The organism is Pseudomonas marginalis (assembly GCF_008692035.1).
In the GTDB taxonomy this organism is placed as follows: Bacteria; Pseudomonadota; Gammaproteobacteria; order Pseudomonadales; family Pseudomonadaceae; genus Aquipseudomonas; species Aquipseudomonas marginalis.
In genome coordinates, this window is sequence record NZ_VTFG01000002.1 from 571,287 (window position 1) to 626,130 (window position 54,844).

General features: G+C 62.5%; 58 protein-coding genes (2 of these 58 only partly in view). 27 read left to right on the forward strand and 31 right to left on the reverse strand.

The window, feature by feature from the left end; genetic code table 11:
* A protein-coding gene (locus FX984_RS22620) for an ATP-binding cassette domain-containing protein (protein ID WP_027604245.1) crosses the window boundary here: on the reverse strand, window positions 1-177 show its beginning. It extends 1,743 nt beyond the left edge of the window; 177 of the gene's 1,920 nt are visible here — the first part of the coding sequence; the start codon lies at window positions 175-177; its stop codon lies off the left edge, out of view.
* Window positions 178-390: 213 nt separating this feature from the next.
* On the opposite strand from FX984_RS22620, the gene FX984_RS22625 reads away from it, so the two are divergent.
* Window positions 391-2,319, forward strand: coding sequence for a transglycosylase SLT domain-containing protein (locus FX984_RS22625; RefSeq protein ID WP_027604246.1), 1,929 nt, complete (start codon window positions 391-393; stop codon window positions 2,317-2,319).
* 65 nt (window positions 2,320-2,384) lie between these two features.
* Here the strand turns inward: FX984_RS22625 and FX984_RS22630 are convergent, their stop codons facing one another.
* Window positions 2,385-4,169 (reverse strand): ABC transporter transmembrane domain-containing protein, encoded by a 1,785-nt coding sequence (locus FX984_RS22630; protein WP_186511816.1) that lies wholly within the window; start codon window positions 4,167-4,169, stop codon window positions 2,385-2,387.
* A gap of 246 nt (window positions 4,170-4,415) precedes the next feature.
* Between FX984_RS22630 and FX984_RS32510 the strand changes: the two genes are divergently transcribed.
* Window positions 4,416-4,589 carry a PA1571 family protein gene (locus FX984_RS32510; RefSeq protein ID WP_027604248.1) on the forward strand — a complete coding sequence of 58 codons (174 nt, stop codon included), beginning with the start codon at window positions 4,416-4,418 and terminating at the stop codon, window positions 4,587-4,589.
* Between the two features lie 54 nt (window positions 4,590-4,643).
* Here the strand turns inward: FX984_RS32510 and pdxB are convergent, their stop codons facing one another.
* Window positions 4,644-5,789: a 4-phosphoerythronate dehydrogenase PdxB gene (gene pdxB, locus FX984_RS22635; protein ID WP_146475774.1), complete on the reverse strand. Its 1,146-nt coding sequence runs from the start codon at window positions 5,787-5,789 to the stop codon at window positions 4,644-4,646.
* Between the two features lie 161 nt (window positions 5,790-5,950).
* On the opposite strand from pdxB, the gene FX984_RS22640 reads away from it, so the two are divergent.
* Complete coding sequence (locus FX984_RS22640; RefSeq protein WP_027604250.1) at window positions 5,951-7,345, forward strand: MATE family efflux transporter; 1,395 nt, start codon at window positions 5,951-5,953, stop codon at window positions 7,343-7,345.
* Here FX984_RS22640 and tusA read toward each other — a convergent pair.
* Window positions 7,342-7,593, reverse strand: coding sequence for a sulfurtransferase TusA (gene tusA / locus FX984_RS22645; protein ID WP_027604251.1), 252 nt, complete (start codon window positions 7,591-7,593; stop codon window positions 7,342-7,344). The genes FX984_RS22640 and tusA overlap by 4 nt on opposite strands.
* A gap of 27 nt (window positions 7,594-7,620) precedes the next feature.
* The gene (rlmM, locus tag FX984_RS22650) at window positions 7,621-8,697 is read right to left on the reverse strand and encodes a 23S rRNA (cytidine(2498)-2'-O)-methyltransferase RlmM (RefSeq protein ID WP_053136601.1); all 1,077 of its coding nucleotides are present in this window, start codon (window positions 8,695-8,697) and stop codon (window positions 7,621-7,623) included.
* Window positions 8,698-8,893: 196 nt separating this feature from the next.
* Here rlmM and acnA point away from each other — a divergent pair, with 196 nt between their 5' ends.
* Window positions 8,894-11,635: an aconitate hydratase AcnA gene (gene acnA, locus FX984_RS22655; RefSeq protein ID WP_065938941.1), complete on the forward strand. Its 2,742-nt coding sequence runs from the start codon at window positions 8,894-8,896 to the stop codon at window positions 11,633-11,635.
* Between the two features lie 131 nt (window positions 11,636-11,766).
* On the opposite strand, the gene FX984_RS22660 is transcribed toward acnA, so the two are convergent.
* Together FX984_RS22660 and cysK are read right to left on the reverse strand one after the other, a co-directional pair.
* Window positions 11,767-12,705 carry an aspartyl/asparaginyl beta-hydroxylase domain-containing protein gene (locus FX984_RS22660; protein WP_027604254.1) on the reverse strand — a complete coding sequence of 313 codons (939 nt, stop codon included), beginning with the start codon at window positions 12,703-12,705 and terminating at the stop codon, window positions 11,767-11,769.
* A gap of 127 nt (window positions 12,706-12,832) precedes the next feature.
* Window positions 12,833-13,807 carry a cysteine synthase A gene (cysK, locus tag FX984_RS22665; RefSeq protein WP_065928169.1) on the reverse strand — a complete coding sequence of 325 codons (975 nt, stop codon included), beginning with the start codon at window positions 13,805-13,807 and terminating at the stop codon, window positions 12,833-12,835.
* A 129-nt stretch (window positions 13,808-13,936) separates the two neighbouring features.
* Between cysK and FX984_RS22670 the strand changes: the two genes are divergently transcribed.
* The 3 genes from FX984_RS22670 to FX984_RS22680 all read left to right on the forward strand — a co-directional run bounded on the left by FX984_RS22670 (window position 13,937) and on the right by FX984_RS22680 (window position 17,137).
* Window positions 13,937-15,013: a DUF748 domain-containing protein gene (locus tag FX984_RS22670; protein ID WP_027604256.1), complete on the forward strand. Its 1,077-nt coding sequence runs from the start codon at window positions 13,937-13,939 to the stop codon at window positions 15,011-15,013.
* Between the two features lie 100 nt (window positions 15,014-15,113).
* A complete protein-coding gene (locus tag FX984_RS22675; protein WP_065938937.1) occupies window positions 15,114-15,959 on the forward strand; it encodes an AAA family ATPase in 846 nt (281 codons plus the stop codon).
* Entirely contained in the window at window positions 15,959-17,137 is a 1,179-nt protein-coding gene (locus FX984_RS22680) for a vWA domain-containing protein (RefSeq protein WP_024074064.1), read from the forward strand. The genes FX984_RS22675 and FX984_RS22680 overlap by 1 nt, the downstream gene beginning before the upstream one ends.
* 42 nt (window positions 17,138-17,179) lie before the next feature.
* Here the strand turns inward: FX984_RS22680 and FX984_RS22685 are convergent, their stop codons facing one another.
* From FX984_RS22685 to FX984_RS22700, 4 genes are all read right to left on the reverse strand, one after another.
* Window positions 17,180-17,722, reverse strand: a complete 543-nt coding sequence (locus FX984_RS22685; RefSeq protein WP_065938936.1) for a hypothetical protein — start codon at window positions 17,720-17,722, stop codon at window positions 17,180-17,182.
* 96 nt (window positions 17,723-17,818) lie between these two features.
* Entirely contained in the window at window positions 17,819-18,730 is a 912-nt protein-coding gene (locus FX984_RS22690; RefSeq protein ID WP_098480194.1) for a 5-oxoprolinase subunit C family protein, read from the reverse strand.
* Window positions 18,727-19,431, reverse strand: a complete 705-nt coding sequence (pxpB, locus tag FX984_RS22695; protein WP_108574004.1) for a 5-oxoprolinase subunit PxpB — start codon at window positions 19,429-19,431, stop codon at window positions 18,727-18,729. The genes FX984_RS22690 and pxpB overlap by 4 nt, the downstream gene beginning before the upstream one ends.
* Window positions 19,428-20,168, reverse strand: a complete 741-nt coding sequence (locus FX984_RS22700) for a 5-oxoprolinase subunit PxpA (RefSeq protein ID WP_098480196.1) — start codon at window positions 20,166-20,168, stop codon at window positions 19,428-19,430. The genes pxpB and FX984_RS22700 overlap by 4 nt, the downstream gene beginning before the upstream one ends.
* Window positions 20,169-20,343: 175 nt before the next feature.
* Between FX984_RS22700 and FX984_RS22705 the strand changes: the two genes are divergently transcribed.
* Window positions 20,344-21,258, forward strand: a complete 915-nt coding sequence (locus tag FX984_RS22705) for a LysR family transcriptional regulator (RefSeq protein ID WP_027604262.1) — start codon at window positions 20,344-20,346, stop codon at window positions 21,256-21,258.
* 76 nt (window positions 21,259-21,334) lie between these two features.
* Here FX984_RS22705 and FX984_RS22710 read toward each other — a convergent pair whose 3' ends face one another.
* The 3 genes from FX984_RS22710 to FX984_RS22720 are packed head-to-tail and all read right to left on the reverse strand — an operon-like array spanning window position 21,335 to window position 23,229.
* Entirely contained in the window at window positions 21,335-21,877 is a 543-nt protein-coding gene (locus tag FX984_RS22710; protein WP_027604263.1) for a DUF2937 family protein, read from the reverse strand.
* A gap of 11 nt (window positions 21,878-21,888) precedes the next feature.
* The gene (locus FX984_RS22715) at window positions 21,889-22,665 is read right to left on the reverse strand and encodes a class II glutamine amidotransferase (protein WP_065928175.1); all 777 of its coding nucleotides are present in this window, start codon (window positions 22,663-22,665) and stop codon (window positions 21,889-21,891) included.
* 30 nt (window positions 22,666-22,695) lie between these two features.
* The gene (locus FX984_RS22720) at window positions 22,696-23,229 is read right to left on the reverse strand and encodes an MFS transporter (RefSeq protein WP_141157030.1); all 534 of its coding nucleotides are present in this window, start codon (window positions 23,227-23,229) and stop codon (window positions 22,696-22,698) included.
* Window positions 23,230-23,253: 24 nt separating this feature from the next.
* Here FX984_RS22720 and FX984_RS22725 point away from each other — a divergent pair, with 24 nt between their 5' ends.
* Window positions 23,254-25,296, forward strand: a complete 2,043-nt coding sequence (locus FX984_RS22725; protein WP_027604266.1) for a S9 family peptidase — start codon at window positions 23,254-23,256, stop codon at window positions 25,294-25,296.
* A gap of 69 nt (window positions 25,297-25,365) precedes the next feature.
* Window positions 25,366-25,839, forward strand: coding sequence for a cyclic nucleotide-binding domain-containing protein (locus tag FX984_RS22730; protein ID WP_027604267.1), 474 nt, complete (start codon window positions 25,366-25,368; stop codon window positions 25,837-25,839).
* Here the strand turns inward: FX984_RS22730 and FX984_RS22735 are convergent.
* A complete protein-coding gene (locus FX984_RS22735; RefSeq protein WP_027604268.1) occupies window positions 25,836-26,114 on the reverse strand; it encodes a hypothetical protein in 279 nt (92 codons plus the stop codon). The genes FX984_RS22730 and FX984_RS22735 overlap by 4 nt on opposite strands.
* 78 nt (window positions 26,115-26,192) lie before the next feature.
* On the opposite strand from FX984_RS22735, the gene FX984_RS22740 reads away from it, so the two are divergent.
* The gene (locus tag FX984_RS22740) at window positions 26,193-26,879 is read left to right on the forward strand and encodes a spermidine synthase (protein ID WP_065929156.1); all 687 of its coding nucleotides are present in this window, start codon (window positions 26,193-26,195) and stop codon (window positions 26,877-26,879) included.
* A 42-nt stretch (window positions 26,880-26,921) separates the two neighbouring features.
* On the opposite strand, the gene FX984_RS22745 is transcribed toward FX984_RS22740, so the two are convergent.
* A complete protein-coding gene (locus FX984_RS22745; protein WP_027604270.1) occupies window positions 26,922-27,842 on the reverse strand; it encodes a ParB/Srx family N-terminal domain-containing protein in 921 nt (306 codons plus the stop codon).
* Window positions 27,843-27,948: 106 nt separating this feature from the next.
* On the opposite strand from FX984_RS22745, the gene FX984_RS22750 reads away from it, so the two are divergent.
* The 3 genes from FX984_RS22750 to FX984_RS22760 all read left to right on the forward strand — a co-directional run bounded on the left by FX984_RS22750 (window position 27,949) and on the right by FX984_RS22760 (window position 29,377).
* Window positions 27,949-28,323, forward strand: coding sequence for a YajD family HNH nuclease (locus FX984_RS22750; RefSeq protein ID WP_003210675.1), 375 nt, complete (start codon window positions 27,949-27,951; stop codon window positions 28,321-28,323).
* Window positions 28,324-28,491: 168 nt separating this feature from the next.
* Window positions 28,492-28,959: an RNA methyltransferase gene (locus FX984_RS22755; RefSeq protein WP_065938927.1), complete on the forward strand. Its 468-nt coding sequence runs from the start codon at window positions 28,492-28,494 to the stop codon at window positions 28,957-28,959.
* Window positions 28,960-29,026: 67 nt separating this feature from the next.
* Window positions 29,027-29,377 carry a YgaP family membrane protein gene (locus FX984_RS22760; RefSeq protein WP_027604272.1) on the forward strand — a complete coding sequence of 117 codons (351 nt, stop codon included), beginning with the start codon at window positions 29,027-29,029 and terminating at the stop codon, window positions 29,375-29,377.
* Between the two features lie 52 nt (window positions 29,378-29,429).
* Here the strand turns inward: FX984_RS22760 and FX984_RS22765 are convergent, their stop codons facing one another.
* Complete coding sequence (locus FX984_RS22765) at window positions 29,430-30,650, reverse strand: hypothetical protein (protein WP_027604273.1); 1,221 nt, start codon at window positions 30,648-30,650, stop codon at window positions 29,430-29,432.
* Between the two features lie 13 nt (window positions 30,651-30,663).
* The gene (locus FX984_RS22770; RefSeq protein ID WP_003172524.1) at window positions 30,664-31,113 is read right to left on the reverse strand and encodes a YcgN family cysteine cluster protein; all 450 of its coding nucleotides are present in this window, start codon (window positions 31,111-31,113) and stop codon (window positions 30,664-30,666) included.
* Between the two features lie 153 nt (window positions 31,114-31,266).
* On the opposite strand from FX984_RS22770, the gene FX984_RS22775 reads away from it, so the two are divergent.
* Window positions 31,267-31,851, forward strand: a complete 585-nt coding sequence (locus tag FX984_RS22775) for a nitroreductase family protein (RefSeq protein ID WP_027604274.1) — start codon at window positions 31,267-31,269, stop codon at window positions 31,849-31,851.
* A gap of 65 nt (window positions 31,852-31,916) precedes the next feature.
* Here the strand turns inward: FX984_RS22775 and FX984_RS22780 are convergent, their stop codons facing one another.
* The 5 genes from FX984_RS22780 to FX984_RS22800 form a co-directional block, all read right to left on the reverse strand.
* Window positions 31,917-32,849, reverse strand: coding sequence for a D-2-hydroxyacid dehydrogenase (locus FX984_RS22780; protein WP_146475775.1), 933 nt, complete (start codon window positions 32,847-32,849; stop codon window positions 31,917-31,919).
* A 107-nt stretch (window positions 32,850-32,956) separates the two neighbouring features.
* Window positions 32,957-33,250 carry a YcgL domain-containing protein gene (locus FX984_RS22785; protein ID WP_154905363.1) on the reverse strand — a complete coding sequence of 98 codons (294 nt, stop codon included), beginning with the start codon at window positions 33,248-33,250 and terminating at the stop codon, window positions 32,957-32,959.
* The gene (gene rnd / locus FX984_RS22790; protein WP_146475776.1) at window positions 33,247-34,380 is read right to left on the reverse strand and encodes a ribonuclease D; all 1,134 of its coding nucleotides are present in this window, start codon (window positions 34,378-34,380) and stop codon (window positions 33,247-33,249) included. The genes FX984_RS22785 and rnd overlap by 4 nt, the downstream gene beginning before the upstream one ends.
* Before the next feature lie 122 nt (window positions 34,381-34,502).
* Window positions 34,503-35,102, reverse strand: coding sequence for a class I SAM-dependent methyltransferase (locus FX984_RS22795; protein WP_065938922.1), 600 nt, complete (start codon window positions 35,100-35,102; stop codon window positions 34,503-34,505).
* 101 nt (window positions 35,103-35,203) lie between these two features.
* Window positions 35,204-36,574 carry a glutamine synthetase family protein gene (locus FX984_RS22800; protein ID WP_146475777.1) on the reverse strand — a complete coding sequence of 457 codons (1,371 nt, stop codon included), beginning with the start codon at window positions 36,572-36,574 and terminating at the stop codon, window positions 35,204-35,206.
* 347 nt (window positions 36,575-36,921) lie between these two features.
* Here FX984_RS22800 and FX984_RS22805 point away from each other — a divergent pair, with 347 nt between their 5' ends.
* On the forward strand, window positions 36,922-37,695 hold the full coding sequence (locus FX984_RS22805; RefSeq protein WP_098480202.1) for a transporter substrate-binding domain-containing protein: 774 nt from the start codon (window positions 36,922-36,924) through the stop codon (window positions 37,693-37,695).
* Window positions 37,696-37,745: 50 nt separating this feature from the next.
* On the forward strand, window positions 37,746-38,585 hold the full coding sequence (locus tag FX984_RS22810) for a cache domain-containing protein (RefSeq protein ID WP_092356617.1): 840 nt from the start codon (window positions 37,746-37,748) through the stop codon (window positions 38,583-38,585).
* Between the two features lie 69 nt (window positions 38,586-38,654).
* On the opposite strand, the gene FX984_RS22815 is transcribed toward FX984_RS22810, so the two are convergent.
* Together FX984_RS22815 and pobA are read right to left on the reverse strand one after the other, a co-directional pair.
* The gene (locus FX984_RS22815) at window positions 38,655-40,172 is read right to left on the reverse strand and encodes an MDR family MFS transporter (RefSeq protein WP_146475778.1); all 1,518 of its coding nucleotides are present in this window, start codon (window positions 40,170-40,172) and stop codon (window positions 38,655-38,657) included.
* A gap of 66 nt (window positions 40,173-40,238) precedes the next feature.
* Complete coding sequence (gene pobA / locus FX984_RS22820) at window positions 40,239-41,423, reverse strand: 4-hydroxybenzoate 3-monooxygenase (RefSeq protein WP_175472305.1); 1,185 nt, start codon at window positions 41,421-41,423, stop codon at window positions 40,239-40,241.
* 189 nt (window positions 41,424-41,612) lie between these two features.
* Between pobA and FX984_RS22825 the strand changes: the two genes are divergently transcribed.
* Window positions 41,613-42,491, forward strand: coding sequence for a helix-turn-helix domain-containing protein (locus FX984_RS22825; protein WP_027604284.1), 879 nt, complete (start codon window positions 41,613-41,615; stop codon window positions 42,489-42,491).
* Here the strand turns inward: FX984_RS22825 and FX984_RS32515 are convergent.
* Both FX984_RS32515 and FX984_RS22830 read right to left on the reverse strand, forming a co-directional pair.
* The gene (locus FX984_RS32515; protein ID WP_162844255.1) at window positions 42,484-42,660 is read right to left on the reverse strand and encodes a hypothetical protein; all 177 of its coding nucleotides are present in this window, start codon (window positions 42,658-42,660) and stop codon (window positions 42,484-42,486) included. The two genes, FX984_RS22825 and FX984_RS32515, sit on opposite strands and share 8 nt — an antisense overlap.
* A 100-nt stretch (window positions 42,661-42,760) precedes the next feature.
* Window positions 42,761-43,666, reverse strand: coding sequence for a LysR family transcriptional regulator (locus tag FX984_RS22830; protein WP_027604285.1), 906 nt, complete (start codon window positions 43,664-43,666; stop codon window positions 42,761-42,763).
* 107 nt (window positions 43,667-43,773) lie between these two features.
* On the opposite strand from FX984_RS22830, the gene FX984_RS22835 reads away from it, so the two are divergent.
* Together FX984_RS22835 and FX984_RS22840 are read left to right on the forward strand one after the other, a co-directional pair.
* Window positions 43,774-44,637 (forward strand): MBL fold metallo-hydrolase, encoded by an 864-nt coding sequence (locus FX984_RS22835; protein ID WP_092487952.1) that lies wholly within the window; start codon window positions 43,774-43,776, stop codon window positions 44,635-44,637.
* 34 nt (window positions 44,638-44,671) lie between these two features.
* The gene (locus FX984_RS22840) at window positions 44,672-45,286 is read left to right on the forward strand and encodes an NAD(P)-dependent oxidoreductase (RefSeq protein WP_146475779.1); all 615 of its coding nucleotides are present in this window, start codon (window positions 44,672-44,674) and stop codon (window positions 45,284-45,286) included.
* A 48-nt stretch (window positions 45,287-45,334) separates the two neighbouring features.
* On the opposite strand, the gene FX984_RS22845 is transcribed toward FX984_RS22840, so the two are convergent.
* Complete coding sequence (locus FX984_RS22845; RefSeq protein ID WP_027604288.1) at window positions 45,335-46,207, reverse strand: LysR substrate-binding domain-containing protein; 873 nt, start codon at window positions 46,205-46,207, stop codon at window positions 45,335-45,337.
* A gap of 111 nt (window positions 46,208-46,318) precedes the next feature.
* On the opposite strand from FX984_RS22845, the gene FX984_RS22850 reads away from it, so the two are divergent.
* The 4 genes from FX984_RS22850 to FX984_RS22865 all read left to right on the forward strand — a co-directional run bounded on the left by FX984_RS22850 (window position 46,319) and on the right by FX984_RS22865 (window position 51,910).
* On the forward strand, window positions 46,319-47,944 hold the full coding sequence (locus FX984_RS22850; protein ID WP_146475780.1) for a 5-guanidino-2-oxopentanoate decarboxylase: 1,626 nt from the start codon (window positions 46,319-46,321) through the stop codon (window positions 47,942-47,944).
* Window positions 47,941-49,383, forward strand: coding sequence for an aldehyde dehydrogenase family protein (locus FX984_RS22855; protein WP_092356602.1), 1,443 nt, complete (start codon window positions 47,941-47,943; stop codon window positions 49,381-49,383). Before FX984_RS22850 ends, FX984_RS22855 begins: the two co-directional genes overlap by 4 nt.
* 266 nt (window positions 49,384-49,649) lie before the next feature.
* Entirely contained in the window at window positions 49,650-50,837 is a 1,188-nt protein-coding gene (locus FX984_RS22860) for a cyanate transporter (RefSeq protein WP_092356599.1), read from the forward strand.
* Window positions 50,838-50,974: 137 nt separating this feature from the next.
* The gene (locus FX984_RS22865; protein ID WP_027604292.1) at window positions 50,975-51,910 is read left to right on the forward strand and encodes a LysR family transcriptional regulator; all 936 of its coding nucleotides are present in this window, start codon (window positions 50,975-50,977) and stop codon (window positions 51,908-51,910) included.
* Between the two features lie 15 nt (window positions 51,911-51,925).
* Here FX984_RS22865 and FX984_RS22870 read toward each other — a convergent pair whose 3' ends face one another.
* Window positions 51,926-52,288, reverse strand: coding sequence for a 5-carboxymethyl-2-hydroxymuconate Delta-isomerase (locus tag FX984_RS22870; RefSeq protein ID WP_092356593.1), 363 nt, complete (start codon window positions 52,286-52,288; stop codon window positions 51,926-51,928).
* 55 nt (window positions 52,289-52,343) lie between these two features.
* Window positions 52,344-53,267, reverse strand: a complete 924-nt coding sequence (locus FX984_RS22875) for a LysR substrate-binding domain-containing protein (protein WP_092356590.1) — start codon at window positions 53,265-53,267, stop codon at window positions 52,344-52,346.
* A 127-nt stretch (window positions 53,268-53,394) separates the two neighbouring features.
* Between FX984_RS22875 and FX984_RS22880 the strand changes: the two genes are divergently transcribed.
* Together FX984_RS22880 and FX984_RS22885 are read left to right on the forward strand one after the other, a co-directional pair.
* Window positions 53,395-53,574, forward strand: a complete 180-nt coding sequence (locus FX984_RS22880) for a hypothetical protein (protein ID WP_027604295.1) — start codon at window positions 53,395-53,397, stop codon at window positions 53,572-53,574.
* Window positions 53,575-53,658: 84 nt separating this feature from the next.
* Window positions 53,659-54,156 carry a hypothetical protein gene (locus FX984_RS22885; protein WP_051429319.1) on the forward strand — a complete coding sequence of 166 codons (498 nt, stop codon included), beginning with the start codon at window positions 53,659-53,661 and terminating at the stop codon, window positions 54,154-54,156.
* On the opposite strand, the gene FX984_RS32520 is transcribed toward FX984_RS22885, so the two are convergent.
* Entirely contained in the window at window positions 54,157-54,300 is a 144-nt protein-coding gene (locus FX984_RS32520) for a hypothetical protein (RefSeq protein WP_162844254.1), read from the reverse strand. It abuts the gene before it with no gap.
* A gap of 196 nt (window positions 54,301-54,496) precedes the next feature.
* Here FX984_RS32520 and tcuC point away from each other — a divergent pair, with 196 nt between their 5' ends.
* Window positions 54,497-54,844: the beginning of an MFS transporter gene (gene tcuC, locus FX984_RS22890; protein WP_027604296.1), read on the forward strand. It continues 957 nt past the right edge of the window; only the first 348 of its 1,305 coding nucleotides appear in the window; its start codon is at window positions 54,497-54,499; its stop codon lies beyond the right edge, outside the window.

Consider the following 54,844-nt stretch of genomic DNA (forward strand, 5'->3'; position numbering starts at 1 on the left):
AGAGCCGTCATCGGGCTTCTGGTCGCCCTTTACCAGCTTCATCATGCTGGACTTGCCGGTGCCGTTGCGGCCGATGATGCACACCCGCTCACCACGGGCGATCTGCCAGGACACCTTGTCCAACAACGGCATAGCGCCGAAAGCAAGGGACACATCGCTGAATTTGAGCAGGGTCATACGCTTCTCCAAAAACTGGGCGCGCATTCTACCTGACTTGAGGGTGGGATGCGGCCAGCATTTTCGCTACCGACACGTTCTGTAGGACATTTCCGGAGAACTTGAACGAACCACCCGGCAAAGCTTTCGCCGGCCGCTGGCAAAAGGCTAAGCTAGGGGCAATCAGTGTCGGCGGTGCCGGTGCTAGTCGTGATTTCTCTGCACGGACGTCTCATGCGCAGTCGCCTTTTCAACTTTTTATCTTGCCTGCTTCTTTCCGCCACCGCCGTTCAATCCGCCCAGGCCGTGGACCTCACCACCCAACGTCAATATTACGATGAAGCCAAACGCGCCCTGGCCAAGGGCGATACCGGCCCCTACATGCAATACAGCCAGGCCCTGGCCGACTACCCGCTGACGCCCTACCTGGCCTACGACGAACTGACCGCCCGGTTGAAGACCGCCAGCAACGAGGAAATCGAACAATTCCTCGCCAAAAACGGCGACCTGCCCCAGGCCAACTGGATGAAGCTGCGCTGGTTGCGCTGGTTGGCCGACCGTGGCGACTGGCAGACCTTTGAAAAGTACTACGACCCCAAGCTTAATTTCGTCGAACTGGACTGCCTGCACGGCCAGTTCCAACTGACCCACAACCTCAAGGCTGAAGGCTACAAGACCACCGAGAAACTGTGGATGACCGGCAAATCCCAGCCGGCCGCCTGTGATGCCACCTTCAGCCAGTGGGCCGCGGACGGCCAACTCACCGAACAAAAAATCTGGGACCGCGCCAAACTCGCCGCCGAAGCACGCAATTACCCGCTGGCCAACAGCCTGGTAAAAACCCTGCCGACCCTGGGCGCCCAAGGCCGCCTGATGGTGGACGTAGCACAGAAGCCCGACATGCTCGGCGACCCGTCGCGCTTCCTGCCGGCCACCGAGGCGATGTCTGACGCCGTGGGCCTGGGCCTGCGCCGCCTGGCACGCCAGGATCCGGACAAGGCCATGGCCCTGCTCGACGGTTACGCCAGCAGCATGCACTTCTCCCGTGACGAAAAAGTGGCAATCGCCCGTGAAATCGGCCTGACCCTGGCCAAGCGCTTCGACCCGCGGGCGCTTGAGGTGATGACCAAGTACGACCCCGAGTTGCGCGACAACACCGTGTCCGAATGGCGCCTGCGCCTGCTGTTGCGCCTGGCCCGCTGGGAAGATGCCTACCAACTGACGCGCAAACTCCCGCAGGATTTGGCCACCACCAACCGCTGGCGCTACTGGCAGGCCCGCAGCCTGGAACTGGCCGAGCCGAAAAACCCGCAAGCCCTGGTGCTGTACAAGAATCTCGCGCAGGAACGGGACTTCTATGGCTTCCTGGCCGCCGATCGCTCCAAGGCGCCGTACCAGTTGAAGAACAAGCCGCTGCTGATGAGCCAGGCGCTGGTCAACAAAGTGCGTAACACCCCGGGCGTGCGCCGTGCCCTTGAGTTCTACGCCCGTGGCCAGATCGTGGATGGTCGTCGCGAGTGGTACCACGTCAGCCGCCACTTCAACCGTGACGAAATGGTCGCCCAGGCCAAGCTGGCCTACGACATGAAGTGGTACTTCCCGGCGATCCGCACCATCAGCCAGGCCCAGTACTGGGATGACCTGGACATTCGCTTCCCGATGGCCCACCGCGACACCCTGGTGCGCGAAGCCAAGGTCCGTGGCCTGCATTCCAGCTGGGTATTCGCCATCACCCGCCAGGAAAGCGCATTCATGGACGACGCCCGCTCCGGCGTCGGCGCCAGCGGCCTGATGCAACTGATGCCCGGCACCGCCAAGGACACCGCGCGCAAGTTCAGCATCCCGCTGGCCTCACCCGCCCAGGTGCTGGACCCGGACAAAAACATCCAGCTCGGCGCGGCTTACCTGAGCCAGGTGCACAGTCAGTTCAACGGCAACCGTGTCCTCGCCTCCGCCGCCTACAACGCCGGCCCCGGCCGCGTACGCCAATGGCTGCGCGGCGCCGACCACCTGAGCTTCGACGTCTGGGTGGAAAGCATCCCGTTCGACGAAACCCGCCAGTATGTGCAGAACGTGTTGTCTTATTCGGTGATCTACGGGCAGAAGCTCAACTCACCACAGCCGTTGGTGGATTGGCATGAGCGCTACTTTGATGATCAATAAGGTTTAAAGCAGAAATGAAAATGCCCGCATTGAGAGATGCGGGCATTTTTTATCGGCACCGAAACTCAGTGTTCGCTGCTCTCCTCAACCCCATCACTGAACTGCAACGCCGCCAATCGCGCATATAACGGATTGCTCGCAATCAACTGCTGATGCGTGCCCACCGCCACCAGCCTGCCCTGATCCATCACCGCGATGCGGTCAGCGTTCTTCACCGTCGCCAGTCGATGGGCGATAACCAGCGTGGTACGCCCTTGCATCAATTGCGGCAACGCTTGCTGGATCAGGTGTTCACTCTGGGCATCCAGGGCACTGGTGGCTTCGTCCAGCAGCAGGATCGGCGCGTCCACCAGCAACGCACGGGCAATCGCCAAGCGTTGGCGCTGGCCGCCGGAGAGGCCCATGCCGCCGTCGCCGAGGTGGGTCTGGTAGCCGTCGGGCATTTGCAGGATGAAATCGTGGGCGTGGGCGATGCGGGCAGCGGCTTCGACTTGCTCGCGGGTAGCGGTGGGGTTGCCGTAGCGGATGTTCTCTTCGACGCTGCCGAAGAACAGCGCCGGGCTCTGGGACACCAGGGCGAAGTGGCGACGCAGGTCCAGGGGGTCGAGATCGGTCAGCGCCTGGCCTTCAATCAGGATGCGGCCTTGCTGGGGATCGTAGAAGCGCAGCAGCAGGTCGAAAAGCGTCGACTTGCCCGCGCCGGACGGCCCCACCAGTGCCAGGGTTTCGCCGGGGTTGATGCTCAGGTTCAGGCCGTCGATGGCGTAGCTGTCCGGCCGCGAAGGGTAGGAAAAGCGCAGGTCCTGCAGCTCCATGCACCCGCTGACCCGCTCGGGCAACTGCACGCTGCCCGTGGCCGGCGCCTGGATCTCGTTGCTCGACTGCAACAGCTCACCAATGCGCTCCGCTGCACCGGCGGCACGTTGCAGTTCACCGAGGACTTCGCTCAGGGTACCGACGGCGCTGCCGACGATCAGGCTGTAGAACACGAACGCAGCCAGCTCGCCGCCGGAAATGCGCCCGCTGATCACATCCATTCCTCCGACCCAGAGCATCACGCCCACCGCACCCAGCACCAGCATGATCACCAGGGTGATCAACCAGGCGCGCTGGGCGATGCGTTTGCGGGCGGTGGTGAACGCCTCTTCCACGGTCACGGCAAAGCGTTGCTCGTCCTGGACCTGGTGGTTATAGGCTTGCACGGTCTTGATCTGGCCGAGGGTTTCGGACACGTAGCTGCCCACATCGGCGATACGGTCCTGGCTCAGGCGCGACAGGCTGCGTACGCGACGGCCGAAGATCAGGATCGGCGCCAGCACCAGCGGCAGCGCCACCACCACGATGCTGGTGAGCTTGGGGTTGGTGATGAACAACAGCACGATGCCGCCGATCACCATCAAGGCATTGCGCAGGAACAGCGACAACGACGAGCCGATCACCGATTGCAGCAGTGTGGTGTCGGTGGTCAACCGCGATTGGATTTCCGAGCTGCGGTTGTTCTCGTAGAAACCTGGATGCAGGTAGATCAGGTGGTTGAAGACCTGCCGGCGAATGTCCGCCACCACCCGCTCACCGATCCACGACACCAGGTAAAACCGCGCAAACGTGCCCACGGCCAAGCCCAGCACCAGGACCATGAACAGGCCGATGGACTGGTTGAGCAGGTGCGGCGACTGGGTCATGAAGCCCTGGTCCACCAGCAGGCGAATGCCCTGCCCCATGGACAAGGTGATGCCCGCAGTGACGATCAGCGCGACCAGGGCACCGAGGGCCTGCCAGCGGTAGGGCGCGATGAAGCGGCTGGCCAGGCGAATTGCACGGCGTTGACGGACTGAGAGCATGGAGGGCATCACCTGATCGGAAAGGGTTGGTACCTGCCTGCTTACATGGGGGGAACTTGCGCGAATAACAATGAGTCAGGTTAATTATGCCCGCCGATGCTGGCCCCTAGAGGCTATCGGTCTAACGCCCGGCTGGAAATCCACAGCGGTTTCTGGTGGACTGGATGTTCGAACCGGTGATCTCGTAAGGAGTTGTAACAGCGCGGTCACTCGGGGGCTATACAGTAGGTACACAACCTGATGAGGAGACAGGCCATGACCTTGCAAAACAGCAGCGATGCCAAGATTGAAGTGATCCGCCAACCGCAGCACTTGCCTTGCTCCGTGATCGACGCCCAGGGCCGCGAAGTGCAGATTACCGAAGAGATGATCCAGCAAGCGTGCCGCGAGCTGGAACAGCGACTGGTCAAGCCTGCCCAGCAAGGCTGAAGGGCCTACGCTCTTTCAAACCCGGCCCAGGTGGCCGGGTTTTTTGTTCGGTGTTTAAACGGTTGCCGCGCCCAATGCGGACACGATGCGCGCCAACACCGCTGACTCCCCATTCACAATGCGCACCTTCAAGCCGTCGATTTCACGACGCTCCGGATAATGCTTGCGCAGCAAGTCGAACGCCTTGCGTTGTTCTTCGACGGTACCTACCAGGCTGCGGCGGAAATCCGCATCATCACGGCGCGGGTCGTACACGCTGCGGCACAACGTCGCCAGCGCCCAGGCGGGGTCGGTCGATGCGTTCAAGTGCACCTCGGCCAGCCACGGTTGCGGTAACAAGTCGCCCAGCTGAATGCTAGGCCCCTGGCCCAGGTGCGAGCAGAACGCCTGATAGATCTGCGCCGTACCGCGCTGCTTGCCATCAAGGCTGTAGCCGGCGATGTGCGGGGTGGCCAACACACACAGGTCGGCCAAGTCGACGTCCACCTCGGGCTCGCCTTCCCACACGTCCAGCACCGCTTGCAGGTCTTCACGCGCCAGCAGCACGTCGCGCAGGGCCGCGTTGTCCACCACCGGGCCACGGCTGGCGTTGATCAGCCAGGTGCCGGGCTTGAGGCGGCTGAGCCGATCGCGATCAAACAGGTGCCAGGTGGAACCATTGCCGGATTTGGTCAACGGCGTGTGCAGGCTGATCACATCGCATTGCTCGATGATCTGCTCGAGGCTGACGTAATCGCCGTCTTCGGCGATCTGGCGCGGCGGGTCGCAGACCAGCACGTTCCAGCCCAGGCCCTTGAGCACTTCGACCAGGCGCCCGCCCACTTCACCGGCGCCGACGACGCCATAGGTACGCTGGTTGAGGTCGGCGCCTTCGATCTCGGCCAGGGTTTGCAGGCTGCCCAGCACATAGTCCACCACGCCCCGCGCATTGCAGCCGGGAGCGCTGGACCACTGGATACCGGCCTGCTTGAAGTAATCGAGGTCGAGGTGGTCGGTGCCGATGGTGCAGGTGCCGACAAAACGCACCTTCGTGCCGTCCAACAGGGCGCGGTTGACGTTGGTCACCGAGCGCACCAGCAGCACATCGGCCTGTTCGACGGTGGCGCGGTCGATGGAACGACCGGACACTCGGCGAATCTCGCCAAATCCTTGGAAAAACTCATCGAGCAGCGGGATATTTTCGTCGGCAACAATCAGCATGGCAGGCTCCTTTGGCGGATCAGCAGTGTACAGGGATGCGATCTTCAATGTGGGAGGGGGCTGGCAGGTCGCTTACAAATCCCTAACACAGGTTTTTTCCTGACCGTTACGTCAAGGCGTAGAATCCGCGGCCTTGCACCCTTTTGACTGGACTTGCGTACGTGAACACTGCCACTGCCCCCCTCACCCGCCCCGCCCGCATCAGCCGGGAAGTGGGTGGCCTGCTGACGCTCGCGCTGCCGATCATGATCGGCCAACTGGCAACCACGGCCATGAGCTTCGTCGATGCGGTGATGGCCGGGCGCGTCAGCCCCCAGGACCTGGCGGCGGTGGGCCTGGGCAACTCGATCTGGATTCCGGTGTACCTGCTGATGACCGGTACGCTGCTGGCCACCACGCCGAAAGTCGCCCAGCGCTACGGTGCGGGCCACTACGGCGAAATCGGGCCGTTGGTGCGTCAGTCACTGTGGCTGGCGGTGGTGGTCGGCATCATCGGCGCGCTGCTGTTGCTCTGCGCCGAGCCGATCCTGCATGCCATGAAGGTTGAGCCGGACCTTATCGCCCCCACCATGGGCTACCTGCATGGCATCGCCGCCGGGATGCCGGCCATCGCCCTCTACTACGTGCTGCGCTGTTTCAGTGATGGCCTGGGCCGCACCCTGCCCAGCATGGCCATGGGCCTGTGCGGGTTGGCGCTGAATATTCCGCTGAACTACATCTTCATCTACGGCCACCTGGGCGTGCCGGCCATGGGCGGCGTGGGCTGCGGCTGGGCCACGGCCATTGCGATGTGGGTGATGATGCTCGGCATGGCTGCCTGGACCCGCTGGGGGGCCGCCTACCAGAGCAGCGAACTGTTCAAGCGCTTCGACTGGCCGCAGTGGTCGGTGATCAAGCGCGTACTGGGGATTGGCCTGCCGATCGGCATCGCGATCTTTGCCGAATCGAGCATCTTTGCCGTCATCGCCCTGCTGCTCGGCAGCCTGGGCGCCACCGTTGTGTCGGGGCACCAGATCGCGCTGAACGTCAGCTCACTGGTGTTCATGATCCCTTATTCCCTGAGCATGGCCGTCACCGTGCGCGTCGGCCAGGCCCTGGGGCGTGGCGAGGCGCGTGAAGCACGCTTCGCCGCCGGGGTCGGCATGGGCACGGCGCTGGCGTACGCCTGCCTGTCGTGCAGCCTGATGCTGGTGTTTCGCGAGCAGATTGCGGCGATCTACACCCCGGACCCCATCGTCATCCACCTGGCCTCGACGCTGATCGTGTTTTCAGCGCTGTTCCAGTTCAGTGACTCGATCCAGGTCACCGCCGCCGGCGCCCTGCGGGGCTACCAGGACACCCGCGTCACTATGGTGCTGACCCTGTTTGCCTATTGGGGCGTGGGGCTGCCGGTGGGGTACGCCCTGGGGCTGAGCAACTGGCTGGGCGAACCCAGCGGCCCGAGCGGTTTGTGGCAAGGGCTGATCGTGGGCTTGAGCTGTGCGGCGGGGATGCTGCTGGTGCGCCTGGCGCGCAGTGCACGCCGGCGCATTCGCCTGGAGAAGGCGCGGGGTTAGTCGGCCTTTTTACGGATCCAGTAGAGGTACGTACCGGCCTGCTCCTGTTGATCCACCAATTCATGGTCAAGGAACACGCAGAACTTGGGGATATCGCGGCGCGTCGACGGGTCGGTCGCGATCACCTTGAGCAAGCCGCCGGGCGGCAGGTCGCGGATGTGCTGGTGCAGCATCATCACCGGCTCAGGGCAGTTGAGGCCCGTTGCGTCGAGGGTGCCATCCACGGCGGTGTCGAAAATATCGCTCATTGTCTACTCCTGGAACCGGCGCTCAGTTTAGCGGGCCTTGGTTTTCTTCACATCCACCAGCCGACGCAGGTGGCAGGTCACTTCTTCACGGTCGTGATACAGCTGCTTGCAGCCGATCTCTACCCGAATACCGCGCGCCTTGAAGCCGTCTTCGATACGCTCCAGCAGGCGCTTGACCTCGGCGTAACGCTGCTTCATCGGCAACTTCAGGTTCACCACCGCCTCGCGGCAATGCCCTTCGCCGATCCAGGTCTCCAGCAATGCCGCGTTGCGCGCCGGCTTTTCGACGATGTCGCAGACCATCCAGTCCACCGGCTGCTTGGGCACGAAGGTAAAGCCGTCGGCCATCAGGTGCTGCACCAGGCCGGTGTCCATCAGGCTTTCGGCCATGGGGCCGTTGTCGATGGCGGTCACCAGCATGCCACGGTTGACCAGCTGCCAGGTCCAGCCGCCAGGGGCCGCACCCAGATCGACACCGGTCATGTCGCCATGCAGGCGCTCGTCCCATTGGTCGCGGGGGATAAAGTGGTGCCAGGCCTCTTCCAGCTTCAGGGTCGAGCGGCTGGGCGCGTCCCGGGGGAATTTCAAGCGCGGGATGCCCATCGGCCACATCGCCGAGTTATTCGACTCGGCCAGGCCCATGAACACTTCGCGGCCGCTTTTGAAGGTCAGCAGCAGGCGCGGCTTGCTCGGGTCGTCCACCAGCTTGCCGGCGTTCAACAAGGCTTTGCGCAGGTGCACTTCGAATTTCTTGCAGAAGTTCGAGAGTTCCTTGCCGTCGTTGGTGTCGACCATCTCCAGCCACAGGCTGCCGCACACCGGGAATTCACGCAGGTGAGCGAGGATCACGCTGATACGGTCGGTTTCCGGCAGGTCGATAAACACCCCGCGCGCCCACTGCCGCGGGAAGATCAGCTCGGCAAAGCGCTGGCCGTGCATCAGGCGCTGGGCGCCGTCTTCTTCGGTGCAGACAAATTCGGCGCAGGCGCTGCCGGTCTTGGCCTTGGCGTAGCCGGAAACGTTCAGGCGCGCGGCGTGTTCCGCGATCTCGGAACAGACTTCGCCCTCAAAACCCGGGCGGCAGTGCATAAAAAGGGTGTTCATCGACTCTCCTGGTGACTCAACTGACGTTGCGCTATCGCAATGCCTGTCATGAAAACGCGCGCATGATAGCCGAGTTCGGAACCTTGGTTCTGTCCATAGAGTCCAGTAATTAGCCAGCTACTGAAAACAGCGCTAGTTTGAAAGCTCTGTTCGTCCCGTCAGGTCCGTAGCCGTGCGGACCATAAGGAGTCATGTAATGTCATCCCTTGATAGCCTGAGTACCCTTAAAACTTTAGAAATCGACGACAAGACCTACCACTATTTCAGCCTGCCCGAGGCCGCCAAGCGCCTGGGTGACCTGGATAAGCTGCCGATGTCCCTCAAGGTGCTGCTGGAGAACCTGCTGCGCTGGGAGGACAACAAGACCGTCACCGGCGCCGACCTCAAGGCCATTGCCGCCTGGCTCAAAGAGCGCCAGTCCGACCGTGAGATCCAGTACCGCCCCGCCCGCGTGCTGATGCAGGACTTTACCGGCGTACCCGCCGTGGTCGACCTGGCCGCCATGCGCGCCGCCGTGGCCAAGGCCGGTGGCGACCCGCAGCGCATCAACCCGCTCTCGCCGGTGGACCTGGTGATCGACCACTCGGTGATGGTCGACAAGTTCGGCAACGCCGACGCCTTCGGGCAGAACGTCGACATCGAAATGCAGCGCAACGGCGAACGCTACGCCTTCCTGCGCTGGGGCCAGAGCGCCTTCGACAACTTCAGCGTGGTACCGCCGGGCACCGGCATCTGCCACCAGGTCAACCTCGAATACCTGGGCCGCACCGTGTGGACCAAGGACGAGGACGGTCGCACCTACGCCTTCCCCGACACCCTGGTGGGCACCGACTCCCACACCACCATGATCAACGGCCTCGGCGTGCTCGGCTGGGGCGTGGGCGGGATCGAAGCAGAAGCGGCGATGCTCGGCCAACCGGTGTCGATGCTGATCCCGGAAGTGATCGGCTTCAAGCTCACCGGCAAATTGAAAGAAGGCATCACCGCGACCGACCTGGTGCTGACCGTCACCCAGATGCTGCGTAAAAAAGGCGTGGTGGGTAAGTTCGTCGAGTTCTACGGCGACGGCCTGGCTGACCTGCCCCTGGCGGACCGCGCGACCATCGCCAACATGGCCCCGGAATACGGCGCCACCTGCGGCTTTTTCCCGGTGGATGAGGTGACGCTGGACTACCTGCGCCTCTCTGGTCGCCCGGCTGCCACCGTGAAGCTGGTCGAGGCCTACACTAAGGCCCAGGGCCTGTGGCGCCACGCTGGCCAGGAACCGGTGTTCACCGACAGCCTGGCCCTCGACATGGGCAGCGTCGAAGCCAGCCTCGCCGGGCCGAAACGCCCACAGGACCGCGTGTCCCTGCCCAATGTCGGCCAGGCGTTCAGCGACTTCCTCGACCTGCAGTTCAAACCCACCACCAAGGAAGAAGGCCGCCTGGAAAGTGAAGGCGGCGGCGGTGTGGCCGTGGGCAACGCCGACCTGGTGGGCGAAACCGACTATGAATACGAAGGCCAGACCTATCGCCTGAAAAACGGCGCCGTGGTGATCGCCGCCATCACCTCCTGTACCAACACGTCCAACCCCAGCGTGATGATGGCCGCCGGGCTGGTGGCGAAAAAAGCCGTGGAGAAAGGCCTCACGCGCAAACCCTGGGTGAAAACCTCCCTGGCGCCTGGCTCCAAAGTGGTCACCGACTACTACAAGGCCGCGGGCCTCACCCAGTATCTGGATAAAATTGGCTTCGACCTCGTGGGCTATGGCTGCACCACCTGCATCGGCAACTCCGGGCCGTTGCCCGAGCCGATTGAAAAAGCCATCCAGAAGGCCGACCTCGCCGTAGCCTCGGTGCTGTCCGGCAACCGCAACTTCGAAGGCCGCGTGCACCCATTGGTGAAAACCAACTGGCTGGCCTCGCCACCGCTGGTGGTGGCTTACGCCTTGGCGGGGACCGTACGCATCGATATCAGCAGCGAACCGCTGGGTAACGATCAACAGGGTAATCCGGTGTATTTGAAGGACATCTGGCCGAGCAGCCAGGAGATCGCCGACGCCGTTGCGCAGGTCAGCACCGGCATGTTCCACAAGGAATACGCCGAGGTGTTTGCCGGTGACGAACAGTGGCAAGCCATTGAAGTGCCTCAGGCCGCGACCTACGTGTGGCAGAAAGACTCCACCTACATCCAGCACCCGCCGTTTTTCGACGACATCGCCGGGCCTCTGCCGGTGATCAAAGACGTCAAGGGCGCCCACGTACTGGCGTTGCTGGGGGACTCGGTGACCACCGACCACATTTCCCCCGCCGGCAACATCAAGACCGACAGCCCCGCCGGCCGCTACCTGCGCGAGCAAGGCGTGGAGCCGCGTGACTTCAACTCCTACGGCTCACGCCGGGGCAACCATGAAGTGATGATGCGCGGCACCTTCGCCAATATCCGCATTCGCAACGAAATGCTTGGCGGCGAGGAAGGCGGCAATACGCTGTACATCCCCACCGGCGAGAAAATGCCGATCTACGATGCGGCCATGAAGTACCAGGCCTCGGGCACACCGCTGGTGGTGATCGCCGGCCAGGAATACGGCACCGGCTCCAGCCGCGACTGGGCCGCCAAGGGCACCAACCTGCTGGGGGTCAAGGCGGTGATCGCCGAGAGTTTCGAGCGGATTCACCGTTCCAACCTGGTGGGCATGGGCGTGCTGCCGCTGCAGTTCAAGCTGGATCAGAACCGCAAGGCGTTGAAGCTTACGGGCAAGGAGAAGATCGATATCCTCGGCCTGACCGAGGTAGAGATCGTGCCGCGGATGAACCTGACGCTGGTGATTACCCGCGAGGACGGCAGCAGCGAGAAGGTCGAGGTGCTGTGCCGGATCGATACCTTGAATGAAGTGGAGTACTTCAAGTCGGGGGGGATTCTGCACTATGTGCTGCGGCAGTTGATTGCCTCTTAAGAACACAGGAGATCAAATGTGGGAGGGGGCTTGCCCCCGATGGCGGTATGTCAGTCAAAACATCTATGACTGATCCACCGCTATCGGGAGCAAGCCCCCTCCCACATTTTGACCGCGTCTAACGCTTCAGATCAGCCGAACAACCACTTCCACAGCAGTACCAGCACCACTACCGCCAGCACCGGCCGCGCAATGCGGTAAGCCTTCGGATGCTTGCGCTTCCACTGCTTGACCACACCGCTGAACTTGTCGCTGAAGGTCTTGCTCCAGGCATACGCCTGGTTGATGCCGCCGACGCGCTCGTCATCCAGGTTCTGCGGTGCGGTGGCGCGGCCCAACTGCTTGCTGACCCAGCGGTTGACGCGGGTCATCAGGCGGTTGCTCAGGGGCCGCTCGATGTCGCAGAACAGGATCACGCGGGTCTTGTCGGTTTCGTTTTTCACCCAGTGCACGTAGGTTTCATCGAACATCACGTCGTCACCGTCGCGCCAGGCGTATACCTGGCCGTCGACGAAGATGCGGCAGTCGTCGGAGTTCGGCGTGGACAAGCCCAAGTGATACCGCAGGGAACCGGCAAACGGGTCACGGTGCGGGTTGAGGTGGCTGCCGCCCGGCAACAGCGCGAACATCGCGCCCTTGACGTTGGGGATGCTGCTCACCAGCGCCACGGTTTTCGGGCACAACGCCTCGGCCGATGGCAGGGGTTTGTCGTACCACTTGAGGTAGAAACGCTTCCAGCCTTTCTTGAAGAACGAACCGAAACCGGCATCGTTGTTCTTTTCCGCGGCGCGGATGTAACCCTCGTCGAACAGGTGCATGGCCTCTTCGCGGATCACTTCCCAGTTGTCCTTGAGCACGTCCAGTTCCGGGAACTTGCTGCGGTCCAGGTACGGCTTGGACGGCACGGCCGAAAACAGGTACATCAAGGCGTTATAGGGGGCGAACAGCGCCGAATGGTTGACGAACTGGCGCAACATCGGCAAACGGGCCTTGCCGCGCAGGTGCACATACAGCGTGCTGCCAATAAACAGCAACAACACCGACAGTTTGGCGGCCAAAGAAAAGGTCATGCAGCAACTCCTGGAAATAAGCGCCTGGCCAACAGCCTCCCGGCGACGGGAGGCCAGACGTGACAGCCGGCCATGATAAACAGTTGGGCCATTATGCAGAAGGCCCAGGCTGACCGGCTGACATAAATCAAGCCTGGTTTTCCTGCTCGGTAAACAAATCGCTGAACAGCATGCTCGACAGGTAGCGCTCACCGGAGTCCGGCAGGATCACCACAATGGTCTTGCCCTGCATTTCCGGCTTCTCGGCCAGGCGCACGGCCACGGCCATGGCGGCACCGCAGGAAATACCGCACAGGATGCCCTCTTCCTGCATCAGGCGCAGGGCCATGGCCTTGGATTCCTCGTCGGTCACCAGTTCCACGCGGTCGACCATCGACAGGTCGAGGTTCTTCGGCACGAACCCGGCGCCAATCCCCTGGATCTTGTGGGGGCTGGGCTTGATCTCGGCACCGGCCAGGGCCTGGGTGATCACCGGCGACACCATCGGCTCGACAGCCACCGACAGGATCGGCTTGCCTGCGGTGTTCTTGATGTAGCGCGACACGCCGGTGATGGTGCCCCCCGTGCCCACGCCCGCCACCAGCACGTCCACGGCGCCATCGGTGTCGTTCCAGATTTCCGGGCCGGTGGTTTTTTCGTGGATGGCCGGGTTGGCCGGGTTTTCGAACTGGGCCGGCATAAAGTAGGTGGCCGGGTCACTGGCAACGATTTCGCCGGCCTTGTCGATGGCGCCCTTCATGCCCTTGGCCGGCTCGGTGAGGACCAATTCGGCGCCGAGGGCCTTGAGCACCTTGCGGCGTTCGATACTCATGGACGCCGGCATGGTCAGCAGCAACTTGTAGCCACGGGCGGCGGCGACAAAGGCCAGGCCGATACCGGTATTGCCGGAAGTCGGTTCCACGATGGTCATGCCCGGCTTGAGTTTGCCGGTGCTTTCGGCGTCCCAGATCATGTTTGCGCCAATGCGGCACTTCACCGAATAGCCCGGGTTACGCCCCTCGATCTTGGCCAGGATGGTCACGCCACGGGGTGCGATACGGTTGATCTGAACCAGGGGCGTGTTACCGATGGAGTGCGCGTTGTCTGCAAAAATGCGGCTCATGGCGGGTCCTATTAGGCGGTTTTCAGAAAGGCTCCAAGGGTATGCCTCGTGCTGCAAAGCGTCCAGTCGAAGGAACGTTGCGCCTGCCGCAGGGGTCCACCGCACCAGTATGGACAGAGGACTCTCCCCATGAAACGTCGCTACAGCTGGCCACTATGGACCATTGCCGGATTGCTGGTGGTCCTGGTCGCCGTGAGCATCGCGCTCCCTTACCTGGTGCGTAACTACCTGAATGACAAGCTCGCCGACATGGGCGATTACCGCGGCCAGGTGACCGACGTGGACCTCGCGCTATGGCGTGGCGCGTACCGGATCAACGGCCTGGAGATCGTCAAGGTCGACGGCAAGGTGCCCGTCCCGTTCGTCAAGGCGCCGCTGATCGACCTGGCGGTGAGCTGGCACTCTCTCTGGTACGACCACGCGGTGGTGGCCAAAGTGCTGTTTATCAAGCCCGAGGTTAACTTCGTCGACGGCGGTGCCAACAAGCAAGCCTCCCAGACCGGTAAGGGCACCGACTGGCGCGAGCAGTTGAGTAAGTTGGCCCCCATCACCCTCGATGAAGTGCGCATTGAAGACGGCAAGATCGCCTTCCACAACTTCAGCTCCAAGCCCGTGGTGAAGATCGACGCGACCGACGTCAACGCCAGCTTCTACAACCTGACCAATGTGGTGGACGTCAAAGGCCGGCGCGACGCGCGCTTCGACGGCAAGGCCCTGCTGCAAGGCCAGGCTCCGCTGGAAGCCACCGCCACCTTCGACCCGCTGAGCAATTTCGAGAATTTCGAGTTTCGCTTTCGCGCCAGGGACTTGCAGCTCAAGCGCATGAACGACTTCGCCGCGGCCTATGGCAAGTTCGACTTCAAGGCCGGCACCGGGGACGTAGTGATCGAAGCCCAGGCGGAAAAAGGTCAGTTGACCGGGTACATCAAGCCGCTGCTGCGCGACGTGGAAGTCTTCGACTGGCAGCAGGACGTGGAGAACAAGGACAAGAACATCTTTCGTTCGATCTGGGAGGCCGTGGTGGGCGCCAGCGAGACCGTATTGAAGAACCAGGCAAAGAACCAGTTCGCCACCCGCGTGGAGCTAAGTGGCAGCGTGCATCAGCAAAATGTCAGCGCGTTCTCCGCTTTTTTGGCGATTTTGCGTAATGGCTTTATCCAGGCGTTCAATGCGCGCTATGAGCAGCCAAAGCCTTCGGCGGATTGAGCCGTGACCGGTCATTCAGAGACTGAATAACCCGTCTGCGTTCACAGTCGCCGGGGCCGCGCGGTATAGTCCGGGCATTGATGAATTCGAGGAATGACCGATGAAGTTCGAAGGCACCCAGGCCTACGTTGCCACCGATGACCTGAAACTGGCCGTCAACGCTGCCATCACCCTGGAGCGTCCGCTGCTGGTCAAGGGTGAGCCCGGCACCGGCAAGACCATGCTCGCCGAACAACTGGCCGAGTCCTTCGGCGCCAAGCTGATTACCTGGCACATCAAGTCCACCACCAAGGCCCATCAGGGCCTGTACGAGTACGACGCGGTCAGCCGCCTGCGCGACTCGCAACTGGGGGTGGACAAGGTGCACGACGTGCGCAACTACCTGAAGAAGGGCAAGCTCTGGGAAGCGTTCGAGTCCGAGGAGCGTGTGATCCTGCTGATCGATGAAATCGACAAGGCCGACATCGAGTTCCCCAACGACCTGCTGCAGGAACTCGACAAGATGGAGTTCTACGTCTACGAAATCGACGAGACCATCAAGGCCCGGAAGCGCCCGATCATCATCATTACCTCCAACAACGAAAAAGAGCTGCCGGACGCGTTCCTGCGCCGCTGCTTCTTCCACTACATCGCCTTCCCCGACCGCACCACCCTGCAAAAAATCGTCGACGTGCACTACCCGGACATCAAGAAGGAGCTGGTCAGCGAGGCGCTGGACGTGTTTTTCGACGTGCGCAAAGTCCCCGGCCTGAAGAAAAAACCGTCCACCTCCGAGCTGGTCGACTGGCTCAAGTTGCTGATGGCCGACAATATCGGCGAAGCGGTGCTGCGCGAGCGCGACCCCACCAAGGCCATCCCGCCCCTGGCCGGTGCCTTGGTCAAGAACGAGCAAGACGTGCAGTTGCTCGAACGCCTGGCATTCATGAGCCGTCGCGGTAATCGATAATGTTGCTCAACCTGTTCAATGAAATGCGCGCAGCCAAGGTCCCGGTGTCGGTGCGCGAGCTGCTCGACCTGATCAACGCGCTGAAACAGCGCGTGACCTTTGCCGACATGGACGAGTTCTACTACTTGGCCCGGGCGATCCTGGTCAAGGACGAGCGGCATTTCGACAAGTTCGACCGCGCCTTCAGCGCCTACTTCAATGGCCTGGAAAAGCTCGACGATCACCTGCAGGCGCTGATCCCCGAAGACTGGCTGCGCAAGGAGTTCGAACGCTCGCTGAGCGACGAAGAGCGCGCACAGATCCAGTCCCTCGGCGGCCTGGACAAGCTGATCGAGGCATTCAAGAAACGCCTGGAAGAACAGAAGGAACGTCACGCCGGCGGCAACAAATGGATCGGCACCGGCGGTACCAGCCCGTTCGGCTCCGGCGGCTACAACCCCGAGGGCATTCGCGTCGGCGACGCCGGCAAACGCCAGGGCAAGGCCGTGAAGGTCTGGGACCAGCGCGAGTACAAGAACCTCGACGACCAGGTGGAACTGGGCACCCGCAACATCAAGATCGCCCTGCGCCGCCTGCGCAAGTTCGCCCGCCAGGGTGCGGCCGAAGAGCTGGACATCGACGGCACCATCGACCACACCGCCCGCGATGCCGGGCTGTTGAATATCCAGATGCGCCCGGAACGGCGCAACACCATCAAGCTGCTGTTGCTGTTCGATATCGGCGGCTCGATGGACGCCCACGTGAAGATCTGCGAAGAACTGTTCTCGGCCTGCAAGACCGAGTTCAAGCACCTGGAGTACTTCTACTTCCACAACTTCGTGTACGAATCGGTGTGGAAGAATAACCAGCGCCGCACCTCCGAGCGCACCTCCACCCAGGACCTGCTGCACAAGTACGGTGCCGATTACAAAGTGATCTTTATCGGCGATGCGTCGATGGCGCCGTATGAAATCACCCAGGCCGGCGGCAGCGTCGAGCATTGGAATGAAGAGCCGGGGTATGTGTGGATGCAGCGCTTCATGGCCAAGTACAAGAAACTGATCTGGATAAACCCGTATCCCAAGGATACCTGGGGTTATACCGCGTCGACGGGGATTGTGCGGGAGTTGGTGGAAGACCAGATGTACCCGCTGACGTTGCGCGGGTTGGAAGAAGGCATGCGCTTCCTGTCCAAGTGATGGCAGGCCTGTAGCCGAGGACATCGGCTACAGGCCCCTCACTCAGCAGTGCTCGCGGTCGATCCAGGCAAACTTGAGGAAGAGCGCGGCGAACCGCTTGACCAGTTCCGAATCCTGACGGTCGACCTTCCCATCATTGTTGACGTCCTGGTGGATCGAGACAGAGGCGCCACGACCATTACCGTCGCTGTACACCGCTGCCGAATAGACAATGGTTTCATCTCGCGGCACCCCCTCCCCTTGATGAAAGTGCAAGCGCACCGTGTCGGGAATCCCGTTGTTATCAAAGTCACCGGCAAATACCTTCAGGTACTTGTCGAAGGGTTCGTCGAGGCTGAACCATTCGAACGCCAGAAACAGCTGGGCAAACTCGATGGCCATCTCTCGGTCCACGGTGTCGACAATGCCGTCCTGATTGAGATCGTCCGCAATGATCCAGTCGAACTGGCCGTCGTCGGTGATATCGAAGGCCGTGGCCCGATGGACAAGCGCGGGGGTCCTGGAATCGTCATAGAACTCCAGGTACACCACATCGGGAACATCGTTATCGAGCACATCTTGGGCAAAAATCTTCAAATAGCGCATGGAAAAGCCTGGATAGTGGATGAACCCATTCAGGTTTTCATGACTGCGCTAAAGCCGCGAAGACGACAAACACTGGCACTCCCGTAGGAGCTTTCCTTACAGCGCAAACCGGCGCAGATACTCCACATGCTGCCGATGCGCCATTTCCTGCACCACCGGCACCAACCTCAGCTTTTCTCCCGGCAAACACTGCGCCAGCCGCGCCAGCGCCAACGGCGTCAAGGCGCCGAGGCGCGGATAGCCACCGATGGTCTGGCGATCATTGAGCAACACGATCGGCTGCCCATCCGGGGGCACCTGGATGCCACCCAACGGAATCCCTTCGGAAATCAGCGACGGTCCCTGGTACTGCAACGGCGTGCCCAGCAAGCGCATGCCCATGCGGTCGGCGCGACTGTCCAGGGCCCACTCGGTGTTAAAGGCATCGAACAGGCTCTGGCCGCTGAACAGGCCAATTTGGGCGCCGACGATCACCTCCAGCGGCGCCTTGGCGGGCAACGCCTGCTCGCTCAGCACTTTCATCCCACCGCCGGTACCGGAGTAGCCCAGTCGCCCGCCTTCGACCAAGGCCTTGCCGAAACCGTCCGGCCCGCCCAGCGCCTCACGTACCACCGTGGCGCAGCTGCCCAGCACATCCGGCGCATCAAACCCGCCAGGGGCCGCCAGGTAAGCCCGCGCGCCGCTGAACGGCTGGGTAAAGCGCAGGCGCTGGCCCTTTTGCAGGATAAAACTGCGCCCGGGACTGATCGCACGTTCATCGATATACGCCCCCAGATCCGCCCCGGCCAGCGCCAACAGGCAATAATCCTCGGCCTGCACGGTAAAGCCACCGAGGGTGATTTCCACCACCGGCGCGTCCAGCGCATTGCCCAGCAGCCAGTTGGCCCAGGACATCGACACCCAATCCAGCGCGCCGCCCTGGGTCACGCCCAGGTGGCGCACGCCAAAACGACCGGCGTCCTGCAGCAGGCACAGCGGCGTGCTGGCCTCGATGATCAAGCGGCTCATGCCTGCGCCTCCAACGGCGTGTCATCGCCACCCAGGTTTATAAATTCAGCGTGGCTGACCGACTCAAAGCGCACCGTGTCACCGGGCTGCATCAGGCTGTAGCCGTCGCGCTCTCGATCGAACAACTTGGCCGGCGTGCGGCCGATCAGATTCCAGCCACCGGGGGACACCACCGGATAGGCAGCGGTCTGTCGCTCGGCGATACCGACACTGCCGGCCGCCACGCGCTGGCGTGGGGTGCTCAGGCGCGGGGTGGCGAGGATTTCATCCACCAACCCCATAAAGGCAAAACCGGGGGCGAAGCCGAGGGCGAACACTTGGTACTCGTGGGCGCTGTGGCGGCGGATCACGTCGTCGACAGCCAGGCCACTGCGCCGGGCGAGCAATGTTAGTTCAGGGCCGACACTCAGGTCGTACCACACCGGCAGCACATGGCACTGGCCGCTGCCCTGGGCCTGGGGTCGCAGGCCGGTCAGGGCCTGGTCGATCAATTCCCGCGCCTGAGCCGGGCTCAACGCCGTGAGGTCGTAATGCACCATCAAGGTGGTGTAGGACGGCACCAGATCCACCAGGGCTGCGCCAAAGCCGCTGCGCAAGCGCTGGGTGGCAGAGAGCATCCACGGCATATTGGCTTCGGCGATCACCTCGAACAGACGCACCATCAGGCAGTCGATCGCCACCACTTCAATCCGTGGCTTCATGCTGGCTTCAATGCCTCGCGGATACGCTTTACGGCGGCGACCGAACTGACATTGTCGCCATGCACGCACAGGGTATTGGCGCGCAACAACAACGGGCTGCCATCGCTGGCGGTCAGGGGTTCGCCACGGGAAAGGGTCAAGGACTGCTGGACGATGACCTCTGGATCATGGTGCACGGCACCCGGCAACTGGCGCGAAACCAGGTGGCCGTTGGCGTCGTAGGCACGGTCGGCGAAAGCCTCGAACCACAGGATCACCCCGTATTCGTCGCCCAGTGCCTGGGCCGCGCTGTTGTCGCGGGTCGCCAGCAGCATCAGCGGCAGGTCGCCATACGCGGCCACGGCCTCGATCACCGCACGCAGTTGCGCCGGGTTGGCCATCATGTCGTTGTACAGCGCGCCATGGGGTTTGACGTAACTGACACGTCCGCCCTGGGCACGGCAGATGCCGTCGAGGGCGCCGATCTGGTAATGCAGCAGGTCCTGGATTTCCTGGGGGGTGTAGGCCATGGAGCGGCGGCCGAAGCCCTGCAGGTCCTGGTACGCCGGGTGTGCGCCCACCTGTACACCGTGCTTGAGGGCCAGGCTGACGGTCTTGCGCATGATGCTCGGATCGCCGGCATGAAAACCGCAGGCCACGTTGGCGCAATCGATGAACGGCATGACCTCGGCGTCCAGACCCATGGTCCAGTTGCCAAAGCTCTCGCCGATGTCGCAATTCAATAGCAGACGGCTCACGCTGGTTGCTCCTGTAGGCTTTGTTTTTTTGTAGTGTGGGATTTTTTACGCAGAACTCGCAACTTGTCCTGACACCCCAACGGCGCTTATCGTGGAATAGCCTGATTTTTGGCGTTTGCCCGGTGCGGCGTCCAACTAATAAAAACCGATCCATGCATAAGAAAAAGTTGATCCCATGAATTTGAAGTTCCTCGAAACCTTCGTCTGGGTGGCCAAGCTCAAGAGCTTCCGCCTGACTGCGGAGAAGCTGTTCACCACCCAGGCCTCGATTTCCAGCCGCATCGCCGTGCTGGAAAGCGAGCTGGGGGTAAAGCTGTTCCTGCGCGACTCCCGGGGCGTGAGCCTGACCCCGGAAGGCTTGAAGGTGCTCGATTATGCCGAGCAGATGATGGTGACCATGCAGGGCCTGAAACAGTCCCTGGAAACCACCAGCAGCAAGGTCGGGCGCATTCGCATCGGTGCGATGGACACGGTGATCCACACCTGGCTCAGCCCGTTGGTGGCGGAACTGATGGACCATTTCCCATTGGTGGAAATCGAATTGGTCGCCGATACCGCGCTTAACCTCAGCGATCAGCTGCAAAAAGGCTTTCTCGACCTGATCCTGCAAACCGACCTGCTGCGCCTGGAAACCGTGCGCAGCCTGGAGTTGGCCAGCCACCCCATGGCCTGGATCGTCGCCAGCCAGTCGATCTACAACCGCGACTACGCCTCCCTCGCCGAACTGGCCCAGGAGCGCATCATCACCTACTCGAAAAACTCCCACCCGCACCAGGACGTCATCAGCCTGATGCAGGCCAACGGCGTGGCCGCGCCACGGATGAACTGCGTGAACTCGGTGTCGGCGATTACCCGGTTGTTGCGCGATGGCTTCGGGATTGGTGCATTGCCGCCGGTGCTGGTCAGGGAAGAACTGGCGCGTGGCGAATTGGTGATGTTGCCGATGGCGCAGAAACTGCCGAACCTGCAGGTGGTGGTGTCGTGGCGCGTGGGGGTGGAATTGGTGGAGGAGATTGTCGGGCTGTGCCAGAAGGTCGTTACCCGCTATGCCGAGGAAGTCGGCGAAGAGCGGATGGTGCTGAACAACTGAATAAACCGGATACACATGTGGGAGGGGGCAAGTCGAGTCGTCGCACCGCCCCTCCCACATTAGACCGAGGCGTCGGTTAGAGACCTTTCAGGTCCCGTTCCTCAATCGGCCGGCTCTGGCGCAAGCGCTTGCCACCCAGCACCACCCAGTCGATCAGGCGGAACAGACACTCCAGGCCAAACGACAGCAGCATCGCCCCGCCCAGGCCCCAGCCCATGGCTTCGGGGGTCAGCAGGATCTGGTAGCTGTAGCCGTTCCAGGTCTCCAGGCGGATATCCGGGTCGGCGGCCACCGCCACTTGCAGTGCGCGGATGTACCACGGGCCTTGCATGGCCTGGAATTGCTTGTCCAACGCCACCTGGCGGTCAAGCATGGCGCCCAGGCTGTTGGCGTCGCTCTGGAACACCGGGTCGTCGCTGGCGCGGTAATGCGCCACCAAGGCCTTCAAGTCACCGTTGAAGAACTGCCGCGCGGTGGTTTCAAACCCGCTCAGGCCGGTCTGGGCCTCGATCAGGTGGGCTTCGACGCGCTTGGCGTAGTCGTTGATAAACCCCGGCACTTGCACGCCGACCAACAGGCCAATGGCAAACAGCACCAACCGCAGATAACTGAGCAACATGGTCGATATCCTTACTCGGTAACGCCCTGGCTGACGCATTCACCGCGTCGCCACAGGCTCCATTGGCCCGGTTCGTAGCGGGTCCAGTTTTCGTTGTCGGTCAACGGCTCGGTGGCGATCACCGTCACCACATCATTGGGGGTGGTTTCGGCCTGAAAATCGACGATCACGTCGACATCCTTGAGGCGCGCCGGGCCAAACGGCGCACGCCGGGTGATCTGCGCCAGTTTGGTCGAGCAATAGCAAAACAGCCAGTCACCGTCGCTGAGCAGGCAGTTGAACACACCTTTGCTGCGGTATTCGGCACAGGCGGCGATCAGGTCCGGCAGCATCTGTTCGATGTCCACCGGCTCGGGGAAGGCCTCGCGCACGCGGTTGAGCAAGTCGCAGAAGGCCGCTTCGCTGTCGGTGTCGCCGACTGGCCGATAGAACGTGGCGCGGGGATGGAAGTCCGCCAACTGGCCGTTGTGGGCGAAACACCAGTTGCGGCCCCACAGTTCGCGCACGAACGGGTGGGTGTTGGCCAGGCTCACCTTGCCGACGTTGGCCTGGCGGATATGGCCGATCACCACTTCACTCTTGATGGGGTAACGCTGCACCAGCAGGGCGACTTCCGACTCGCTGCTCGCGGCCGGGTCCTGGAACAGGCGCAGGCCACGGCCTTCGTAGAAAGCGATGCCCCAACCGTCGCGATGGGGGCCGGTACGCCCACCGCGCTGCATCAGCCCGGTAAAGCTGAACACGATATCGGTGGGGACGTTGGCACTCATGCCCAATAATTCACACATGCCAGGGCTCTCGCTGCAGGGCGGACAACGTTAAAGGCGCGGTTCGACCCGCATACCGCTCACCGGTGCAGGACGACGGAACGGCTCATCGTCTTCATCCACAGGCTCGGCGGCCAAGGCGGCGTCGGTGGCGGCCTTGCGCTCACGGCGGGCGTTGGCGGCGCGCTCGATGGGCCAGCGGATCAGCACAAACACGAGGTACACACCAAAGGCGATCATGGTGTACATGAACAAATCGGAAATCGCCCGCCAGGCGTTATTGCCGACCTTGAGCACCAGGTCCAGGGCCGTGATGGCCACGGCCGGCGCGAACTGAGTCTTGACCGGGTCGACGATGGTCGGGCTCAACAGCAGCACGGCCATCAGCAATTGCAGCGGTTCGCGCAGCCAGCGCCAGATCCAGCGGGTCATGCGCCACCACACCAACAGGCAGCCCAAGGCAGCGAAGGCGTAAAGGCCCCAAGCGGTCAGATAGTCGTTCTCGGTCATGGTGTCCATGGCAAGGTAGGCAAACAGGCGGCTATGATAACGGCTTTTGCGTGTCGCGGCTGCAATGCCTGCCACCTTCCGCCAGACAGAGAGTGCTCCATGCCTTCATCGACCGCCCCGATTGCCCGTAAAGCCCCAGGCCAGGACCCGTACGCCTGGCTGCAAGAGCGCGACAGCGTTGAGGTCCTTGATTACCTGAAGGCCGAAAATGCCTTCCAGGAAGCCCGGCTCGCCGACCAGCAGGCCCTGCGCGAAACCCTGTTCGAGGAGATCAAGGGCCGCATCCTCGAAACCGACCTGTCCCTGCCCTCCCCCTGGGGCCCGTACCTGTATTACACGCGCACCACCGCCGGTGACGAATACGCCCGCCACTACCGCTGCCGCCGCCCGGCCGACGACGGCAACCAGGTGGACGACAGCAGCGAAGAGCTGTTGCTGGACCCGAACGTGCTGGCCAACGGCGGCTTCTTTTCCCTCGGCGCATTCAGCATCAGCCCCGACCACCAGCGCCTGGCCTACAGCCTCGATACCAGTGGCGAAGAGATCTACACCCTGTTCGTGAAGGAATTGGCCACGGGCAAAGTCAGCGAACTGGAGTTCCAGGATTGCGACGGCAGCATGACCTGGGCCAATGACAGCCTGACCCTGTTCTTCGGCGAGCTGGACGACACCCACCGCCCGCACAAGCTGTATCGCTACCGCCTGGATGGCACGGCGGCGCAGGAAGTGTTCCATGAGCCCGACGGGCGTTTCTTCCTGCATTGCTACCGTTCCAGCTCCGAGCGCCAGTTGCTGCTCTCGCTCGGCAGCAAGACCACCAGCGAGGTCTGGGCGCTGGATGCCGACCAGCCGCACCTGGACTTCACCTGCCTGGCGCCACGGGTCGAGGACCATGAATACGATGTCGACCACGGCCAACTGAACGGCGCGTGGACCTGGTTTATCCGCAGCAACCGTGACGGCATCAACTACGCCCTGTTTGTGGCGACCGACATTGGCGACGTGCCGACCGAGGATGAGTGGCAGAACCTGATCCCCCACAGCGATGACGTGATGCTCGACGGTGTCAGCCTGAACACCGGCGCCATGACCCTGAGCCTGCGCATCGGCGGCCTGCCGGTGATCGAAGTGCACCCCCAGGGCTTACCGGCGTATCGCGTGGAGCTGCCCGACGCCGCCTACAGCCTCTACGTGCAAAACAGCCTGGAATTCGTCAGCGACAAGATCCGCCTGCGCTATGAAGCCCTGAACCGCCCGGCCCAGGTGCGCCAGCTGGAACTGGCCAGCGGCGCGCAGCAGGTGCTCAAGGAAACCCCGGTGCTCGGCGTGTTCAATGCCGATGACTACGTCAGCCAACGCCTGTGGGCCACCTCCGTCGATGGCACCCAGGTGCCGATCAGCCTGGTGGTCAAGCGCGACCAGCTCGGCAAGCCGACACCTTTGTACCTGTATGGCTACGGCGCCTATGGCTCAAGCCTCGACCCGTGGTTCTCCCATGCACGCCTGAGCCTGCTGGACCGTGGCGTGGCCTTCGCCATTGCGCATGTGCGCGGCGGTGGCGAACTGGGTGAAGCCTGGTATCGCAATGGCAAGCAGGAACACAAGCAGAACACCTTCAGCGACTTTATCGCGTGTGCCGAACACCTGATCGCCGAGGGACTGACCACCTCCAGGCAACTGGTCATCAGCGGCGGCAGTGCCGGCGGCCTGTTGATCGGCGCGGTACTCAACCAGCGTCCGGAGTTGTTCCAGGCGGCGATTGCAGAAGTGCCGTTTGTCGACGTACTCAACACCATGCTCGACCCGGAATTGCCGCTGACCATCACCGAGTACGACGAGTGGGGCAACCCCGAAGAGCCTGCGGTGTATGAACGCATCAAGGCCTACGCGCCGTACGAAAACGTCAGCGCCCAGGCCTACCCGGCCACGCTGGTGATCGCCGGCTACAACGACAGCCGCGTGCAGTACTGGGAAGCGGCCAAGTGGGTGGCCAAGTTGCGCGCGACCAAGACGGACGACAACCTGCTGTTGCTCAAGACCGAACTGGGTGCCGGCCATGGCGGGATGAGCGGTCGCTACCAGGGATTACGTGACGTAGCACTCGAATATGCGTTTGTGTTCAAGGCGCTGGGGCTGGTTTAAGGAACTTAGCGGGGCGGTCCTGTCTGAACATTCAGACCGCCTCCTGATTGATGGACCAAGATTGCAGCCATGGCACTCCCGACTTTAATGAATACCGAAATCCGCGACATGCTCATGGACTGCGGCCTGTTCGACCCGTTGTTGCCGGAAGACTTCTACGTCGCCGCCGGCTACTTCAATATCAGCAGCATTGCCGAGGGCGAGGTGATTTTCCTCGAGGGCGATGCCGGCACCTTCATGTGCATCATCCACAGCGGCCAGGTGGCGGTGCAGAAAACCAACCACACCGGCCAGCGCCTGACCATTGCCACCCTGCGCAGCGGCCGGGCCTTTGGGGAGATGGCCGTGCTTGACGGCGAGCGGCGCTCCGCCAGTTGCGTGGCCGCCAGCGACTGCGTGTTGTTGAACCTGGGCAAGGACGCCCTGGAAAAGATGCTCAATGAAACGCCGCGTGTGGCGGCGAAGATCATCCGCGCAATCGCCATCGCATTGTCAAAGCGCCTGCGCATGGCCGATGGGCAATTACTCTCCCAACAGTTTTAACCGCCGGGCGTCTTCGGCTTGCTGTCGTTCTGCTGCAGGCCGGGCACCGTCTGATCCTTCGGCGGTGTTGGCAATACGATGGGCACCAACGGCGGTGAGCCGTTCGTCTTCGGCACGGCCGGCGGGGTGATCTGCGGATACAGCGTCGGCGTTGGCGTGCCCGGTGCGCCGGGGCTAGGTGCCGGCGCCACCGGTACGGTTTGCAACTCCTGAGCCTGCGCCGCACCCAATGCGAGCGCGCTCAACACAATGACCGTTAGAATGCTGCACTTCATCGATGGCTCCATGGCCTGACCGGAATGTCGTAAGGCTACTCCCAACCGCGCAAGAATGCCCTTCCCAATGAGATTTCCATGAAACGTTTCGTTCTGCTGGACACCACCCCGATCCCCGACAACGGCGGTGCCTTGTGCCTGTTCGAATACGGTGAAGACTTTGTCATCAAGATCCAGGGCGGTGACGGCGGCCAGTTGATGAACACGCGCATGCACGGTTCCGAAGACGCGCTGGCGGAAATTCCTTGCCGCAAGGTCGCGGGGCGCCCGGGCTCACGGGTATTGATCGGCGGGTTGGGCATGGGCTTCACCCTGGCCTCGGCGCTCAAGCACCTGGGCAAGAGCGCCGAAGTGGTGGTGGCGGAACTGGTGCCCGGCGTCGTGGAGTGGAACCGGGGGCCCCTGGGGGAAAAGTCCGGTCGCCCACTGCTGGACCCACGCACGGTGATCCGCATGGAAGACGTGGCCAAGGTGCTGCAGGCCGAGCCCCAGGGCTTTGACGCGATCATGCTCGACGTCGACAACGGCCCCGAAGGCCTGACGCAAAAGGCCAACAGCTGGCTCTATTCCGCCGGTGGCCTGGCTGCCTGCGCCAAGGCCCTGCGGCCCAAGGGCGTGCTGGCGGTGTGGTCCGCCAGCGCCGACAAACTGTTCAGCGACAAACTGCGCAAGGCCGGTTTCAAGGCCGAGGAAGTGCAGGTGTTTGCCCATGGCAACAAGGGCACCCGGCACACCATCTGGATTGCGGAGAAGCTCAAGGGCTGAGCACGCTTCCCAAGACGCCCTCCTCCCACATGTTGATCCCTGTCAGTCGTGGGATTTGCGGTAGTCGATCACGTACGGCACTTTTTTGTCGAAGGTCTTCTCCAGCTCATCGCGGTCCAGCCGGGTCATGCCGCCCAGTTGATGGGCGGTGAAACCGCTGTCACCCACCTGTGAGCCCGGCGCCAGGCTGACCATGCGCTTGGCGACCGCTTCGATAGCGTCCTTGTAGCCGCCTTTCTTGTTCAGGTTGTACTGGCCCAGATCAATCTGCGTGCGCAGCCAGTTACCCCAATAGAACTCCAGGAACTCCGGTGCGATCTCGCCGCCATCCGGCTTGCCATAGGCGGCCTTGCGGGTGAAATACACCAGGCTGCGGAAGGTGTCGTCCTGCAGGTTCTTGAAGCCCAGGTGCGCCGGCAGTTGTTCCGGCGGCAGGGCCTGGCCCTGGTTGTCCTTGAGCCAGACCTTGCGGGCCGCTTCCATGCGCTGCCAGAAGCTCGCCATGTTCGGGCTGTTGCTGAAGTCGTCGGTGACCTTGACCCACATCTTCAAGCGCGGGCCGCCACCGGGCACTTCCCACAAGGTGGTGAAACTGTGGTGACCGTCCGTCAGGTACAGCTGGCCGGCAGGGCCGACCACCACGGTTTTCATGTCCTCGGGATGGGTGCCCACCGGGTCCTTGCAGGTGAAGCTGTCGGGCTGGTGCAGGTCAGCCTTGTCGGGCACCTTGCCGGCCTCACCCTGGCCGTTGGTTTCGCAGTATTCATCGAAGACCTTGGCGGGTTTATCGGCGAACAGGCCCAGGCTGTAGTAGATCTGGTCGAAGCCCACCACCGCCTGGGTCGGATGCAACTGTTCAAGGGCAACCTCGATCACCTGCCCGGGCTGGGGCGTCGAGAACGCCTGGGCCTGAAGGGTAACGACACACAGCAGCAGTGCAACAGTCCATGAAAGCAGACGCATGTTTTTCAGATCCTTATGAGTAAAGTAAATCGATCCCAGCGGTCATTTGCGACGCAAGCGGCTAGAATCAACGCTATCCGTGACCACCAAACAGCCAGGAGCCATGATGAGCTCGACCAACCCGCCCTCCCACACCGCCAAGCTGGACCGCATCCTTGCCGATGCCCAGCGCGACCGGGAAATGGGCTACCGCGACAAAGCCCTGAAGATGTACCCCCACGTGTGCGGCCGCTGCGCCCGTGAGTTCGCCGGCAAGCGCTTGAGCGAACTCACCGTACACCACCGTAACCACAATCATGATGACAATCCCCAGGATGGCTCGAACTGGGAGTTGCTGTGCCTGTACTGCCACGACAACGAACACTCGCGCTACACCGACCAGCAGTACTTCGGCGAAGGCTCCACCAGCAGCCCGACGATCGCCAAGGCCACGCATAACCCGTTTGCGGCGTTGGCGGGGTTGATGAAGAAAGACGACTGAAGAGTGTCGTCGCCTGTCCTGGCCTCATCGGGAGCAAGCCCCCTCCCACATTTTGAATTGTGAACACTTTCAAATGTGGGAGGGGGCTTGCTCCCGATAGCGTTAGCCCAAGCAATACACCACCTTCAGGCCGTATAATCGCCGCTTTTCTTCAAGGCACCCTTCCCCGTGGGCAATAAACGCTACAGCTGCATCGGTCTGTATAATCCCAAATCCCCCGAAAACGTTGGCTCGGTCATGCGCGCCGCCGGCTGCTACGGCGTGGCCTCGGTGTTCTACACCGGCGTGCGCTACGAGCGCGCCCGGGACTTCATCACAGACACCAAGAAGGTCCACCACGACATTCCGCTGATCGGCATCGATGACCTGAAGAAGATCCTGCCCCTGGGCTGCATCCCGGTCGCCGTGGAGCTGGTGGACGGTGCCCGCCCGCTGCCCGAATACACTCACCCCGACCGCGCGCTGTATATCTTCGGCCCTGAAGACGGGTCGCTGGATAAAGACATCCGCGACTGGTGCGAAGACGTCGTGTACATCCCCACCACCGGCTGCATGAACCTGGCCGCCACCGTCAACGTGGTGCTCTACGACCGCATGGCCAAGGGCAACAACACCCGCTCGGGCCCCAAGTACTGATCTTTTGGGAACATCCGGCGCCTGCGCGCAGTCAGCTGCATACACTTGACCTTGTTGGAGACAGATCATGAGCGACAGCACAACCTTGCGACCTATCATCGAACACACCCCCTTCCAGAATCAGCCCACCCAGAACGTGCACGGCTGGGAGCGCATCGGCTCAGTGGCCGGTGGCGTGATGATGGTGGGCAAAGGCCTGCGCCGTGGCGGGATTTTCGGCCTGATTCAGGTGGCGATCGGCGGCGTGGCCCTGGCGCGCGGCTTTACCGGGCACAGCGCGCTTAAAGACAAGCTGGAACAGGGCCGCCAGGAAATGAACAGCGTGCGCACGAAGATCGAACGTGCCGGTGCAGAGCTGAAAAACCTGAAGACCAAGGCGGAAGTGGCGGCTGAGAAGGCGGTTAAAACCACTGGTTAGATTCAAGTGTGGGAGGGGCTTGCCCTCTCCCACTTTTTTGTATGGCGAAGACTCAGCGTAACAACTTGCTGTCGAGCACCACCGACGACTCGCCGATGATGCTCTCCGCCAACTGCACGAACTCCGCAGTGGTGATGCTGTTGGCGCGCATCACCGCCTGCGCGAGGTCATCCAGGGAGCGCTTGTTGTGAGTCTTTACGCGGATCTCGCGATCCAGCTCCTGCAACACCACCACCGCCCGTGACACCGTCGCACCGCTGACGTGGTCGCCGCGCAGGCTGGTCACGTCCTTGCCATCCCTGGCCAAGCGCGCCTGTATCGCCTGATAGCGCTCATCGGTCACCCCACCGGCACGGCGCACCAGCTCAATGGCGTAGTACTCCGCCAGCCCCTCGCTGATCCAGTCACTGGTGTCGTGGTCGTTGAAGCGGCCAATCGCCTGCACCACTTCACGGATCAACGGGCTGCTGCCGTTCTCGCTGACCAGCGGCGTGCGGCTGTTGAGGTAGATCGAGTCGCGCGCCGAGACCGCACCACGGCGCATCGGATCGCTGGCGCCCACCACCAGCAGCTTGGCCGGATGACGTGGGAACGCCGCTTCCACCTGCGGCCAGACAAAGGTCAGCAGTGTCAGCACATCCATCCGCCGCATGGCTTGCCCCTTGGGCGAGGCGATGGTCACTTCGGTCTCGCCCAGGCGCACGCGGCGGCTGCCCAGGGTGCCGGCGAGCATCCAGCCGGTGGGCCGGTCAAACAGGCGCGAGACGTTGTCGATGCGGAACTTGTTCTTGCCGATGCGCGGCCAGGCGGTTTCGATGCTTTTCCAGCCGGCCGGCAGTTCGAACACCAGGCGCGAGACCAGTTCGACACCATCCTGCTGGTCGAGGCGTGCGGGCGGCACCAGGTCTTCGCCGCGAAACAGCGCCCAGCTCGGGGTCATCCGCGCTTCATAAATACCCGGTTTGCGCGCGTGGCTCAGGCGCACCCGATAGGTCAGGCTGGCCTTGTTGGCGCTGGGTTGCCACAGGCCACGGTGGTCATTGACGCTCCACTGGCCATCGGCCTTGAAGTCGCTGTAGTCGCCGGTGCGGCCCAGGTCGAAGTTCAGGCTGCGCACCGCCGAACCCTGGGACAGGCTCACCCGCACCTCGGCCTGCTCGCTCTGGGGCAGCAGCTTGACGTGATAATCCAGGTCGACTTTCTTCGCGCACCACGCAGGCATGCTCAACGCCAGCAACACCAGGCTTGCCGCCAGCTTGGTTCCCGCCCTCATACACACTCCTTGCTCAGCCCGCGCGGAAGATCAGGTAATCCTCCCAGTCGTCCTCGGGCACGCTGCCTTCGCTGAGCATGCGCCCGGACTGGGAAATGCGTTCGTGGTGCACGGCATCGCGGTCGCCGCAGACCAGGTGGTGCCACAACGGCAGGTCCTTGCGCTCGCTGACCAGGCGGTAGCCGCAGGTGGGCGGCAGCCATTTGAACTGGTCGGCCTGGCCCGGGGTGAGCTGGATGCAGTCGGGTACCGAGGCGCGGCGGTTGGGGTAGTCGGTGCACTGGCAGGTTTTCAGGTCCAGCAGCTTGCAGGCGATGCGCGTGTAATAGACGCTGTTGTCGTCTTCATCCTCAAGCTTTTGCAGGCAGCACAGGCCACAGCCGTCGCACAACGACTCCCACTCCTCCTGGTCGAGGTGTTCAAGGGTTTTGCGTATCCAGAAAGGTTCGACTTTGGCGGCCATGGCTCTACATCGGTATCGGTAGGTGAAAAGGCCGCCAGTCTAGTGCCCAAGGCCCCTGGGGCCAAGCGCTTACGACTGTCGGTATGACAAGACTTGTCAGTCTAGCGGGGGCGCAGTAGCTTTGAGCGCCGAATTGACGATCAGGAGCTGCCCATGACACGCGTTGCCGATTACCCGATCCATACCCAGTTCACCGAACGCTGGTCGCCCCGTGCCTTTACCGGCGAGAGCATCCCGCAGGAAACCCTGCTGAGCTTCTTCGAAGCCGCACGCTGGGCACCGTCGGCCTACAACTCGCAGCCTTGGCGTTTTCTCTACGCACGCCGTGATACGCCGGACTGGGAGCGCTTCCTGGGCCTGCTGAATGAATTCAACCGTGGTTGGGCACAGCATGCGTCGGCCCTGGTGATCATTGCCTCGAAAACCGACTTCATCGCCCCCGGCGCCACGGAAGAAACCCCGGCACTGTGGCACACCTTCGACACCGGCTCGGCCTGGGGCCACCTGGCGCTGCAAGCCAGCCTCAGCGGCTGGCACACCCACGGCATGGCCGGCTTCGATCAGGAGCTGACCCGCAAGGAGCTGAAGATTCCACAGGGTTATGCGCTGCATGCCGCCGTTGCGGTGGGCAAGCTGGGCGACAAATCGACCTTGCCGGAGTACCTGCAAGGCCGTGAAGCGCCAAGCCCGCGCAAGCCGCTGAGCGAGCTGGTGTCAGAAGGTGATTTCAGCCTCTGAAACTGACGCAATCTCAAAATGTGGGAGGGGGCTTGCACCCTCCCACATTTTCTCCCAGCGCCGCCTCAGTAACCGCGCTCGAAATCCACTTCCCCACGCAAGGCTTGCTTGGCCTGGTACGCGCGCAGGTTTTCCAGGAACAACTCCACCATCATCGGCGGCGAGGTCGGCGCGGAGCTGTGCCCGGTCAACAGCAGGCCCCAGGCGGTCCAGAACGGGTGGCGCTGCGGCAACGGTTCCTGGCGGCACACGTCGATTACCGCGCCGGCCAGGTGCCCTTCCTTCAGGGCTTCGACCAGATCGGCATCCACCACCGCCACACCGCGCCCGACGTTGATGAACAAACCGGTCGGCTTGAATTGCTTGAACAGCGCGGCGTCGTACAGGTCATGGGTGTTCGGTGTATTGGGCAGCAGGTTGATCACGTAGTCCACCTCCCCCACCAACCGACCCAGTTGGTCGAGCCCGGCCACTTCGATAAACGGCGCTTGTTCCCGCGCAGTGCTGGCGATGCCGTACAGCTTGACGCCGAACGGCACGAGAAACTCGGCGACACGCTGGCCGATGTCGCCGGTACCCACGATCAACGCCTTGCGCCCCGCCAGGCTCTGGCCGGTGCGGCTGTCCCACTTGCGCTCGACCTGGCTGACCAGTCGCGCCAGTACTTCGCGCTCGTGACCCAGCATGTAGGTGAGGACAAATTCGGCCATGACCTGGCCAAAAATACCGACGGCGCGGGTCAGGCGATAGTCGCGGGGCAAGCCTTCGGCCAGCAGCGGCGTAATGCCGGCCCAGGTCGATTGCAGCCACTGCGGCTGGTGTCCCTGGCGCAACAGCGTCGCCAACAGGTCCGGCTGGCCCAGCCATACCGGGCAATCGGCGGCCAGGCGCGACAGCTCGGCCGAGTCGCCGCTGGTGAGCACCTCCAGGTCCGGCGCCGCGTCATGGAGCAATTGGGCGTAGAGCGGGTGATCCTGTTCAGCAATCAGAACACGCATGGTTCAAACCTTTCAAAAACAGTGCAGACGGCCGCCCGCTTCCCTACGGCCACCGCCCACTAATACGATTCCATTGAAACCTGTGCCCCGGGCTGGGCACTGCCCGATCACATCGGGTCGTTGCGACGCAGCAGCTCTTCGGGCAGGTGCTCGATGTACTCGTCCTCGGCCGGCGGCATTTGCAGGTGATAGCACTGCTTGTCGAGATTTTCCAGCACCACGATGATGTCTTCGCGGGACAACTTGCGCTCCGGCGTCAGCACCATGTCGAAGGCGTGGTGCGGTTTGCCGAACGCCGCCATCAAGGGCTCCGGCACGCGCTCCAGGGCGTCGCTTTTGAGCACGTAGAGGTACATGCCGTCTTTTTTCAGGCTGCGATAGATGGAGCAAATACGTTTCAAGGCTGTTCTCCGGCAGGGGCCAGGCTGTCGAGCAGCGCCTGGCCCATCAACTCGCGGCGCCAGCCACGCAGCGAGTCTGGCAATTGGTAAGGCCCATCGGGGTAGCCACTTTTAACCAGGGCTTCGAGGGTTTTCTTGCGCAGCATCAGTTCCGGCGCCATCTCCAGGCGCTCGGCGAATGTCTGGCCGAGGGCGCGCAGTTGCTTGATCAGCGTGGCGGCGTCCACCGGCAGCGGTTCGGCCACGGCCGGCGGCCATTGGTCCATGGGCACGCTGCCGGCACGCTTGATCAGGTCCAGCAGGAACTGGCCATCCTGGCGCACGGTACGCGGGTGCATGTCTTCGATCTTGCCCAGGGCGGCGAGGTTGTCCGGCTGGGATTTGGCCAGGGGCCACAGCGAGTGTTCGCGAATGATGCGGTTGCGCGGCAGGTCACGGGCGCGGGCTTGCTGCTCGCGCCAGGCGCAGAGTTCACGCAATACGGCGAGCTGGGCACGGGACAGTTTCCACGCCAGCTTGGCGTCACGGTAGACCTCGTACGGGTCGACTTCGCGGCGCAGGTTGGCAACCAGTTCGGCGCCGTCTTCCAGGACCCAGGCGTATTTATCATCCGACAAGCGCGGGCGCAGGCGAGTGTAGACCTCGGCCAGGTGCACGGCGTCTTCGGCGGCGTAGCTCACCTGGGTCTCGGACAATGGCCGCTGCAGCCAGTCCGAGCGGGTCTCGCCCTTGGGCAACTCGATATCGAGCACGGCTTGCACCAGGCGCGAGTAGCCCATGGAGAAGCCGAGGTTCAGGTAGGCGGCGGCCAATTGGGTGTCGAACAACGGCACCGGCAGGCTGCCGGTCAGGCGCAGCAACACCTCAAGGTCTTCGCTGCAGGCGTGCACCACCTTGATCACCGCCGGGTTCTCCAGCAACGCGGCCAGGGGTTGCCAGTTGTCGATGGTCAGGGGATCGATCAGGTAAGCGCGTACGCCATCACCGATCTGGATCAGCCCGGCAATGGGATAAAAGGTGTCGACCCGCATGAATTCGGTGTCGAGGGCGACGAATGGCAACTGCTGCCATTCGGCGCAATGCTGGCCGAGGCTATCGTTGTCGCAGATCCAGTGAATATCGATGGCCACACGGCTCTCCCTTGAAGAATGGCGCGCAGTATATATCGCGAACGGGGCTAGCGAGCATCCGCAGTGCACAGGCAACCATGAAAACTCAGACAGGAGATGAAGAATAGTCCGACAAGAGGGAGTTATCCTTTCTTACGAAGAACGTAGGCCCGCCACAGGCTGGAGCCGGGCATGAATTCCTGCTGACTCAAGACCTTGAACCCGGCCTGGCGAAATTCCTCTTCCACAGCGGTACGCGAGGGTACCGACACAATCACCGTGTCGCGGCTGACCCGGTGAAACTCGCGCAGCAACGCCATGCGCCCTTCGCTGCTGGGCACATGACGAAACAACTCCAGGCAGAAAATGCAATCCACCGCATTCGCCGACAAACCGATGGAAAACGCCGAGCCCTGGAAGGTCTTGACGCGCTTGAGCAATGACGGCGGATGGTGGCTACGGGCGTGGTCGAGCATGTCCTGGGAATTGTCCGAGGCCAGGATCACCCGGTTGACGTGCTCGGCCAACACCGGCCAGAAGCGCCCCGAGCCGCAGGCCAGGTCCAGGATCAGCCCCGGCTCGCCAGCGACCTTGAGCGCCTGGCGCACCAACCACTCGTCGCGCCATGACGCCAGGCGCTGGCGCAGACCGGGCGGGCGCGTGTCACCGCAGACCCTGGCGTGCTCAAGGCCACAGCGTTCGGCGTATTCGATCTCGATGGAAGAAGGAGGTTGTGGCGACATCGCAGGCTCATGTGACTGAAACGGTAGTGAACGACCTTGATTCGCAGCTTAACCCTTGCAACGTGAAAAAAAGGTCGAAGCCCTCACCACCGTAAAAACCATCACGCCTGATGCAGATACCAACGCCAGTCCTGCTCGCCCACCTCGCCCATGAACTGGCGGTATTCAGCATGTTTCACCGCCAGGTACACGCCCAGGAACTCGCTGCCGAACGCCTTTCGCGCCCAATCGGAACCTTCCAACGCGCGCAGGGTGGTGAGCCAATCGGTGGGCAGCAACGCCTTGGCCTGGGCGTAGCCGTTGCCTTCCACCGGGGCGCCGGGGTCCCGTTGTTCGCGAATGCCACGGTGGATGCCCGCCAGGATCGCGGCCGCCGCCAGGTAAGGGTTGGCATCGGCGCCGCAAATGCGGTGTTCGATATGCCGGGAATGGGCCGGACCACCCGGCACCCGCAGGCTGACGGTGCGGTTGTCCACGCCCCAGGTGGCGGCCAGCGGCGCATAGCTGTTGGTTTGGAAACGGCGATACGAGTTGGCGTTGGGGCAGAACATCAGCAGTGAATCGAGCAGGGTGCCGAGCATGCCCCCCACGGCGTGGCGCAGCAGTGGCGTGCCGTCGGCGGCTTCACTGGCGAACAGGTTATTGCCCTCCGCGTCGGCCAGGCTGACGTGCATATGCATGCCGGTGCCCGCCAGGTCATCGAACGGCTTGGCCATGAAGCACGCAGCCATGCCGTGCTTGTGCGCCACGCCCTTGACCAGGCGCTTGTAGCGCACCGCTTCGTCCATGGCTTGCAGGGCGTCGGCGCGGTGTTCCAGGGTGATTTCCACCTGGCCCGGGGCGTATTCGGAGATCGCCGTGCGCGCCGGAATGCCTTGCAGTTTGCAGGCGCTGTAAAGGTCGGCGAGGAACGGTTCGATCTGCTCCAGCTCACGCAGGCCGTAGACCTGGGTCACGCGTGGGCGCCCGCCGTCCACGTCCCGCGCCGGTTGCGGGCGGCCATTGCTGTCGCGCTTCTGGTCGAGCAAGTAGAACTCCAGCTCCGCCGCCATCACCGGGTAATAACCGTCGGCGTTCAGGCCTTCGATTACCTTGGCCAGCAAATGCCGGGGGTCGGCCACGGTGGCGGGCAGGCCTTCGGTGGGGTGCATGCTGACCTGCACCGCAGCGGTCGGGATCAGCCGCCATGGCATGCGCTGCAAACTGCCGCTGATCGGGTAGGCGCGGCAGTCGATATCGCCCACCTCCCACACCAGCCCGGAATTCTCCACATCGTCGCCATTGATGGTCAGGCCGAGGATGGTGCTGGGCAGCGGACGGCCGCTTTCATACACCGCCAGCAATTCGTCGCGGTGCAGCAACTTGCCGCGCGGCACGCCGTTGTTGTCGAGGATAAACAGCTCGAACATCTCGATATCCGGATGCTGTTCAAGGAAGGCGTGGGCTTCGTGCAGGCTGGCAAAAATACTCATGGGGGTTTCTCTTACGTTTGTTTCAGGCAGGCGCGCACAAGGGTGCGTCATCCGTGGGGTAAATCAGCGTAGGAGAAGGGAGTCTGGCGGGCGCGCGTGGCGGCAGTGGAACAGGGCCCAGAAGGCGAGCTCGGAGGGCAGTGTCGCAGGGTGAGTGTCGGAAGAGCCGCCCATGGGTGGATCACAATGATAGAGATGCCCCCAGCGTCACACGCCCGCATAGGTGTTTAAATTCAGGGTTGATGGAGTTTGGTTGCGACTTGGCTAAACATTCAACGCCTCTTGCTACCTGGCCTTGCTGCTGGAAATAATGACCGCCCCCGAGCATGCCCCAAGGACCCGACCGCATGAAAACAACGATAACCCTGTGCGTACTGGCAAGCCTGGCCACCTCCGCCCTGGCCGACACCGCCCCCTCGCGCCTTGACCAGGTGCTTGAGCGCGGCACCCTCATCGTCTGCACCACCGGCGACTACAAGCCCTACACCTCGTTGCGCGCCGATGGCGGCTATGAAGGCATCGACATTGCCATGGCCGAGTCCCTGGCCAAGAGCCTCAATGCCAGGATCCAGTGGGTGCCCACCACCTGGAAAACCCTGATGCCGGACTTCCTCGCCCAGCGCTGCGACATCGCCGTGGGCGGGATTTCGGTGTCCCTGGAACGCCAGAAAAAAGCCTTCTTCAGCCAGTCCCTCGGGGTCGACGGCAAGATCCCGCTGGTGCGTTGCGCCGACGTCAAGCGCTACCAGACCGTGGAGCAGATCAACCAGCCCCAGGTGCGCGTGATCGAACCGGCGGGCGGCACCAACGAAGTCTTCGCTCGCGCCCACCTGGGCCAGGCGCAAATCCGCCTGCACGACAACGTGACCATCTTCGACGAACTGCTGGCCGGCAAGGCCGACGTGATGATCACCGACGCCAGCGAAGCGCGTTACCAGCAGAAGCAAAAGCCCGGGTTGTGCGCGGTCAACCCGGAGCGGCAGATGCAGTACAGCGAAAAAGCCTTCCTGCTGCCCCGTGATGATGTGGCGTGGAAGAGCTATGTCGACCAGTGGTTGCACCTGAGCGTGGCCACCGGCGTCTACGACGGCATCGTCAGCCAATGGTTGGCGGCGCCCTGAGCCAGAGCCGTCTACGCTGTGCTCACATCAATAAGAACGAGGGACGGGACATGAAGGGACTGCTCCGCATCACCTGGCTGCTGCTGTTGTGTTTCAGCCAGGTACACGCCGCGACCACTCAGGACGAGGACGCCCAGGCTGCCAAGGCCCTGCTGGAAAAAGCCCTGGCCTACTACCAGAGCAACGGCGACAAGGCGCTCGCCGTGTTCAGCCGCCAAGGCGAGTTTGTCGACCATGACCGCTACGTATTCGTGGTCGACACCCAGGGCGTGCTGCTGGCCAGCGGCGGGCCCTCCTCCGCCTTGATCGGCCGGGATGTGTCCGAGGTACTCGGGCCAGAGTTGCGCCAGTCATTCAAGGACGCGCTCAAGGTGCCGGAAGGCCAGGGTATCCAACAGGCCGACTACCGCTGGCAGAACTGGAACGACGGCAAGGTCGAGCACAAGCATGTGTTTTACCAGCGCGTCGGCGAGCGCATCCTGGCCGTGGGTTATTACCTGCCCCGCGCCACCCCGGAACAGGCCCGGGCCCTGCGCAACAAGGCGGTGAACGCATTGCTGAAGGATGAAGCCGGCACACTCAAGGCCATCAACTCATTGCAGGGCGGTTTCCTGCAGGATGACCTCTATGTGTTTGTCGTGGACTTGAACACCCAGCGCTACGTGGCCCATGGCACCAACCTGCGCCTGATCAACACCGACTTCAGCAAGATCAAGGACCCCGACGGCAAGCCGGTGGGCGAGCCGATCCTCAAGCTGATGGCCGAGCAGGACCAGGGGGAATACAAGTACCGTTGGAAAAACCCGGTGACGGATAAGGTCGAGAACAAGCATGCGTATGTGCGCAAGGCCGGGCATTTCATGGTTGCGGTGGGTTACTACAGCCCCTGATCTGAACTGGAATGCATTCAAATGTGGGAGGGGGTAAGCCCCTCTCACATCAAATCTCTATTGTGTCAGTCAGCGGGTTTTGTCTTCCCGCCCGCGCAGCATGCGATTGGGCATCGCGATCGCCGCCGCCAGCCCCAGCAGCGATACCCCCGCACTCACCAGCAGCAAATGCCTGAACGTCACCCCCAGCTCCCCGCGCAGGGCATCCTGCGCCGGGCCTGGCGCGGCGTTCAGGCCATCGAGCAGCACATTGCCGGAACCGCCTTCGACCACCAGCGCACCGCTGGCCAGGTGGGCGAAGCTGGAGTCCTGCAACAACGCCAGCAGCAACGCCGACATGCACGCCACCCCCACCGCGCCGCCCAGGGAGCGGAACAGGTTGGTGGTGCTGGTAGCAACGCCGATGTCCCGTTGCTGCACCGAGTTCTGCGCCCCCACGAGGGAGGTGGGGAACTGCATGCCGGCGGCGATCCCGCACAGCAACATGAACACGCCGGTCAGCAGCATATCCTGGGGCGCACTGTAGGCCATGCCCAGGATCGCCAGCGGGCTCAACAGCGCGCCGCTGAGGATCATCGGTTTGTAACGCCCGGTCACCGAGGTCATGCGCCCGGCGCAATAGGCGCCGATGGGCAGGCCCATCGCCAGGGGCAGCAAATGCAAGGCGGCGCTGTCGGCACCGCCGCCGGTCACTGTCTGAAAGCGCAAGGGCATCAGCACCGTCAGGGAAATCGCCTGGAAGCTGGTGAAGAAAATCGTGCACCAGCACAGCACCGCACTGCGGTTGGCAAACAGGTGCATCGGCAGCAAGGGCTCGCGGGCGCGGCGCTCGTGCCAGACGAACAGGGTCAATGCCACCAGGGCACAGGCCAGCAGCCCCAGCACCTGGCTGTCACGCCAATGATGGCCCTGGCCGATTTCGGTGATGCCCAACAGCAAGGCGGTGAGGCCGATGATCATCAGTACCGTGCCGAGGTAATCGATGATCGGCTTGCGTTGCGGTGCCGGCAGCCCCACCAGGGTGCGATGGGCCACGTACCAGGCACCGGCGCCCAACGGCAGGTTGATCAGGAACACCCAACGCCAGGATAAATACTCGGTCATGTAGCCGCCCAACACCGGCCCGGCCACGCTGGCCACCGCGTACATACTGCTGAAATAGCCCTGATAGCGCCCGCGCTCACGGGGCGGGATGATGTCGCCGATGATCGCCTGGCTCACCGAGATCATCCCGCCGGCGCCGATGCCCTGCAGCACCCGCGCCAGCACCAGTTGCTCCATGCTCTGGGCCATGCCGCAGAACAACGAAGCGACGGTGAACAGGCCCATGCCGATCAGCATCATCGGCCGCCGCCCGTAGAGGTCGCCGAGCTTGCCGTAGATCGGCACCGCCACCGTCATCGCCACCATATAACCGGAGATGACCCAGGCCAGCAGGTTGACGTCGTGGAATTGCGCGGAGATGGCGGGCATGGACACGGCGACAATGGTCTGGTCCAGGGCACCGAGGAAGATCGCCATCATCAACGAGGCGAGAATACTGCGCACCACGGGGAGCGGTGGCGCGGGCTGATTGAGCTGAGTCACGGCAGAACCTTCGAGCAAGGCCCGCGGGAAAAGGCGGCCCGCGGGAATGCTCGATACGATAGCAGGCTATTCGATAGGCTCGTAAGGAAGTCCGACGTAATTTTCCGCAATGGTCTGGCGCCCGGCTTCGGAGTGGATGAAGTACTCCAGCTCGCTCTGGGCAATGCGCTGGCTGAATCCGTCGGACTCAGGGAATTGATGCAACATCGAGGTCATCCACCAGGAAAACCGTTCGGCCTTCCACACCCGGCGCAGGCAGATGGCGGAATAACGTTCCAGCAAGTCCACGCGCCCCTCGCCATACACCTTGAGCAAAATCCGGAACAAGGTGCTCACATCGCTGGCCGCCAGGTTCAAGCCCTTGGCCCCGGTGGGCGGCACGATATGGGCCGCATCGCCGAGCAGGAACAGGCGCCCGTACTGCATCGGTTCCACCACAAAACTGCGCAGGGGCGCGATGCTTTTTTCGATGGAGGGGCCGGTGACCAGTTGTTCAGCCAAGGCGCTGGGCAGGCGGGTTTTCAGTTCCGCCCAGAAACGTTCGTCCGACCATTCATCCACGGGTTCCTCGGCCGGCACTTGCAGGTAGTAGCGGCTGCGCGTCGGTGAACGCATGCTGCACAGCGCAAAGCCCCGTGGGTGCTTGGCGTACACCAGTTCCGCATGCACCGGCGGGGTGTCGGCAAGGATGCCCAGCCAACCGAAGGGGTAGACCCGCTCGAACACCTTCAGCGATTCAGCCGGGATCGACTGGCGCGCCACACCGTGGAACCCATCACAACCGGCGATGTAGTCGCACTCCAGGCGAAACGCCTGGCCCTGATGCTCGAACGTCAGCCAGGGTCGATCACTTTTAAGATCATGGGGCTGCACGTCGCGCGCTTCATACAGGGTGGTGGCGCCAGCGGCGGCGCGGGCGGCCATCAGGTCGCGGGTGACTTCGGTCTGGCCGTAGATCATCACCGATTGGCCGCCGGTCAGCGCCTTGAGGTCGATGTGGGTCAGTTGGCCGTCCAGCGCCAGCTCGAAGCCATCATGCACCAGGCCTTCGGCATCCATGCGCTGGCTCACGCCCGCCTCGCGCAGCAGGTTGACCATGCCTTGTTCCAGCACCCCGGCGCGGATGCGGCCTTGTACGTAGTCGGCACTCTGGCGCTCCAGGATCAGGGTCTGGATACCGGCGTTGTGCAACAGCTGGCCGAGCAAGAGTCCGGAGGGACCGGCGCCGATAATGGCGACTTGGGTTTTCAGGGTTTTCATTATTTTTATCGCCCGCAAGTTCCACCCGAACGGATCGAGTGAAAGAGTTGTCATTGATCTTGTGGCTGACAGTTTTCACTTGAGTGCGCAGTATAAGAAGGTGAAAACTGCGACAAAACCTGCGCTTTTTGCCAATTTGGGCGATTACCGCACCACTGTCCTGAGTATCGGATTGAAACCATGACCAACACCGCGATTCCGGTCTTCAAGCTTTACGGAGAAAGCCAGCAATGGCCGACCCCCGATTTGTTGCACTGCGAAACCATTTCCCGGCGCAGTCGGGAATACCAGTGGGAAATCCAGCCCCACCGGCACGCGGATCTGTGCCAATTGCTGTACGTGCACAAAGGCCAGGCCGAGTTGGAAATCGAAGGCCTGCGCACCACCCTCAAAGAAGCCACGCTGCAGGTATTGCCGCCGTTGTGCGTGCATGGGTTTCGCTTTGCCGAAGATGTGGAAGGCTATGTAGTCACCCTGGCGGCACCGCTGGTCAGCCACTTGCAAGCCCAACTGGGCGCAACGGCAGGCGGTTTGCAGACCCTGGGCAGCTACCCGGCGGGCAAGGACAGTGATTACCTCAACAGCCAGTTCGCCCGCCTGCAGGACGAATACGCCGACGACCAACCGGCCCGGGACATGCTGATGCATGCGCTGGTCAGTGTGCTGCTGGTGTGGATCAGCCGCCAGGCCATCCAGCGTCGCCACCCGCGCGCGCCAAGGGGCCGCGAGTATTTCCGGCGCTTTACGCAATTGGTTGAACAGCACTATCGGGAACACCCGAAGATTGAGGATCTGGCCCACAAACTGGGTATCTCGGTCTCACACCTGAATGGGACGTGTCGGGAACTGGGCGGGCAGCCTGCCTTGCAGATCATGCATGACCGTCAATTACTCGAGGCCAAACGCCTGCTGACCTATACCAGCATGACCATCAACGAAATGTCGGAAGTACTGGGTTTTTCCGACCCGACCAACTTCTCTCGGCTGTTCCGCCGACGGGTCGGGTTCTCACCCAAGGCGTTTCGCGAACAACTCAAGGCCGAACAGCCGCCTACCTGAGTGCACTGAAACTGCCGGTGTGGGGAACGCATTGGTCCTGATGGCAGCTGATCGCAAAGGTCGGCTGCATCCGGGTCTGCTCCACGCGGTAGGCGGCGGTGCCATACAGCCCGGTCGCCAGGGCGCAGAGGAAGAAAATCATCAGGTATTTGCGGGTTTTAATGCTCATGGCACAGACCTCTGAGCGGATCTACAGGGTGCTGTTTAAAGCATAGGTCAACCAGGGCGAGTTGCCATTATTGGGCGACATTCAACAGGGTTATGTCGCCTTAGAGCCCCCTATCCCACACCGGCTGCTCGGGGAACCTCACCACCAGGAAATCCAGCAGGCTGCGCAACGCCGATGGCATGTGTTTGCGCGACGCATAGACCGCGTAGATGTTCATCTGCCGGGGTTCGGCCTCGGGTAGCAGACGTACCAGTTCACCACGGCGAATGTGATCGCCGGCCTGGTAGCTGGGCAGCATCGCCACACCCGCGCCGGCCAGCGTCACGCGTAACAACGTACTGGCTTCGTTAGCGGTGATATTGCCGTGCACCGGCACCGACACGTGCTCGCCGTGCTCCTCGAAATGCCACAGGCTTTTGCCGAAGTACGAATGGGTCAGGCAGTTGTGCCGGGCCAGGTCCTCGACTTTCTGCGGCGCCGGGTGCTCCAACAGGTAGGCCGGGGTTGCGCACACCACGGAGCGACAGACCGTCAGGCGCCGGGCGATCAGGTTGGGGTCCAGGTCGTTGCTGGTGCGGATGGCCAGGTCGATGCGCTCATCCACCAGGTTCACCGTGCGGTCGAGCATTTGCAGGTCAATGGTCACCAAGGGGTAGCGCTTGACGTACTCGGCAATGGCCTCGGCCAATTGCGCCTGGCCGAACGAGGTGCTGACACTCAGGCGCAACAGGCCACGGGGCGCATTATCAGGCTCACTGACGGCGGCCTGCATATCGCCGCACAACTCCAGGAGTTGCCGACAGCGTGGCAGGGTTTCGCCACCGGCCGCCGTAAGGCTGAGTTTGCGCGTGGTGCGGTGCAACAGGCGCGCGCCGACCCAGTCTTCCAACTCGGCCAGGTAACGCGACACCACCGGGCGCGACAGGTCCAGATGATCGGCGGCGGCGGACTGGCTGCCCAGGTCCACCACCGTGACAAACACGCGCATTGCTTGAAGACGATCCATGATTTGCCCGATTTCAGAAACAAACTATGTCCCAGCATCGCATTTTTAGTTCGGTTTAGTGCAACTAAGCTCTGTGCATCCTTTGAATCCACTGCTGGAGCTGCCCGATGTTCTCAACCCTCAAGCGCTTGACCTTCACCGCTGCCTTGGCGTTTGCCGGCCATGCAGCGGCGGCCGACCTGACCCTGGATGTCTACAACCCAGGCGAGGCGGCGATCTTCCCGGTCAGCTCGGTGCTGGTCAGCGGCGCCAAAGACGCGATCCTCGTGGACGCACAATTCGGCAAAGGCCAGGCCGAGCAACTGGTGCAGAAGATCCGCGCCAGCGGCAAACACCTGACCACCATCTACATCAGCCACGGCGACCCGGATTACTACTTCGGCCTCGACACCCTGACGGCCGCGTTCCCCGACGCCAAGGTCCTGGCACCGCAACCGGTGGTCGACCATATCAACGCCACCGTGGCCGGCAAACTTGAGTTCTGGGGCCCGAAAATGGGTGCCGACAAACCGGGCAAAACCATCGTGCCCCAGGTGCTGCAAGGCCACAGCCTGACCCTTGAAGGGCAGCAACTGGAGGTGATCGGCCTGGATGGCCCGCAGCCGGACCGCAGCTTCGTGTGGATCCCGTCGATCAAGGCCGTGGTCGGGGGTGTGGTGGTCGCGCAAAACATTCACCTGTGGATGGCCGACACCCAAAGCGCGCAATCCCATAAAGACTGGCTTGCGACCCTGCAACGCATCGAACAGCTGAAACCTCGCACGGTGATTCCGGGCCACTACCTGGGCACGCCATCGCCGCAATCCGTGGCCTTTACTGCCGACTACATCAAGGCCTTCGACGTAGAAACCGCCAAGGCCAAGGACGCCGCCGCCCTGATCGCGGCCATGAAAAAGCGCTACCCCACCCTCGCCGACGAAAGCTCGCTGGAACTCAGCGCCAAAGTCGCCAAGGGCGAAATGAAGTGGTGAATGGCTTTAAACCCTGACCGTACTGGAGAACATCATGAGCAAGATCGCAATCATTGGGGCCACCGGCCGTGCCGGCAGCCAATTGCTGGAAGAAGCCCTGCGTCGTGGGCATAGCGTGGTGGCTATCGCGCGTAACACCGACAAGCTGGCCGTACGCCCCGGCGTCACCGTCAAGCAGGTTGATGCACTGGATGCCAATGCCCTGGAACAAGCCATCAGCGGCAGCGATGTGGTGATCAGCGCGGCACATTTCGCCACGCTGCCCGCCAGCGCTGTGATCGGCCCGGTGAAAAAAGCCGGGGTGAAACGCCTGCTGGTGGTGGGTGGCGCCGGTTCGTTGCTGCTGCCCGGTGGCGAGCGGGTGATCGACAGCGCGGGCTTCCCTGCCGAATACAAGGCCGAAGCCAGTGCAGGCGCCGAGTTTCTTGACGTGCTGCGTCAGGAAAAGGACCTGGATTGGACGTTCCTGTCGCCGTCGGCCTTGTTCGATGGCACCGAACGCACCGGTAAATTCCGCCTGGGCCAGGATGATTTGCTGGTGAGCAGTGACGGTAGCAGCTCGATCAGCTTTGCCGACTACGCCATCGCCATGCTCGATGAAGTGGAAGCACCGAAGCACTCGCGCCAGCGCTTCACCGTCGGCTACTGACACCTGTGGGAGGGGGCTTGCCCCCTCCCACATTTGGACCTCCAGCGCCTACGACTGTCGTGCCTGGCTCACCAACCAGTCCATCAACGCTTCAAGCCCTGCCGACGGCACCGTCCCCGGCGGATACACCAGGTAGTACCCCTTCCCCGTCGGCACGCGCAGTTCAAACGGCATCGCCAAGCGCCCCGCCTTGAGATCCTCGCCCATCAACGCACTGTCGCCCATCGCCACCCCGGAGCCCTGGGAGGCCACGTTCATCGCCAAGTCCAACGTTTCGAAATGATGCCCCTGGCTCAAGTTGCTCAACCGCGTATCCGCCGCCTTGAGCCACCGCGCCCAATCGCGCTCGTCCCGGGTGGGGTGCAACAGCACCTGTTGCTGCAAGTCCGCCGGGGTGTGCAAACCGGCGAGCAGCGCGGGGGCGCAGACCGGGGTGAGTTGCTCATCGAACAAGTGCCGCGCCTCGGCCGATTGCTCGGCGATGGGCGCATAGATCACCGCCGCGTCGAATTGCTCGCGACGAAAATCCACGCTGTAGGCCACGGTGGTGGTGAGTTCCACCGGCACGTCCGGGCGCTCCCGCTGCCATTGCATCAGACGCGGCAACAACCAGCGCATGACACAGGTGGAGGCCTTGATTTGCAGGGTCTGGCGGCGATTGCCGATCTGTTCCAGCGCGTCACCGAGCAGGCCAAACACCTGCTGCACCCGTTGCGACCACTCGCGACCTTCTTCGGTCAGGCTCAACCCCCGTGCCTGGCGCTGGAACAAGGCGTAGCCCAAATGGCTCTCCAGGCCGGCGATCTGCCGGCTCACCGCGCCTTGGGTGATGTGCAGTTGCTCGGCGGCGCGGGTGAAGTTGCAGCACTGGGCCGTGACCCAGAAGGTATGCAGCGCGGGCAGGGGCGGAAGGCGTTTCATATGGGCGCAGCCATGACGTGAGGACATGGCTAGTATGACTTTTTATCGATTGTTGCCGCTACGGGCCAACCGGTCCAATACCGCCACGATTCCATAACAAGAGCGACACCTATGGCGACCTGCGGCGAAGTATTGGTCAACCTCCTGGAACGCTACGGCGTGGACCAGGTGTTTGGTATCCCCGGCGTGCACACCGTGGAGCTGTATCGCGGCCTGGCCCGCTCGAGCATCCGCCACGTCACCCCGCGCCACGAACAGGGCGCCGGCTTTATGGCCGACGGCTACGCGCGCACCCGTGGCAAGCCGGGCGTATGTTTCATCATCACCGGCCCGGGCATGACCAATATCACCACCGCCATGGGCCAGGCCTATGCCGACTCGATCCCGATGCTGGTGATTTCCAGCGTGCAATCGCGCAGCCAATTGGGTGGTGGGCGCGGCAAGCTGCATGAGCTGCCGAACCAAGGCGCGATGATGGCCGGGGTGGCGGCGTTCTCCCATACCTTGATGTCGGCAGCGGAGCTGCCCGCGGTGCTGGCGCGGGCGTTTGCGTTGTTCCAGGCCGGCAGGCCGCGCCCGGTGCATATCGAGATTCCGTTGGATGTGCTGGTGGAAAACGCCGATGCACTGCTGGGCAGTCAACCGGTCAGCATCGCCCGTGCCGGTGCGGCACCGGCGGCAGTCAAGCAGATGAGCCAGTTGCTCGCCGCCGCCAAACGCCCGCTGATCCTGGCCGGTGGCGGCGCGATTGAGGCGGCCGCCGAATTGACTCGCCTGGCCGAAACCCTCGGCGCGCCGGTGGCCCTGACCATCAATGCGAAGGGCATGCTGCCTTCCGAGCATCCGCTGCTGATCGGCTCCACCCAGTCCCTGGTCGCTACCCGCGCGCTGGTGGCCGAGGCCGATGTGGTGCTGGCCATCGGCACCGAGCTGGCCGAGACCGACTACGACGTGACCTTCGCCGGTGGCTTCGAGATACCCGGCGCGCTGCTGCGCATCGATATCGACCCCGACCAGACCGTGCGCAATTACCCGCCGCACCTCGCACTGGTGGCCGATGCGCAGATCGCCACCGATGCCTTGCTGACCGACTTGAACCGCACGCCGCTGGGCCCCCGCCACACCGACTGGGGCGCTCAGCGCGTCGCCCGGTTGTGGGCCGAACTGGTCCCCACCTGGGACGCCGCCACCCGCGCGCAAACCCTGTTCCTCAATACGGTGCTGGAAGCACTGCCGGGCGCCGTGCTGGTGGGCGACTCGACCCAACCGGTGTACAGCGGCAACCTGACCCTGAACCTCGACCACCCGCGCCGCTGGTTCAACTCCTCCACCGGCTACGGCACCCTGGGCTACGCCCTGCCGGCCGCCATCGGCGCCTGGTTGGGCCGTGGCGATGGGCAACCGGTGGTGTGTTTGATCGGTGACGGCGGGCTGCAATTCACCCTGCCGGAACTGGCCAGCGCAGTGGAAGCGCGCACGCCGATCATCGTGCTGCTGTGGAATAACCAGGGGTATGAAGAGATCAAGAAATACATGCTCAACCGCGCCATCGAACCGGTCGGCGTAGACATCTACACCCCGGATTTTATCGGCGTGGCCAAGGCCCTCGGCAGTGCTGCCGACAGCGCTCACAGCGTTGCACAGCTGCGCAACGCCTTGCGCGCCGCCGCCGATCGCCCAGGGCCGACGCTGATTGAGATCGACCAGGACCTATGGATGAAGGAGACAGCGGTATGAGCGCAGTAGTGAACGGTGTGTATATCGACGGCGCATGGCGTGCCGGCCATGACGTGCTGGAGGTGATCAACCCGGCCACCGAGGCGACCCTGGCCCGCGTCAGCGTCGGCGATGGGCAGGCCGTGACCCAGGCCGTGGATGCAGCCAGCGCGGCCTTTATCGACTGGTCGAAAAGTAGCGGCCGTGATCGCGCCAGCCTGCTGCGCAAAATCGCCCAAGGCGTCAGCGCGCAGCGCGAACAGTTGATGCACCTGCAATCGAGCAACAACGGCAAGCCGCTGTTTGAAGCCGGCATCGATGTGGACGATGTGATCGCCACGTTCGAGTACTACGCCGGTATCGCCGACGACATGGACGCCGGCCAGGACCGCCCGGTGGCGCTGCCCAGCGATGACTTCAGCGCGCGCCTGCGCCGTGAGCCGTGCGGCGTGGTGGGGCTGATCGTGCCGTGGAATTTCCCGATGGTCACCACCGCCTGGAAACTCGCCCCGGCCCTTGCCGCCGGTTGCTGCGTGGTACTCAAGCCCTCGGAAGTAACGCCATTGGCGGAGTTGCAGTTGGCGCAAATCATCGCTGACGCGGGCTGCCCGGCGGGGGTGTTCAACCTGGTCTGCGGCACCGGGGTGGCCGTTGGCGCACCGCTGGCGGCAGACCGTCGCGTGACGAAGATTTCCTTCACCGGCAGCAACGCCGTGGGGGTGCAGGTGATGCAACGTGCAGCGGAAACCATCAAGGGCGTGAGCCTGGAATTGGGCGGTAAATCTTCGCTGCTGGTACTGGCGGATGCCGACCTCGACCTGGCGGTGGAGCTGGCGTGTGGCGGTGGCTTTTTCAACGCCGGGCAAATGTGTTCCGCCACCAGCCGCGTGCTGGTGGCCGACAGCCTGGCGGATGAATTCCTGCAACGCTTGCAGGCACGGGCTGAAGCAATTCGCGTCGCCGACCCATTTGCCGACGACGTGGAAATGGGCGCGTTGATCAACCGCGTGCAGTATCAGCGGGTGCTGGGGCATATCCAACGGGGCGTCGAGGCTGGCGCGCGATTGGTGTGTGGCGGCGAACGCCCGGCGAACCTGGCGAAGGGCTACTTCATTCGCCCGACGGTGTTTACCGACGTGCCATTGGACAGTGCGTTGTGGAACGAAGAAATCTTCGGCCCGGTGCTGTGTGTACGGGCTTTTGCCACTGAGCAAGAGGCCATTGCCCTGGCCAACGACAGCGATTTCGGCCTGGTGGCCAGCGTGGTCAGCCATAGCGTCGAGACCACCGAGCGCGTGGCGAATGCCTTGCAGGCCGGGCTGGTGTGGATCAACTCACCGCAGGTGATCTTCCCGCAGACCGCATGGGGCGGTTACAAGCAGAGCAGTATCGGCCGTGAGCTGGGCCCGTGGGGGCTGGCGGCGTTTCAGGAGATCAAGCATGTGATCCGGTCTATCTGACGACGCAGAACAAATATGGGAGGGAGCTTGCACCTAATGCCAGTCAGTTAAGGAGGAACACTGTAACTGTGGTGAGCGGGCTTGCCACAGGTTACTGTTTGACCGTTCTATCTCTTAACTGATCGGCATTAGGGCTTGCCCGCTCTCACACTTTGACTTGCGGTGTTTCAGTTAACCGCAATTTTTAGATAGCCCCTGCGACTTTCTCATTTGCCCCCCTCCCCCCTGCGTGGCCTGATTCACCCTTGTTCACTCAAGGCAGGCCCATGGAAAACGTTCAGGCAAAACCCACCACCGCCGTATGGCTGATGATCAGCGTCGTGCTGGTCGCCCTTAACCTGCGGCCGTCGATGGCCGCCGTGGGGCCGTTGTTGTCGTCGATTCGCGGCGAGGTGCCGTTGAGTTTCAGCAGCGCGGCGTTGCTGACCATGTTGCCGGTCATGGCCATGGGCCTGGCGATGTTCTTTGGCATGGGCCTGGCCAAGCGCGTTGGCGAGCACCGCAGCATTGTGCTGTCACTGCTGGTGATTGGCGTGGCGACGCTGTCGCGATTGTTCCTGGATTCGGCCCTGGAATTGATCGTCAGCGCCATTGCCGCCGGTGTGGGCATCGCCATGATCCAGGCGTTGATGCCGGCCCTGATCAAGTCGCGGTTCAGCGACAACGTTTCGCTGTTCATGGGCCTCTACGTCACCGCCATCATGGGCGGCGCGGCGCTGGCGGCAGCGTTCTCCCCCTTCGTGCAGGTGCAGACCGGCAGTTGGCGCATCGGCCTGGCGATCTGGGGGTTTCTGGCGTTGCTGGCCCTGGTGTTCTGGTACGCCCAGCGCTCGGTGTTGCCACCGTTGCCCCAAGCCACCGCCGGTCCTCAGGAATCGTTTTTCGGCAACGGCCGCGCCTGGTTGCTGGCGATCTTTTTCGGCCTCGGTACGGCGTCCTACACCTGCGTGCTGGCGTGGCTGGCGCCGTACTACGTTGAGCAAGGCTGGAGCGAACAGAATGCCGGTTTGTTGCTGGGATTCCTGACCGCGATGGAGGTGGTGTCCGGCCTGGTGACGCCGGCCATCGCCAACCGCCGCCGGGATAAACGCGGGGTGGTGGCGGTGTTGCTGGGGCTGATCATCCTGGGGTTCTGCGGCCTGATCCTCAGCCCGCAACACCTCAGTCTGCTGTGGCCGTGCCTGCTGGGCCTGGGTATCGGCGGGTTGTTCCCGATGAGCCTGATCCTGTCCCTCGACCACCTCGACAACCCGCGCCGCGCAGGGGGCCTTACCGCATTCGTGCAGGGCATCGGCTACCTGATTGCCGGCCTGTCGCCGCTGATCGCCGGGATGATCCGCGACCAGCTGGGCAGCTTCGAATGGGCCTGGTGGTCGTTGACGGCGGTGGTCGTGGTGATGCTGCTGATCGTCACGCGCTTCAACCCAAGGCATTACGCAGAACACATTCGCTGACGTCGTGTTGTAAACAGTATTTGTCTCACGACAAACATAGAAACGCCCTACAGAGCTTTCTATTGGTACGGCCGTTCCGTTAAGCTTTCGCGCTGTCTTGTACTGACTTCGGTACATGGGGTTTACGGACGAAACCGATGTTAAACAGTAACTTGCTCAGAAAACTCGATATGCAGGACTTGATGGTGTTTATCGCCGTCTATGACCAGAGCAGCGTTACCGACGTGTCAGAAACGCTGTTCGTCAGCCAGTCCACCGTGAGCTACAGCCTGAAGAAACTGCGGACCAGTTTTGAAGACGAACTGTTTATCAACACCCGGGCGGGCATGCGGCCTACGTACAAGGCCACTACCATGTACGCCCATGTGCAGAAGATCCTCGAAAGCATCAACCTGTGCCACGCCGGTGGCCAGGCCTTCGACCCGACCCAGAAGGCCGTGACCTTCAATGTCTGCGCGCCGGAGTACTTCGAACAACTGATCCTGCCGCGCCTGTTGAAGCATTTCGACCGCGCCGACCTGCCGGTGATCGTCAATGTGCAGAAACTGGAAGCCGACATCCCCGCCGACGACCTGCGCGAGGGCCGCCTGGACCTGGTGATCTGCTTCGGACCGCACTTTCACCGCGCCCATAAAGACTTCAAGACCCAGATGCTGCTGGAGGACGATCTGGTGTGCGTCTTCGATAAACGCTCGGCACCGCGCGAGCCGGCATTCAGCCTGCAATCATTCGTCGAGCGGCGCCACGTGTTCCCTACGCCATGGACTTCCGACACCAACATGATCGACGGCTGGCTGGCGCGCCAGGCCCACAAGCGCCAGGTGATCGCCCGCGCCAACAGCTACAGCGCGGCGCTGAAGATGATCACCGGCACCGACTTCATCGTCACCCTGCCGCGCCGCGTGCAGAAACTGCTGGCACCGGCGACGGTGTTCGGCCACTGCGAGGCCCCCAACGGGTTGCCGGGGTTCACCCTGGATATGCAGTGGAATGAAAGCAGTGAACAGGACAGTGCCAATACCTGGTTTCGTGAACAGGTGGTGAAGGTGTGTGCGGATCAGGGATTACTCTGACTTCTGTGGCGAGGGTTAGCCGATCGCGACTTTGCTGTAGGAATCGCGATCCATGTCGACCAGTTGGACACTGAGTTGAACCTGCAGATCCGCCGGCCAGTCGCCCAGATCCTGCAACGCTGCCAGCAGGCTTTGCGACAATTGCTGCTTGACCTGCGGCGACCGCCCGCTGAGCAGCGACAGCTTCACCGCGATGAAAGCGCGTGGGTTGAGGGAGGTGCCGACCTGAAAACTCTCGAGCTTCACGGCGCGGCTTTTGATATCGAACTCGGAACCGAACTGCCCGGACGCCATCAGCACATTGTTGAGCCGCAACAGGGTTTTCTCGACGGCCAGGTTTGTCAGGTTGGCGGTGTATTCCAAGTGCAGGTGTGGCATGGATGACTCCGAGTCATTCGTAGGAAAGTCTGTAGATATAGCACGGATAAAAGCCTCAGGCCTTGTTCGCCTGACCTCGATCGCTCATGAACGCTTCCAGCCGCGAACGCACCCAGCGTTCGGCCGGGTCGGTGTCCACATGACTGAGCCAGACCATGGACAAATCCAGGGTCGGCGTCTCGAACGGAAACGGCTCGCAGAACAGGTTGCCCGACACCGCCATGGCCTCGGCGGTGTAGTCCGGCAGGCTGGCGATCAGGTCGGTCCCGGCCAGCAGCGCGGGCAATGCGCTGTATTGCGGCACCGACAACACCACATGGCGCTTGCGGCCGATTTCCGCCAGCCACTCATCGGCAAACCCGGACACGTTGGCGGTGTGGGACACCAGCACATGGGGGCGCGAGCAATATTCATCGAGGGTCAGCGGGGTGTCCGAGGCATCGGCGCGCAGCAGTCGCGGACGAATGTGGCGCAGCAGCTTGCGCTTGGCATTCGCCGGCAGGCCACGGGTCTGGGTGATGCCGACGGTAATATCGCCGGACGCCAGCAGATCGGGAATCCGCCAATAGTCCACGTGCTGCACCACGAACACCACCTGCGGCGCTTCCTGGCGCAAGGCGCGCAACAACGGTGGCAACAGGCCGAACTCGACGTCGTCGGACAGGCCGATGCGAAAGGTCATGGTGCTGATGGATGGGTCGAAATCGTGGGTCAGGCTCAAGGCCGACGACAGTGAGTCCAGGGCGGGCGACAGGTGCTGGATGATTTCCTCGGCGCGCGCGGTAGGTTCCATGCGATGGCCGACGCGAATGAACAGCGGGTCGTTGAACAGGGTGCGCAGACGGTTGAGGGCCGAACTGATGGTCGGCTGGCCGAGAAACAGCTTCTCGGCCACCCGCGTCACATTGCGCTCGAGCATCAGTGCTTCGAAGACCACCATCAGGTTGATGTCGGCCTTGCGTAATTCATTGCGATTCATCGGCGCCTGCCCCTAGCCCAAGACAAGCCGCAGTTTAGAAAGCCGGGCCGGCCGCGTCTATGTGCACACTGTTCATCACGCGGCTTTGGGACTATAAACAGCGCTCGAACGTCGCAGGAACACTCCCGTGCTGGTCATTTTTGGCCTGGCCATTCTGGTGGCCGGGCTCTGCCTCTGGCTTATCCGCTTTGTCACCCGCCCCACCGCCCGCACCTTGTTGCGGGTGTTCGTCGGCCTGTGCCTGGCAGCAGTGGTGGCGTACCTGGTGCTGGCCTCGGGTTTTCCAGTTTCGTTGCTGGTTTCATAACGCCCCCTCTTTGAACTGGATGCTATTGCCTTGATAAACAGCCGCAACATCGCACTACCGCTGTTACTGGCCGGATGTACCGCCATGACGCCCTACAAGGCACCGCTCGAAGGCCCGCGCGCGCAGCTCAAAAGTGAGTTGAGCACCCACGCCAGCTACAACGAATGGCTGTCTGTCAGCGTTTCGACGGATCATGAATGCCTGCAAGGCAGGGTGGGAACGCCGAGTAAGGAAACCGCACTGTTTGCGGTGCACAGCAGCACTTCGCGCCCCGACGGTTACGTGGACATCGCCGCCGACCAACCGCTGCATTTGATCGTGTCGGGCCTGGCGAGCGCCGGCCGGCGCTGTGTGATTGAGTTCAACACCCAGTTCGCCGCCCAGGGACGCTACCTGCTCAAAGGCGGGATTGCCGACGCCGACAGTGGGTGGTGTCGCGTTAAGGTGATCAATGCCGATACCGGCGCCGCGCTGGCGGAATTCGAAACCCCGACCCAGGTAACACCCGACCCCACGGAGAGCCCTTCGTGGAGGCAGTTCATGGCCCGTCAAGGGTGCTTTTTGGCTCCGGCCGAACATTGATCAGGGCTTGAGCGGACGCTCCTGATCCCGCTCGGACAGCTCAGTGCCGTCGTCCGGGTGCTTCCAGGTCTGGGGTTTTTCCTCTTCATGTCGCCGGGGTTGCTCATGCTCCGGCTCATCTTGGCGCTTCGGTTCATTGCCCATAGCCATCTCCCTTCCGTAAGAATGGGTCATACCTTCCAGCATAGAACAGAGCGGGATCTTTGACAGGCACGCAAATTCATAACCAACAGACATTAATCAATCCATATTTTTCACTTTTCATTTCTAAATGTGTCAGCCACTATCCTCGATCTTACGCGAAACAAGCATTTAAAAAGAACGCTGGAGACACAAACCCATGACTAGCCCTTCCCGGCCCGATTCTGCCCGTTCGAAAGTAGGTGCGGTATTCCGCGTTACTTCGGGCAACTTCCTTGAACAATTCGACTTCTTTCTGTTCGGCTTCTACGCCACCTACATCGCTGCCGCGTTCTTCCCTGCCGCCAATGAATTTGCGTCATTAATGATGACCTTCGCCGTGTTCGGCGCGGGCTTCCTGATGCGCCCACTGGGCGCCATCATCCTCGGCGCTTATATCGATGACGTCGGTCGCCGCAAAGGGTTGATCGTGACCTTGTCGATCATGGCCAGCGGCACGCTGTTGATCGTGCTGGTGCCGGGCTATCACACCATTGGCCTGTGGGCC

Excerpts from the sequence above, each read along its gene's own strand:
- FX984_RS22625 (WP_027604246.1), top strand. The coding sequence starts at position 391 with ATGCGCAGTCGCCTTTTCAACTTTTTATCTTGCCTGCTTCTTTCCGCC.
- FX984_RS22630 (WP_186511816.1), bottom strand. The coding sequence starts at position 4,169 with ATGCCCTCCATGCTCTCAGTCCGTCAACGCCGTGCAATTCGCCTGGCC.
- FX984_RS32510 (WP_027604248.1), top strand. The coding sequence starts at position 4,416 with ATGACCTTGCAAAACAGCAGCGATGCCAAGATTGAAGTGATCCGCCAA.
- pdxB (WP_146475774.1), bottom strand. The coding sequence starts at position 5,789 with ATGCTGATTGTTGCCGACGAAAATATCCCGCTGCTCGATGAGTTTTTC.
- tusA (WP_027604251.1), bottom strand. The coding sequence starts at position 7,593 with ATGAGCGATATTTTCGACACCGCCGTGGATGGCACCCTCGACGCAACG.
- rlmM (WP_053136601.1), bottom strand. The coding sequence starts at position 8,697 with ATGAACACCCTTTTTATGCACTGCCGCCCGGGTTTTGAGGGCGAAGTC.
- acnA (WP_065938941.1), top strand. The coding sequence starts at position 8,894 with ATGTCATCCCTTGATAGCCTGAGTACCCTTAAAACTTTAGAAATCGAC.
- FX984_RS22660 (WP_027604254.1), bottom strand. The coding sequence starts at position 12,705 with ATGACCTTTTCTTTGGCCGCCAAACTGTCGGTGTTGTTGCTGTTTATT.
- cysK (WP_065928169.1), bottom strand. The coding sequence starts at position 13,807 with ATGAGCCGCATTTTTGCAGACAACGCGCACTCCATCGGTAACACGCCC.
- FX984_RS22670 (WP_027604256.1), top strand. The coding sequence starts at position 13,937 with ATGAAACGTCGCTACAGCTGGCCACTATGGACCATTGCCGGATTGCTG.
- FX984_RS22675 (WP_065938937.1), top strand. The coding sequence starts at position 15,114 with ATGAAGTTCGAAGGCACCCAGGCCTACGTTGCCACCGATGACCTGAAA.
- FX984_RS22680 (WP_024074064.1), top strand. The coding sequence starts at position 15,959 with ATGTTGCTCAACCTGTTCAATGAAATGCGCGCAGCCAAGGTCCCGGTG.
- FX984_RS22685 (WP_065938936.1), bottom strand. The coding sequence starts at position 17,722 with ATGCGCTATTTGAAGATTTTTGCCCAAGATGTGCTCGATAACGATGTT.
- FX984_RS22690 (WP_098480194.1), bottom strand. The coding sequence starts at position 18,730 with ATGAGCCGCTTGATCATCGAGGCCAGCACGCCGCTGTGCCTGCTGCAG.
- pxpB (WP_108574004.1), bottom strand. The coding sequence starts at position 19,431 with ATGAAGCCACGGATTGAAGTGGTGGCGATCGACTGCCTGATGGTGCGT.
- FX984_RS22705 (WP_027604262.1), top strand. The coding sequence starts at position 20,344 with ATGAATTTGAAGTTCCTCGAAACCTTCGTCTGGGTGGCCAAGCTCAAG.
- FX984_RS22710 (WP_027604263.1), bottom strand. The coding sequence starts at position 21,877 with ATGTTGCTCAGTTATCTGCGGTTGGTGCTGTTTGCCATTGGCCTGTTG.
- FX984_RS22715 (WP_065928175.1), bottom strand. The coding sequence starts at position 22,665 with ATGTGTGAATTATTGGGCATGAGTGCCAACGTCCCCACCGATATCGTG.
- FX984_RS22725 (WP_027604266.1), top strand. The coding sequence starts at position 23,254 with ATGCCTTCATCGACCGCCCCGATTGCCCGTAAAGCCCCAGGCCAGGAC.
- FX984_RS22730 (WP_027604267.1), top strand. The coding sequence starts at position 25,366 with ATGGCACTCCCGACTTTAATGAATACCGAAATCCGCGACATGCTCATG.
- FX984_RS22735 (WP_027604268.1), bottom strand. The coding sequence starts at position 26,114 with ATGAAGTGCAGCATTCTAACGGTCATTGTGTTGAGCGCGCTCGCATTG.
- FX984_RS22740 (WP_065929156.1), top strand. The coding sequence starts at position 26,193 with ATGAAACGTTTCGTTCTGCTGGACACCACCCCGATCCCCGACAACGGC.
- FX984_RS22745 (WP_027604270.1), bottom strand. The coding sequence starts at position 27,842 with ATGCGTCTGCTTTCATGGACTGTTGCACTGCTGCTGTGTGTCGTTACC.
- FX984_RS22750 (WP_003210675.1), top strand. The coding sequence starts at position 27,949 with ATGAGCTCGACCAACCCGCCCTCCCACACCGCCAAGCTGGACCGCATC.
- FX984_RS22760 (WP_027604272.1), top strand. The coding sequence starts at position 29,027 with ATGAGCGACAGCACAACCTTGCGACCTATCATCGAACACACCCCCTTC.
- FX984_RS22765 (WP_027604273.1), bottom strand. The coding sequence starts at position 30,650 with ATGAGGGCGGGAACCAAGCTGGCGGCAAGCCTGGTGTTGCTGGCGTTG.
- FX984_RS22770 (WP_003172524.1), bottom strand. The coding sequence starts at position 31,113 with ATGGCCGCCAAAGTCGAACCTTTCTGGATACGCAAAACCCTTGAACAC.
- FX984_RS22775 (WP_027604274.1), top strand. The coding sequence starts at position 31,267 with ATGACACGCGTTGCCGATTACCCGATCCATACCCAGTTCACCGAACGC.
- FX984_RS22780 (WP_146475775.1), bottom strand. The coding sequence starts at position 32,849 with ATGCGTGTTCTGATTGCTGAACAGGATCACCCGCTCTACGCCCAATTG.
- FX984_RS22795 (WP_065938922.1), bottom strand. The coding sequence starts at position 35,102 with ATGTCGCCACAACCTCCTTCTTCCATCGAGATCGAATACGCCGAACGC.
- FX984_RS22800 (WP_146475777.1), bottom strand. The coding sequence starts at position 36,574 with ATGAGTATTTTTGCCAGCCTGCACGAAGCCCACGCCTTCCTTGAACAG.
- FX984_RS22805 (WP_098480202.1), top strand. The coding sequence starts at position 36,922 with ATGAAAACAACGATAACCCTGTGCGTACTGGCAAGCCTGGCCACCTCC.
- FX984_RS22810 (WP_092356617.1), top strand. The coding sequence starts at position 37,746 with ATGAAGGGACTGCTCCGCATCACCTGGCTGCTGCTGTTGTGTTTCAGC.
- FX984_RS22825 (WP_027604284.1), top strand. The coding sequence starts at position 41,613 with ATGACCAACACCGCGATTCCGGTCTTCAAGCTTTACGGAGAAAGCCAG.
- FX984_RS32515 (WP_162844255.1), bottom strand. The coding sequence starts at position 42,660 with ATGAGCATTAAAACCCGCAAATACCTGATGATTTTCTTCCTCTGCGCC.
- FX984_RS22830 (WP_027604285.1), bottom strand. The coding sequence starts at position 43,666 with ATGGATCGTCTTCAAGCAATGCGCGTGTTTGTCACGGTGGTGGACCTG.
- FX984_RS22835 (WP_092487952.1), top strand. The coding sequence starts at position 43,774 with ATGTTCTCAACCCTCAAGCGCTTGACCTTCACCGCTGCCTTGGCGTTT.
- FX984_RS22840 (WP_146475779.1), top strand. The coding sequence starts at position 44,672 with ATGAGCAAGATCGCAATCATTGGGGCCACCGGCCGTGCCGGCAGCCAA.
- FX984_RS22845 (WP_027604288.1), bottom strand. The coding sequence starts at position 46,207 with ATGAAACGCCTTCCGCCCCTGCCCGCGCTGCATACCTTCTGGGTCACG.
- FX984_RS22850 (WP_146475780.1), top strand. The coding sequence starts at position 46,319 with ATGGCGACCTGCGGCGAAGTATTGGTCAACCTCCTGGAACGCTACGGC.
- FX984_RS22855 (WP_092356602.1), top strand. The coding sequence starts at position 47,941 with ATGAGCGCAGTAGTGAACGGTGTGTATATCGACGGCGCATGGCGTGCC.
- FX984_RS22860 (WP_092356599.1), top strand. The coding sequence starts at position 49,650 with ATGGAAAACGTTCAGGCAAAACCCACCACCGCCGTATGGCTGATGATC.
- FX984_RS22865 (WP_027604292.1), top strand. The coding sequence starts at position 50,975 with ATGTTAAACAGTAACTTGCTCAGAAAACTCGATATGCAGGACTTGATG.
- FX984_RS22870 (WP_092356593.1), bottom strand. The coding sequence starts at position 52,288 with ATGCCACACCTGCACTTGGAATACACCGCCAACCTGACAAACCTGGCC.
- FX984_RS22875 (WP_092356590.1), bottom strand. The coding sequence starts at position 53,267 with ATGAATCGCAATGAATTACGCAAGGCCGACATCAACCTGATGGTGGTC.
- FX984_RS22885 (WP_051429319.1), top strand. The coding sequence starts at position 53,659 with ATGACGCCCTACAAGGCACCGCTCGAAGGCCCGCGCGCGCAGCTCAAA.
- FX984_RS32520 (WP_162844254.1), bottom strand. The coding sequence starts at position 54,300 with ATGGGCAATGAACCGAAGCGCCAAGATGAGCCGGAGCATGAGCAACCC.